General features: G+C 71.7%; 55 protein-coding genes and 5 pseudogenes (2 of these 60 cut by a window edge). 34 read left to right on the top strand and 26 right to left on the bottom strand.

Annotated features, from left to right (window positions below; translation table 11 throughout):
• The 6 genes in view from ACWD12_RS27900 to ACWD12_RS27925 are tightly spaced (at most 7 nt apart) and all read left to right on the top strand, a layout consistent with a single transcriptional unit that may run on beyond the window.
• Positions 1-1,311, top strand: the 3' portion of a protein-coding gene (locus tag ACWD12_RS27900; protein WP_450101871.1) for an ATP-binding protein. Its footprint begins 231 nt before the window's first position; 1,311 of the gene's 1,542 nt are visible here — the last part of the coding sequence; its start codon lies off the left edge, out of view; it ends in the stop codon at positions 1,309-1,311.
• A 7-nt stretch (positions 1,312-1,318) separates the two neighbouring features.
• On the top strand, positions 1,319-1,756 hold the full coding sequence (locus ACWD12_RS27905; RefSeq protein WP_358356194.1) for a roadblock/LC7 domain-containing protein: 438 nt from the start codon (positions 1,319-1,321) through the stop codon (positions 1,754-1,756).
• Positions 1,753-2,238 (top strand): DUF742 domain-containing protein, encoded by a 486-nt coding sequence (locus ACWD12_RS27910; RefSeq protein WP_450101872.1) that lies wholly within the window; start codon positions 1,753-1,755, stop codon positions 2,236-2,238. The genes ACWD12_RS27905 and ACWD12_RS27910 overlap by 4 nt, the downstream gene beginning before the upstream one ends.
• On the top strand, positions 2,219-2,809 hold the full coding sequence (locus ACWD12_RS27915) for a GTP-binding protein (RefSeq protein ID WP_450101873.1): 591 nt from the start codon (positions 2,219-2,221) through the stop codon (positions 2,807-2,809). Before ACWD12_RS27910 ends, ACWD12_RS27915 begins: the two co-directional genes overlap by 20 nt.
• Positions 2,806-4,134: a cytochrome P450 gene (locus ACWD12_RS27920; protein ID WP_450101874.1), complete on the top strand. Its 1,329-nt coding sequence runs from the start codon at positions 2,806-2,808 to the stop codon at positions 4,132-4,134. Before ACWD12_RS27915 ends, ACWD12_RS27920 begins: the two co-directional genes overlap by 4 nt.
• Complete coding sequence (locus tag ACWD12_RS27925) at positions 4,118-6,007, top strand: helix-turn-helix domain-containing protein (protein WP_450101875.1); 1,890 nt, start codon at positions 4,118-4,120, stop codon at positions 6,005-6,007. The genes ACWD12_RS27920 and ACWD12_RS27925 overlap by 17 nt, the downstream gene beginning before the upstream one ends.
• A gap of 119 nt (positions 6,008-6,126) precedes the next feature.
• Here the strand turns inward: ACWD12_RS27925 and ACWD12_RS27930 are convergent, their stop codons facing one another.
• Positions 6,127-7,380 (bottom strand): amidohydrolase family protein, encoded by a 1,254-nt coding sequence (locus ACWD12_RS27930; RefSeq protein ID WP_450101876.1) that lies wholly within the window; start codon positions 7,378-7,380, stop codon positions 6,127-6,129.
• Between the two features lie 184 nt (positions 7,381-7,564).
• On the opposite strand from ACWD12_RS27930, the gene ACWD12_RS27935 reads away from it, so the two are divergent.
• Entirely contained in the window at positions 7,565-8,356 is a 792-nt protein-coding gene (locus ACWD12_RS27935; RefSeq protein ID WP_450101877.1) for a FadR/GntR family transcriptional regulator, read from the top strand.
• Here ACWD12_RS27935 and ACWD12_RS27940 read toward each other — a convergent pair.
• The 3 genes from ACWD12_RS27940 to ACWD12_RS27950 all read right to left on the bottom strand — a co-directional run bounded on the left by ACWD12_RS27940 (position 8,350) and on the right by ACWD12_RS27950 (position 10,312).
• Positions 8,350-9,093: a hypothetical protein gene (locus tag ACWD12_RS27940; RefSeq protein ID WP_450101878.1), complete on the bottom strand. Its 744-nt coding sequence runs from the start codon at positions 9,091-9,093 to the stop codon at positions 8,350-8,352. The two genes, ACWD12_RS27935 and ACWD12_RS27940, sit on opposite strands and share 7 nt — an antisense overlap.
• Before the next feature lie 164 nt (positions 9,094-9,257).
• Complete coding sequence (locus ACWD12_RS27945) at positions 9,258-9,890, bottom strand: hypothetical protein (protein WP_450101879.1); 633 nt, start codon at positions 9,888-9,890, stop codon at positions 9,258-9,260.
• Positions 9,891-10,042: 152 nt separating this feature from the next.
• On the bottom strand, positions 10,043-10,312 hold the full coding sequence (locus tag ACWD12_RS27950) for a hypothetical protein (protein ID WP_450101880.1): 270 nt from the start codon (positions 10,310-10,312) through the stop codon (positions 10,043-10,045).
• 239 nt (positions 10,313-10,551) lie between these two features.
• Here ACWD12_RS27950 and ACWD12_RS27955 point away from each other — a divergent pair, with 239 nt between their 5' ends.
• From ACWD12_RS27955 to ACWD12_RS27970, 4 genes and pseudogenes are all read left to right on the top strand, one after another.
• Complete coding sequence (locus ACWD12_RS27955) at positions 10,552-10,803, top strand: hypothetical protein (RefSeq protein ID WP_450101881.1); 252 nt, start codon at positions 10,552-10,554, stop codon at positions 10,801-10,803.
• 24 nt (positions 10,804-10,827) lie between these two features.
• Positions 10,828-11,448 (top strand): annotated as a pseudogene (locus ACWD12_RS27960) (polyprenyl synthetase family protein); the annotation flags it as partial.
• A gap of 147 nt (positions 11,449-11,595) precedes the next feature.
• Positions 11,596-12,288, top strand: a complete 693-nt coding sequence (locus ACWD12_RS27965; protein WP_450101991.1) for an alpha/beta fold hydrolase — start codon at positions 11,596-11,598, stop codon at positions 12,286-12,288.
• Between the two features lie 271 nt (positions 12,289-12,559).
• Positions 12,560-13,615, top strand: coding sequence for a phosphotransferase (locus ACWD12_RS27970; RefSeq protein ID WP_450101882.1), 1,056 nt, complete (start codon positions 12,560-12,562; stop codon positions 13,613-13,615).
• A 38-nt stretch (positions 13,616-13,653) separates the two neighbouring features.
• Here the strand turns inward: ACWD12_RS27970 and ACWD12_RS27975 are convergent, their stop codons facing one another.
• From ACWD12_RS27975 to ACWD12_RS27985, 3 genes are all read right to left on the bottom strand, one after another.
• Positions 13,654-13,995 carry an ArsR/SmtB family transcription factor gene (locus ACWD12_RS27975; RefSeq protein WP_358356174.1) on the bottom strand — a complete coding sequence of 114 codons (342 nt, stop codon included), beginning with the start codon at positions 13,993-13,995 and terminating at the stop codon, positions 13,654-13,656.
• A 5-nt stretch (positions 13,996-14,000) separates the two neighbouring features.
• Positions 14,001-14,240: a hypothetical protein gene (locus tag ACWD12_RS27980; protein WP_450101883.1), complete on the bottom strand. Its 240-nt coding sequence runs from the start codon at positions 14,238-14,240 to the stop codon at positions 14,001-14,003.
• 630 nt (positions 14,241-14,870) lie between these two features.
• Entirely contained in the window at positions 14,871-16,010 is a 1,140-nt protein-coding gene (locus ACWD12_RS27985) for a DUF5937 family protein (protein ID WP_450101884.1), read from the bottom strand.
• Between the two features lie 204 nt (positions 16,011-16,214).
• On the opposite strand from ACWD12_RS27985, the gene ACWD12_RS27990 reads away from it, so the two are divergent.
• The 4 genes and pseudogenes from ACWD12_RS27990 to ACWD12_RS28005 form a co-directional block, all read left to right on the top strand.
• The gene (locus ACWD12_RS27990; RefSeq protein ID WP_450101885.1) at positions 16,215-17,381 is read left to right on the top strand and encodes a serine hydrolase domain-containing protein; all 1,167 of its coding nucleotides are present in this window, start codon (positions 16,215-16,217) and stop codon (positions 17,379-17,381) included.
• 76 nt (positions 17,382-17,457) lie between these two features.
• Positions 17,458-18,531, top strand: a complete 1,074-nt coding sequence (locus tag ACWD12_RS27995; RefSeq protein WP_450101886.1) for a DNA polymerase III subunit beta family protein — start codon at positions 17,458-17,460, stop codon at positions 18,529-18,531.
• 22 nt (positions 18,532-18,553) lie between these two features.
• Positions 18,554-18,864, top strand: a pseudogene (locus ACWD12_RS28000) (hypothetical protein); the annotation flags it as partial.
• Positions 18,857-19,462, top strand: a pseudogene (locus ACWD12_RS28005) (integrase core domain-containing protein); the annotation flags it as partial. The pseudogenes ACWD12_RS28000 and ACWD12_RS28005, both read left to right, overlap by 8 nt.
• Positions 19,463-19,592: 130 nt before the next feature.
• Here ACWD12_RS28005 and ACWD12_RS28010 read toward each other — a convergent pair.
• The 7 genes from ACWD12_RS28010 to ACWD12_RS28040 all read right to left on the bottom strand — a co-directional run bounded on the left by ACWD12_RS28010 (position 19,593) and on the right by ACWD12_RS28040 (position 26,602).
• Positions 19,593-20,435 (bottom strand): PIG-L deacetylase family protein, encoded by an 843-nt coding sequence (locus ACWD12_RS28010; RefSeq protein WP_450101887.1) that lies wholly within the window; start codon positions 20,433-20,435, stop codon positions 19,593-19,595.
• 522 nt (positions 20,436-20,957) lie between these two features.
• Positions 20,958-21,623, bottom strand: coding sequence for a hemerythrin domain-containing protein (locus ACWD12_RS28015; protein ID WP_450101888.1), 666 nt, complete (start codon positions 21,621-21,623; stop codon positions 20,958-20,960).
• An 82-nt stretch (positions 21,624-21,705) separates the two neighbouring features.
• Positions 21,706-23,529 (bottom strand): thiamine pyrophosphate-requiring protein, encoded by a 1,824-nt coding sequence (locus tag ACWD12_RS28020; protein WP_450101889.1) that lies wholly within the window; start codon positions 23,527-23,529, stop codon positions 21,706-21,708.
• A gap of 168 nt (positions 23,530-23,697) precedes the next feature.
• Positions 23,698-24,234 carry a cysteine hydrolase family protein gene (locus ACWD12_RS28025; protein ID WP_450101890.1) on the bottom strand — a complete coding sequence of 179 codons (537 nt, stop codon included), beginning with the start codon at positions 24,232-24,234 and terminating at the stop codon, positions 23,698-23,700.
• A 99-nt stretch (positions 24,235-24,333) separates the two neighbouring features.
• The gene (locus ACWD12_RS28030; RefSeq protein ID WP_450101891.1) at positions 24,334-25,311 is read right to left on the bottom strand and encodes a sigma-70 family RNA polymerase sigma factor; all 978 of its coding nucleotides are present in this window, start codon (positions 25,309-25,311) and stop codon (positions 24,334-24,336) included.
• Positions 25,312-25,571: 260 nt separating this feature from the next.
• The gene (locus ACWD12_RS28035) at positions 25,572-26,147 is read right to left on the bottom strand and encodes a Dps family protein (protein ID WP_450101892.1); all 576 of its coding nucleotides are present in this window, start codon (positions 26,145-26,147) and stop codon (positions 25,572-25,574) included.
• A 215-nt stretch (positions 26,148-26,362) separates the two neighbouring features.
• A complete protein-coding gene (locus tag ACWD12_RS28040; RefSeq protein ID WP_450101893.1) occupies positions 26,363-26,602 on the bottom strand; it encodes a hypothetical protein in 240 nt (79 codons plus the stop codon).
• A 31-nt stretch (positions 26,603-26,633) separates the two neighbouring features.
• Between ACWD12_RS28040 and ACWD12_RS28045 the strand changes: the two genes are divergently transcribed.
• The 8 genes from ACWD12_RS28045 (at position 26,634) to ACWD12_RS28080 (ending at position 32,249) form a co-directional block, all read left to right on the top strand.
• Positions 26,634-27,239, top strand: coding sequence for a flavodoxin family protein (locus ACWD12_RS28045; RefSeq protein WP_450101894.1), 606 nt, complete (start codon positions 26,634-26,636; stop codon positions 27,237-27,239).
• A 110-nt stretch (positions 27,240-27,349) separates the two neighbouring features.
• A complete protein-coding gene (locus ACWD12_RS28050) occupies positions 27,350-28,393 on the top strand; it encodes an SDR family NAD(P)-dependent oxidoreductase (protein ID WP_450101895.1) in 1,044 nt (347 codons plus the stop codon).
• A 79-nt stretch (positions 28,394-28,472) separates the two neighbouring features.
• Positions 28,473-29,654, top strand: coding sequence for a zinc-dependent alcohol dehydrogenase (locus tag ACWD12_RS28055; RefSeq protein WP_450101896.1), 1,182 nt, complete (start codon positions 28,473-28,475; stop codon positions 29,652-29,654).
• Positions 29,651-30,121, top strand: coding sequence for an ATP-binding protein (locus tag ACWD12_RS28060; protein WP_450101897.1), 471 nt, complete (start codon positions 29,651-29,653; stop codon positions 30,119-30,121). The genes ACWD12_RS28055 and ACWD12_RS28060 overlap by 4 nt, the downstream gene beginning before the upstream one ends.
• 181 nt (positions 30,122-30,302) lie before the next feature.
• Positions 30,303-30,722, top strand: a complete 420-nt coding sequence (locus ACWD12_RS28065; RefSeq protein WP_450101898.1) for an STAS domain-containing protein — start codon at positions 30,303-30,305, stop codon at positions 30,720-30,722.
• Positions 30,723-30,789: 67 nt separating this feature from the next.
• Positions 30,790-31,005, top strand: a complete 216-nt coding sequence (locus ACWD12_RS28070) for a DUF2795 domain-containing protein (protein WP_450101899.1) — start codon at positions 30,790-30,792, stop codon at positions 31,003-31,005.
• A 433-nt stretch (positions 31,006-31,438) separates the two neighbouring features.
• Positions 31,439-31,939 (top strand): hypothetical protein, encoded by a 501-nt coding sequence (locus ACWD12_RS28075; protein ID WP_450101900.1) that lies wholly within the window; start codon positions 31,439-31,441, stop codon positions 31,937-31,939.
• Between the two features lie 73 nt (positions 31,940-32,012).
• Positions 32,013-32,249, top strand: coding sequence for a hypothetical protein (locus tag ACWD12_RS28080; protein ID WP_450101901.1), 237 nt, complete (start codon positions 32,013-32,015; stop codon positions 32,247-32,249).
• Here ACWD12_RS28080 and ACWD12_RS28085 read toward each other — a convergent pair.
• Together ACWD12_RS28085 and ACWD12_RS28090 are read right to left on the bottom strand one after the other, a co-directional pair.
• Positions 32,183-32,773 (bottom strand): hypothetical protein, encoded by a 591-nt coding sequence (locus ACWD12_RS28085; protein WP_450101902.1) that lies wholly within the window; start codon positions 32,771-32,773, stop codon positions 32,183-32,185. The genes ACWD12_RS28080 and ACWD12_RS28085 overlap by 67 nt on opposite strands.
• Before the next feature lie 258 nt (positions 32,774-33,031).
• On the bottom strand, positions 33,032-34,270 hold the full coding sequence (locus ACWD12_RS28090) for an acyl-CoA dehydrogenase family protein (protein ID WP_450101903.1): 1,239 nt from the start codon (positions 34,268-34,270) through the stop codon (positions 33,032-33,034).
• 352 nt (positions 34,271-34,622) lie between these two features.
• Between ACWD12_RS28090 and ACWD12_RS28095 the strand changes: the two genes are divergently transcribed.
• Positions 34,623-35,282: a hypothetical protein gene (locus ACWD12_RS28095; RefSeq protein WP_450101904.1), complete on the top strand. Its 660-nt coding sequence runs from the start codon at positions 34,623-34,625 to the stop codon at positions 35,280-35,282.
• Here the strand turns inward: ACWD12_RS28095 and ACWD12_RS28100 are convergent.
• Positions 35,219-35,740 carry a cytochrome P450 gene (locus tag ACWD12_RS28100; RefSeq protein ID WP_450101992.1) on the bottom strand — a complete coding sequence of 174 codons (522 nt, stop codon included), beginning with the start codon at positions 35,738-35,740 and terminating at the stop codon, positions 35,219-35,221. The genes ACWD12_RS28095 and ACWD12_RS28100 overlap by 64 nt on opposite strands.
• Before the next feature lie 30 nt (positions 35,741-35,770).
• On the bottom strand, positions 35,771-36,034 hold the full coding sequence (locus tag ACWD12_RS28105) for a hypothetical protein (protein WP_450101905.1): 264 nt from the start codon (positions 36,032-36,034) through the stop codon (positions 35,771-35,773).
• A 439-nt stretch (positions 36,035-36,473) separates the two neighbouring features.
• On the opposite strand from ACWD12_RS28105, the gene ACWD12_RS28110 reads away from it, so the two are divergent.
• The 5 genes from ACWD12_RS28110 (at position 36,474) to ACWD12_RS28130 (ending at position 44,094) form a co-directional block, all read left to right on the top strand.
• Positions 36,474-37,370: a 4-hydroxybenzoate octaprenyltransferase gene (locus ACWD12_RS28110; RefSeq protein ID WP_450101906.1), complete on the top strand. Its 897-nt coding sequence runs from the start codon at positions 36,474-36,476 to the stop codon at positions 37,368-37,370.
• Positions 37,367-38,644, top strand: a complete 1,278-nt coding sequence (locus ACWD12_RS28115) for an FAD-dependent monooxygenase (RefSeq protein ID WP_450101907.1) — start codon at positions 37,367-37,369, stop codon at positions 38,642-38,644. The genes ACWD12_RS28110 and ACWD12_RS28115 overlap by 4 nt, the downstream gene beginning before the upstream one ends.
• A 115-nt stretch (positions 38,645-38,759) precedes the next feature.
• The gene (locus ACWD12_RS28120; RefSeq protein ID WP_450101908.1) at positions 38,760-39,797 is read left to right on the top strand and encodes a methyltransferase; all 1,038 of its coding nucleotides are present in this window, start codon (positions 38,760-38,762) and stop codon (positions 39,795-39,797) included.
• A complete protein-coding gene (gene pabB / locus ACWD12_RS28125) occupies positions 39,794-42,088 on the top strand; it encodes an aminodeoxychorismate synthase component I (RefSeq protein WP_450101909.1) in 2,295 nt (764 codons plus the stop codon). The genes ACWD12_RS28120 and pabB overlap by 4 nt, the downstream gene beginning before the upstream one ends.
• A gap of 398 nt (positions 42,089-42,486) precedes the next feature.
• Positions 42,487-44,094: an ABC transporter substrate-binding protein gene (locus ACWD12_RS28130; RefSeq protein WP_450101910.1), complete on the top strand. Its 1,608-nt coding sequence runs from the start codon at positions 42,487-42,489 to the stop codon at positions 44,092-44,094.
• Between the two features lie 135 nt (positions 44,095-44,229).
• On the opposite strand, the pseudogene ACWD12_RS28135 reads toward ACWD12_RS28130, so the two are convergent.
• Positions 44,230-44,403 (bottom strand): annotated as a pseudogene (locus ACWD12_RS28135) (alpha-L-rhamnosidase-related protein); the annotation flags it as partial.
• A gap of 67 nt (positions 44,404-44,470) precedes the next feature.
• Positions 44,471-45,217 (bottom strand): FadR/GntR family transcriptional regulator, encoded by a 747-nt coding sequence (locus ACWD12_RS28140; RefSeq protein WP_450101911.1) that lies wholly within the window; start codon positions 45,215-45,217, stop codon positions 44,471-44,473.
• A gap of 322 nt (positions 45,218-45,539) precedes the next feature.
• On the opposite strand from ACWD12_RS28140, the gene ACWD12_RS28145 reads away from it, so the two are divergent.
• Together ACWD12_RS28145 and ACWD12_RS28150 are read left to right on the top strand one after the other, a co-directional pair.
• Entirely contained in the window at positions 45,540-46,487 is a 948-nt protein-coding gene (locus tag ACWD12_RS28145; RefSeq protein WP_450101912.1) for an alpha/beta hydrolase fold domain-containing protein, read from the top strand.
• 246 nt (positions 46,488-46,733) lie between these two features.
• Positions 46,734-47,804 (top strand): LacI family DNA-binding transcriptional regulator, encoded by a 1,071-nt coding sequence (locus tag ACWD12_RS28150; RefSeq protein ID WP_450101913.1) that lies wholly within the window; start codon positions 46,734-46,736, stop codon positions 47,802-47,804.
• An 88-nt stretch (positions 47,805-47,892) separates the two neighbouring features.
• Here the strand turns inward: ACWD12_RS28150 and ACWD12_RS28155 are convergent, their stop codons facing one another.
• Positions 47,893-48,462, bottom strand: a complete 570-nt coding sequence (locus ACWD12_RS28155; protein ID WP_450101914.1) for a hypothetical protein — start codon at positions 48,460-48,462, stop codon at positions 47,893-47,895.
• Positions 48,463-48,899: 437 nt separating this feature from the next.
• Here ACWD12_RS28155 and ACWD12_RS28160 point away from each other — a divergent pair, with 437 nt between their 5' ends.
• A complete protein-coding gene (locus tag ACWD12_RS28160; protein ID WP_450101915.1) occupies positions 48,900-49,298 on the top strand; it encodes a Zn-ribbon domain-containing OB-fold protein in 399 nt (132 codons plus the stop codon).
• A gap of 44 nt (positions 49,299-49,342) precedes the next feature.
• Positions 49,343-50,542 (top strand): thiolase family protein, encoded by a 1,200-nt coding sequence (locus ACWD12_RS28165; RefSeq protein ID WP_450101916.1) that lies wholly within the window; start codon positions 49,343-49,345, stop codon positions 50,540-50,542.
• A gap of 32 nt (positions 50,543-50,574) precedes the next feature.
• Here the strand turns inward: ACWD12_RS28165 and ACWD12_RS28170 are convergent, their stop codons facing one another.
• The gene (locus ACWD12_RS28170; RefSeq protein ID WP_450101917.1) at positions 50,575-52,575 is read right to left on the bottom strand and encodes an alpha/beta fold hydrolase; all 2,001 of its coding nucleotides are present in this window, start codon (positions 52,573-52,575) and stop codon (positions 50,575-50,577) included.
• Between the two features lie 74 nt (positions 52,576-52,649).
• Here ACWD12_RS28170 and ACWD12_RS28175 point away from each other — a divergent pair, with 74 nt between their 5' ends.
• A complete protein-coding gene (locus tag ACWD12_RS28175; protein ID WP_450101918.1) occupies positions 52,650-53,255 on the top strand; it encodes a TetR/AcrR family transcriptional regulator in 606 nt (201 codons plus the stop codon).
• Between the two features lie 150 nt (positions 53,256-53,405).
• Here ACWD12_RS28175 and ACWD12_RS28180 read toward each other — a convergent pair whose 3' ends face one another.
• The 4 genes and pseudogenes from ACWD12_RS28180 to ACWD12_RS28195 all read right to left on the bottom strand — a co-directional run.
• A complete protein-coding gene (locus ACWD12_RS28180; RefSeq protein ID WP_450101919.1) occupies positions 53,406-54,296 on the bottom strand; it encodes an alpha/beta hydrolase in 891 nt (296 codons plus the stop codon).
• 183 nt (positions 54,297-54,479) lie between these two features.
• Positions 54,480-54,764 carry a hypothetical protein gene (locus tag ACWD12_RS28185; RefSeq protein WP_450101997.1) on the bottom strand — a complete coding sequence of 95 codons (285 nt, stop codon included), beginning with the start codon at positions 54,762-54,764 and terminating at the stop codon, positions 54,480-54,482.
• Positions 54,765-54,826: 62 nt separating this feature from the next.
• Positions 54,827-55,216, bottom strand: a pseudogene (locus ACWD12_RS28190) (MFS transporter); the annotation flags it as partial.
• A gap of 217 nt (positions 55,217-55,433) precedes the next feature.
• Positions 55,434-55,706, bottom strand: the 3' end of a protein-coding gene (locus ACWD12_RS28195; protein WP_450101920.1) for a hypothetical protein. The gene runs 429 nt beyond the window's last position; only the last 273 of its 702 coding nucleotides appear in the window; the start codon falls outside the window, past its right edge — the gene reads right to left on this strand; it ends in the stop codon at positions 55,434-55,436.

Raw genomic sequence — 55,706 nt, forward strand, 5'->3', positions numbered from 1 at the left:
ACGCACTGGTCGCAACTCCAGCTGGTGATGGCCGAGTTGCAGCACCTGGTCGACGTACGCCTGCCCGCCGTCGCGCAGGGGCTCCGGGAACCCCGGGCCGCGGTGCCCACCGGGCTGCGGCGTCCCGACCTGCTCACCGGTTCCGAGGTGGCGGGCCGGCTCGAACAGGTCGAGGCGGCCATGCGGGACGCGGTGTTCGCCGTGCGGGGCCGGGTCTCGGACTCGGCGCGCGCGGGCGTACGTGTCGCCGCGGAGGAGATCCAGGCGAGCCTGACACGTGCCCAGCGCGACATCGACAACGCCTTCGACGACCACGACGAACTGGGCCTGTCGGGACGCGGGTCGGCGTACGCCCGGACGCTGGCCGGCGTGGACCGCAGCGTCACCCTTGCCGCGCACACCGTGCAGCGCCTGCGGATCCTGACCGAGTCGTGGCCGGGCGTCCAGCGCGCGAACTGCACCGTCGCGGAGATCGTGGAGAGCGCGCGCGGGCGCATCCTGCACAGCAGTTCGGTCGACTACACGTACGTCGCGCAGACCGGCGAGGCGGTGGTCGAAGGCCTGGTCGTGGAACCGGTCATCGTGGCGCTGACCGAACTGCTGGACAACGCCACCACCTACTCCGGGGGCCGCGTCCAGACGCACGTGCTGCTCGTGCCGAACGGCGTGCGCCTGACCGTGGACGACCACGGGCTGGGCATGAGCCCGCTCCAACTCCAGGAGGCCGAGCGCGCGCTGTCCTCGGGGGAGACGGATGTGACCGCCCTGGCCGACCCGGGCAGGCTCGGCTTCGCGGTCATCGGACGGCTGAGCCGGACGTACGGCCTGCGGGTCGGGCTCTCGCCGTCCTCCTCCGGAGGTGTGCGGGCGGACCTGCTGATCCCGGTGCGGCACCTGGTGGCGGAGGGGCTGCTCCCCCAGGCGACAGGCCCCGGGACGCCACACCCCGAGGCGGCAGCCGCACAGGTGGCGGCCGCCGAGGTGCCGCGCGCACAGGTGCCGGCCACGCAGGTGCCAGCCATACAAGTTCCGTCTGCGCAGGAGCCTTCTGTGCCCGGGCATTCCACGCCGGGGCCGTCTGTGCAGGAGCCATCTGTGCACGGGCCGTCGTCCGACTCCGCGGCGTCGGACGAGTCGACGGAGCGCACCGCGCTGGGCCTGCCCAAGCGGCGTCCGCGCGAGGCGCTGCGCCGCGAGACGCGTCCGCGGCAGCAAGAGGTGCCCGACCCCGGGGTGTTCGCCGACGGGTTCGCCCGGCTGCAGGGCGTCCTGGCGGCCGGCTACGACGACGACAGCGACAGTGGAAGGTGAGCCGAGGATGTCCGAGTTCCCGCACGTCACCGCCGACACGGCCGACCTGCGCCCGCAGCTCAACGCGTTGCTCGGCGACGGCGTCGTCTCCGCCGTGCTGTTCTCCTCGGACGGGCTTCCGCTCGCGGGCACCGACGGCCTCGGCCGGGACGAGATGGAGCGGTCCTGCGCGGCCTTCGCGGGCATCGCGTCGCTGCAGGACGCGTTCGCCGACTGCTGCCGTACGACCCCGGAAAACCTGCTGATGCGCTATCAGATCATGGACTTCACGCGGTACACGGTGCTGCTGTTCGCGGCCGGCCGGAACAGCGGGCTGGGGGTCGCCGTGGAGGGTGACTCGATCAGCCCGAACGTGCAGTTGACACTGTCCAAGGCCTTGAAGCTGATCAAGGCCCTGGGGCCGTTCCTGGCGGCCCGGGACCGCCAGTTCCCGACCCGGGTATGACCTCCGGCGCGGGCGGAGGCGGCCACACGCGCCGCGGCGTCGTCCGTTCCCACACGGTCATCTCCCCCGACACGGACACGCCGGACCACGACGGGACGTTCGACGCGACGGACGGCCCCGCGGAGGTCGGCGCCGCGTACCACGGCGGGGAGGGCTGGGACGGCGGCACCGGATACGAGGGCACCCCGAAGCGGGGTCGGCCACGCGTCGACATGGCGACGCTCCTGTCCCTGGCTCCTGCCGCCCCGGTGGCCGGACTGCCGGTCCAGGCACGGCGCGTGCTGGCGCTGCTGGAGCCCGGCGTGCTGTCGGTCGCGGAGGTGAGCGCCCGCCTGGAGCTGCCCGGCGGCGTGGTGCGCGCGGTGGCGGCCGACTTGGTCGCCGGCGGCCACGTGCGTGCCGCCGATCCGTTCGTCCCGCGTGCGCAACCGCACGAACGGGATTTCCTGGAAAGGGTTCTGCATGGCCTCCAGCGCCTCTGAGCGCGGCTACCTGCCGGACGGCGCGCGCTCGGTGAAGATCGTCGTCCTGGGCGCGTTCGGGGTGGGCAAGACCACGTTCGTGGGCACGGTCTCCGAGATGCGCCCGCTGCGCACCGAGGAGCGGCTGACGCGCGCCGGCGAACTGGTCGACGACGTGGCGGTGGACACCAAGTCCACGACGACCGTCGCCATGGACTTCGGCCGGCGCACCCTTGCCGGCGGCATCGCGGTCTACCTGTTCGGTGCCCCCGGGCAGCCGCGGTTCGCGGCCATGATCCGGTCGCTGCTGACCGGCGCGCTGGGCGGCCTGGTGCTGGTCGACACCCGGCACATCGACCGGTCGTACGCGTCCATCGACCTGTTGGAGGAAGCCGGAGTCCCCTACGTGGTCGCCGTCAACACCTTCGCGGAATCCCCCGGATACTCCGAGGCGGTGCTGCGCGACGCCCTGACCCTTCCCGACGACCGCCCGCTCGTCTTCGTCGACGCGCGCACCATGCAATCGGCCAAGCACGCGCTGGTCGCACTGGTCACCGACATCCTCCGCCCCGCAGGGAGCCACACCCCATGAACCACTCCGCGCTGCCGCGGCTGCACGGCGCGGCGTTCAGCGAAAGCCCCGAGGACGCGTACGCGTCGCTGCGCGCGGCGGGCCCCGTCGCGTGGGCCGAGATCGCGCCCGGCGTACGCGCCTTGGTGGTCACCGACCACGCCGCGGCGCGCGAGCTGCTCACCGGCGCGGACTTCGCCCGGAGCCCGGAGCACTGGACCCCCTTGCCGGACGTCGTCGCCACGACCCACCTGGCCCTGCTGCGCCCGGGCGGCCTGCAGCACGTCGACGGCCCCGAGCACGAGCGGCTGCGCGGCGTGCTGGACGACTGCCTGGCCGGCGTCGACCTGCACGCCGTCCGACGCGGCGTGCAGCGGCACGGGCGGGCGCTCGTCGGCGGGTTCGCACCTCGGGGGCACGCGGACCTGATGGCCGAGTACGCCGACCAGGTGGCCGGCCACGCCGTCGCCGACGTCCTCGGCTGCCCGGACGACCACGACCGGATCCGCGCGTACGCGAGGTCGGTGGTCGACGCCGGGCCGGACTCGGTGGAGGCGGCCGGGAAGCTCATGCGGCGGCTGCGCGAGATCGTGCGGGCGAAGCAGGGCTCGCCCGGGGCCGATCTGACGTCGAGGCTGCTCGCGCACCCGGCACGGCTCGGCCCCGGCGAGGTCGAACTCCTTTTGTCCTCCATGGTTCTGCTCGGCATCGCGCCCACGGCCGCCTGGATCGGCACCGCGCTGCATGCGCTGCTGACCGAACCCGCGTACGCCGGGGAGTTCGTCGGCGGCGCGGTGACCATCCGCGGCGCGATGGACGCCGCCCTCGCCGCGCGGTGCCCGGTGGCGAACGCGTCGGTGCACTACGCCCGTCGTCCGGCGATCCTGCACGGCGTCGTCGTGGCGCCGGGGGTGCCTGTTCTGGTGGGGCACGCCGCCGTCGGCACCGACCCCGCGCGCCCCGGTCGCGGCCGGCCGCGGGACCGCAGCCACCTGGCGTGGTCGGCCGGCCCGCACCACTGCCCGGCGCAGGCGTTGGCCGCGACCGTCGCGGAGGCGGCGATCGAAACGGTCGTCGACGCGCTGTGGGACCTGTCGACACCGACGCGGGTCATCACCGGCAGGCCCGGCCCGTTCCAGCAGTGTCCCGTGCACCTGGGCGTGGTGTTCGCCCCGGACCGCCGCGACGGCGTGACCGGGGCCGCTGGCGGCGGCGCCGATGGTGTCGTGGACACTTCTGCCGTTACCCACGCGACCGGCGCAAACGCGGGCAGCGCGTACGCGGGCGGCGCCGACACACGAACGGACGAGAAAGGGGTGACGACGGGACATGCTGTCTCTGCGTGACGTGACCGCCATACCGGAGTACGGACTGGCGCCGCAGGGGCCGGATCCGGCGATCGCCGCCGACCGCGAGGTGCACCGGGCGCTGATCCTGTCCGGCAGCCAGTGGATGGGTTCGGACATCTCGCAAGCCCTGATCGTCTCCGACGCCGGGGAACTCCAGGCCGTCGACCGACTCCTGGGTGCCCTCGCGGTCGGCCGTGCGGCAGCGCTCGTCCTGGCCGACTTCCCCGGCGGCGACGCCGTCACCTGGATCCGGGACGCGGCGACGCGCCACCGCTTCCCTCTGCTGACCTCCACCCGCCCGCTGTCCGCGTGGCGGTCCGGGCTCGCGCGGCGCGTCGCCGACCTCGCGGCCGACCGGGCCAGGCGGCACGCCGCGACCCTCGGCGACCTCATCGCGCAGCTCGACACCGCGGACCCCGTCGGCGGTGTCACCCGTGCGCTGGCGCAGGCGTTGCGCGCGGAGGTCGTCCTGCGCGGTCCGGAAGGCATCGTCACGGCCACGCCGCCGACCGCCCCGCTCACCCTCGCGTCGGTCATGCAGCGCCCGGACCGTCCGCTCCAGACGACACCCACCGGCCTGTTCGCCGGCACCGTCCCGGTGGGCGCCGACCACGTGCTGATCGTCGCCACCGACGAACCCCTGGGACGCGCCGACCGCAACCTCACCGGGCACGCGGCCACCACGCTCGCCTTCGCACTGGCACCGCACCACCGGGAGGCCGACACCGCGAGCGTCACCACCGCGGTCCGCGGCATCCGGCTGTCGGCGTTCCAGCTCCTGATGACCGGCAACGCCACCCACGCGCAACGCGTCCTGGCCGGCATCGCGCCCGGTCTCCTCGACGTGGAGACCACGCGGGTCTTCATCGTCGACTGCGCCCGCGCGGACCGGGAGGCGGTCATGGCCGACGTGGAACGCCGACTCGACCGGAACGCCCTGGCGGTCCGCTGCCCCGCGTTCCACCAGCACATCATCATCGTCGCGCCGCAGCACCCCGAGCACGACTCGGAGGGCGAACTCAGATCGCTGCGCCAGACGTTCGGCTCCTCAGGGGTGACTGTGGGCGGCAGCCCGGTGCACCCGCTCGCCGGGATCGGCCAGGCATACGGCGAAGCCGCGGACGCGCTCGCACGTGCCGCCCACCACCCCGAGCGCACGGTCATCAGCGCGACACGTACGCCGACCCTCGTGGACGTGCTCCCCGCCGTCCCGGCACACACCTGGGCCGAGGCCTTCCTACGGCCCATCCTGGCCACCTCCAGATCGGGCAGCCAGATCCTGGAATCCACCGCGCTGGCAGTGGAGTTCCGCACATCCGCGGCGGCGCGCGTCATCGGTGTGCACCGCAACACCGTGGCCCGGCGCGTCAACCAGGTGTGCGCCGCGGTCGGCCTCGACCCCGAGCGCACGCTGGACCGCATCGTTCTGTCGCTGGCCATCCAGATCGTCAGCTCCCTCCCCCAGCCGCCCGCTCCCCCCGCGCCGCACTCCCCCGAGGCGGATGTGTCCCTGCACGACGTGCTGACGCACCAGCAGGTGCGCATCTGGGCGGACCAGATGCTGCGGCCGCTCGCCGACGACCGCCGCGACCTGGTCCGCACCCTGCGCACCTGGGTCCTCGCCGAGTTCAACGCCGACGCGGCCGCCGCGCACCTGGGGATCGCGACCAAGACCGTCCGCTCCCACATCCGCGCCGCGGAGCCGCTGCTGCGCCGGGACCTCATCACCGGCCTGCCGCAGGACCGCGACGAGGAGGACGACGACCAGCGCCTCAGCGGACTGCGGCCGCTCACCATCGCGCTGTACGCCACCACCGCGCCCGGCGCCCCTTATCCCGCCCTGACCCCCCGGCCGCGCGGCGGGTCGTAGCGAGCGGTTCACGGGCGGGGGGGCAAGAGCGGGGTACGGGCGGCGGGCCACCGGCGGGGAGGCGGTCGCGCGGGGCGCCCCGGACGCGGTGGTGGCGCGGAGGGCGCGTACGGTTCGAACTATCCGGCCAGCGCCGGGTGTTCCGCGCCGAAGTGGTCGATGAAGACCGAGCCCAGCGCGTCCGCGGGTACCTCGTCCCGGCCGAACGGCCGTGCGACGTCGGCGACGCGCGGCCCGCACGCGGCGGCCGGGACCGCGAGAGCGTCCAGGTCGAAGCCGTAGAAGCGGGCGGCGTTGCCGGCCAGCATCGCGCGTACCTCGTCCTCGGGCACGTCGGCGAAGGTCAGCCGCAAGCCTTCCAGGGTGTACGGGAACGTCCCCTCGGCGTGCGGGTAGTCGGCACCCCACATGATCCGGTCGACCCCGATCTGGTGCCGGATCGCGCACTCGGCGGGGCGCAGTGGGCTGGACCCGAGGAAGCAGTTCCGCGCGAAGTACTCGCTCGGCAGCAGGCTGAGCCCGCGGATCATCTCGCCGCCGAAGAAATGCTGGGCGGTGCCGTCGAGCGGCATCACGCGCACGAACTGGTCCAGCTTGGCGAGTTCGCGCGGCACCCAGGCCGAGCCCTGCTCGGTGAACGCCACCTTCAGCCCCGGGAAGCGCTCGAAGACCCCGCCGAAGACGAGGTGGGTGAGCACGCGGTTGGAGAACCAGGTGATCTCGGAGAGCAGCACGGCGAGTCCGCGCGGGTCGTGCGGGTATTCCGGGACGCCGCCGCCGCTGTGCAGATTGACGGGGACGTCGAGTTCCTCGCAGGCCGCCCAGATCGGGTCGTACACCGGGTCGAACAGCGGGGGCAGCGCGGAGCCGGGCGGTATGCCGGGCACCAGGATGCCGCCGAACAGGCCGACCTCCTTGACCCGGCGCACCTCGGCGACGGCGTCCGCGATGTCGTTGAGCATGATCTGCGCGACGCCGGCCCGGCGGCCTGGTGCCTGGGCGCAGAAGTCGGCGAGCCAGCGGTTGTGCGCCTGGAGGCCGGCCCAGCGCTGCTCGTACTCGCGCCGGTCGGAGGGCGGGGGCGGGACGAAGAACTGGGTCTGGGGGAAGAACGGCGGCACGGTGTTCGGGAAGAGCACCTCGCCGACGATGCCCTGCGTCGCCAGGTCCGCGTCCCGCACGGTGTTGTCCCAGTTGCAGTCCTGCGCCTTGCTGAGCAGGTGCTCGGACTCGAACGGGTTGACGAGCTGGGCCGCCCAGCGGTCGAACTCCTCGTGGTGCTCGCGATCCAGGTACGGCCGGTAGTCGAGCAGGTCGGCGCCCGCATGGCCGTCGGACGAGATGACCGTGTAGCGGCTGTCTTCGGTGGTCACGGAATCCTCCATTCACTGATTTGGCTAAGTTAGCTATGTTAGCTAATTAAGGCAATACAGGGGGCCGCTCCGTACGATGGGCGCGCGGACGAGGACGCCGAAGCCGAGGACCGCGGAGCCGGCCGAGGACCGCGAAGCAGCCGAGGAAACGCCAAGCCGAGGACCACGAGAAGGAGAGCCGCCCGTGAGCACCGCGACACCAGGGAGCGCCAGGTCGACCGGGGGTCGGGTGCGGGGCCTGAGCGTGGCCGAGGAACTGGCCAACGTGCTGCGCGACCGCATCCTGGACGGCGGCATGCGCGACGGTGACCTGCTGCCGAAGCAGAGCGAGCTGCTGGTCGAGTACCAGGTCGGCCAGACCACGTTGCGGCAGGCGATTCGCATCCTGGAGACCGAGGGCCTGGTGTCGGTACGCCGGGGCAACACCGGCGGCCTGGCGGTCCAACTGCCGAGCGAGGTCGACGCCGCCCGCACCTTCGGGCTCGTGCTGCGCAGCCGCCGCGTACCGCTCGAGGACCTCGCGGCGGCCGTTCGCAACCTCGAACCGACGTGCGCCGGCATGTGCGCGGCGCGCGAGGACCGCGCGGTCGAAGTGGTGCCGCGCCTGAGGGAACTGCACGCCCGCAGCGTGGAACTGACGGACGACCTACCCGCGTTCGTACGCGCCTGCCGCGACTTCCACGAGGGCCTGGTGGAGCTGTGCGGCAACACGACAATGCAACTGCTGCTCGGGACGGCCGAGACGCTCTGGTCGGCGCACGAGCATCACTGGGTGGACGAGGTCCCCGAGGGCTCGGACTTCACCGAGCGCATCCGCGCGGGCCTCGACGTGCACCGCGAACTCGTCGACCTGATCGCCGCGGGCGACGTCGACGGTACGCACGGACTCGCCCGCAGGCACGTGGAGTTCGCCCAGTCGCACCCGCTGGAGGCGCGGCCGGGGCATGCCGTGGGATCACTGACGGCTCATCATTGACCGGTGCCGGCGGTGCGGGCGGCCTCGCGCCGCCGCATGGCCGGAGCCAGGGACCGTGCCGCCGCCCAACCACCCGCGAACGCGAGCGCCGCGAACACCGCGACGACGACCGAGCGCGTCGCCAGGCCCGCGCCGAACCCGAGCCCCGGCGCGGCCAAGGACCCGACGAGCGATGCCAGGGCGGCGGCCGACAGCCCGGCGTCCACCGGCGCCCAGGCGTACACCAGGGCGTTGACCTCGTCCGCCACGACGGCGCGGCGGTGGCGCACCAGCCACAGCGCGAGCCGTGCCGACACGGGAACCAGGGGAACGGTCAGACCGATCACCACCACGGCGCCGACCGCGTCCTCGTAGGGCGTGTCCCTGGTGGCCTCGGTACGGCCCACCGCGCGCACCTCCACGACGCGGTCGCGCCACAGGGTCACCGACACCGTGTCACCCCTGGCGACCTGTCCGAGCAGGGGGCCGGAGGCATTGACCGGCACGCTACGGTACGAGAACTCCGCACTGGTCAGCTGTAGTTCGTGACGCGAGTTCCGTCCGCCGACGTCGATCACCGCACGCACCACGGCCGGTACGCTCCGCAGGCACGCGCGGTCGCGGCCCTCACCGTCAGCCGGTGCGCAAGGCCGCGCGTCGCGGTACGCGCGGTCCTCCTCGACATGGTCGGCCAGCGCGAGACTTGTTCCCACGCTCAACACCGCCAACACCACTGCCGCCGCCGCCAGGACGAGCACCGACAGCCACACCTTCCGTCGCAGGGCGGAACGGCACCGGTCACACCGGCGGCCGTCCCTACCGGAATGCCGGCAGTACCGCCGCCGCTGCGCTTGCCTACGCGCGGAGCCCTCGAAGTGCTCCAAGGGCTCCGCGCGCTCCGGATGCTCCGCGTGCTCGGCCATCAGGGGGTGAACTGCCCGGCCACGTCGCCCAGTCCGGGCGGTCGGGCGTCCAGACCGGTGACCGTCCCGACGACGCCCGCGAAGCCCACCACCAGCGTCCGGAACGGCTCGGCGACGTTCGGCCCCAAGTCCGCCTCCCACCACGTGCGGTGGTTGCGGGCGAGTCCGGCCATCACCGCGCCCGGACGTACCTCGGTGCGCTGGGTGAGACGTCCGACCGCCGTTCCGTCCGGCGCGTGCAGCAACGCCCAGTAGTGCGGTTCAAGGCGCGTCGGCTTCTGGTCGCGGACCTCGCCGACCACCCGTCCCCAGGCGTCCTTGGCCTGGTACGTCTTGCGAACAAGGCCCTTGCTCTTCTCGATCCACCCCACGGGATCGCCGCTCGGGCCGTTCACGTCCACACGCGCGCGGGTCGACCGGTGCTTGACGACGCAGAGCAGGGGGTGCCCCGCCGCGGCGTAGACCACGACGTCCAGCCGCGCGTTCTCCGGGTTCCGCGCGAACGCCCGCCGCAGCGCCGCCACTCCGCCCGGCGCCTGCGCCACCACCCGCCCGGCCGCCGTCCCGTCCGGGTAGGTGACACGCCCGTCGGCAATGCGCAGCACACACGCGACCCCAGGTCCGGCCCACATATGGCATCCTCCTTCGCCCCACCGTTCAACGACTCGACCGCATCGTCCCCTCCCACCCGGCCGCAACGCACTGCCGGAACCCGGCAGTCTTCAGCCCCCGTCAGTGCGGCGACGGCCGGTGCGTGGTGACCGTGTTCGGGGACAGGCTCGTCTCATTCGCCGGGTGAGGCGGAGCGCAGGGTCGAGAGGTAGGCGTGGATAGGGGCCCAGTACCGGATGTTGTCGGTGGTCGGCCGGGGCGGCGAGTAGCTGTCATCGGGAACCGTGAACGGCCCGGTCCTGGTGGCCGGCGTGACCATGACGACGCTGCCGCCGATGAGCATTCTGACGATGAGGGCCATGCCCACGGGGCCCGGGTGGTTGTGGACGTAGCGGCTGGATCCCCACTTGCTGCGTTTGAAGACCGGCTCATAATCACTCATCCCGTCGAGCCTGGAACGCGCGTTTTGCCCCGCGGCCGGGGGTGGACGGTTCGTACGGCCGAACTGCGCCGGCCGACAGGCGCGCCCGCGGTGCGCGGTGGCGTGCCGCCGGGCGCCGGGCGTGCGCTTGAGTGGGGGCGGTTCCGACCGGTGATCCTGCAGAGGGCGGCGTGCTCGACCGGTGCCCGGGAGCGCCGGCCTGTACGGTGCCGCGCCGAGGTCAGCAGTAAGGCTATGAGATGACCGTCGTGGGAGCCTTCGGGCACGGTGGCGGGGCACCGCCGTCCGCGGGTGCGCACGCCGGATGGCGGGAGTCGACGCGCTCCGCCGTACACGAGTTCCTGACCGCTTTCCCGGACGGCAAGCGTGCGGATGCCGCCGATGCGGTCGCGGCGGAGCCGGTCGAGGTGGTCGCGGGCATGGTGAGCGCAGGGGGCAAACGGCTGCGGCCGCTGCTGTGTGCGTTGGGCTGGTCCGCGGCGACTCCCTAACCGCTGACTCCGGCAGCGGTGTCGGTGGCGGCGTCGCTGGAGCTGTTCCACGCCTTCGCGCTGATCCACGACGACGTCATGGACCGTTCCGGGACCCGCCGGGGGCAGCCCACGGTGCACCGGGTGTTCGCCGTACGCCACCAAGACCGGGCGGATGCGGGCGCGTTCGGCGACGCGGCGGCGATCCTGACCGGCGACCTCGCACTTGCCTGGTCGGACGAGCTGCTCCACACGGCCGTCACGACGCCGCCGCAGTGGCGCGTGCTCGGCCCGGTGGTCGCCGCGATGCGCGAAGAGCTGATGCACGGGCAGTACCGGGACCTGCTGGCCACCGGCGAGCCGACGCCCGAGGTGGCCCCCGCGCTGGCGATCGTGCGGTTGAAGTCCGGCCGTTACAGCTTCGAACGACCTTTGCAGATCGGCGCGTTGCTGGCCGACGCGGGTCCCGGGACGGTCGCGGCGCTGACGGCGTACGCCCGGCCCCTGGGCGAGGCTTTCCAGTTCCGCTACGACCTGCTCGGCGTCTACGGCGACCCGGCCACCCTGGGCAAGCCGGTCGGCGAGGACCTGCGCGCGGGCAAGCACACCGTACTGATGGCACTCGCGCTGCAACGCCTTGGCGACGGCGACACGCGGCGGCTGCGCGGCCTGATCGACCGCCCCGAACTCACCGCGCTGCGTCGTCGAACTACGTCACCGAACTACGTCATTTTGCGGAAGCGGTGTGTTCGGCCGGTTCCTACAGTGCGGACATGGGCCGTGGTTTCCGGCCCGGACACCACTAGAGGAATGATGAGCGACAACGTGTCGCGCGGGAGTGTCGTCCCGGTCCACGGCGGGTTCGTGGACGGTTCGGGCTGGCTGGGGGTCTACCGGGCGCTGACGGCCGAGGGCTACAAGGTGGCCGTCGTACAGAACCCCACCATCTCCCTGGAAGGCGACGTGGCCGCCACCCGGCAGGTCATCGACCAACTGCCCGGCCCGGTCACCCTGGTGGGCCACTCGTACGGCGGCGTGGTGATCACCGAAGCCGGCAACCTCGAGAAGGTCGCCTCCCTCGTCTACATCGCCGCGTTCGCCCCGGACAAGGGCGAGTCGGTCAACGCCCTGATCGCCGACCCGCCCCCCGGCGCTCCGGTCCCCCCGATCCTGCCCCCCGACCAGGGCTTCCTGTTCCCGGACCGGGACAAGTTCGCGGCGTCCTTCGCCGGTGACCTCCCCCTCGCGGACGCCGCCTTCCTCGCCGACTCCCAGGTCCCTTGGGGCGTGGACGCTCTCACCGGCGCCGTGTCCGAGCCCGCCTGGCGCACCAAGCCGGCGTGGTACCTGGTCGCGTCCGACGACCGCATGATCCCGCCGCCCGCCCAGCGCGCCATGGCCGAGCGCGTCGGTGCCCAGACCGTCGAGGTCGCCGGCAGCCACGCCGTCTACGTCTCGCAGCCGGGCGCCGTCGCCGATCTGGTCAAGCGGGCCGCCGGCGCCTGACCCGCACCGCGCCCCGCACCAGCTCGCACCACCTGCAGCACCGCCGACCGATCCTCGAACCTTACCGGCGGGTGCTGTTCGGCCTGCCGGCGCGGACCCACTCGTACGACCCGCGCGGCCGTCCGTGGAAGGACGTGGATGTCCCTGGAGACCAGGGCTTGTCGAGGACTTCGTGCGCAGTGACCGCGTGGGCGGCTCCGGGCTCTACCGCGCGCACATGTCGATGGATAGAATCCCAGCGACATGATCAAATACTAGCGATCGGTGTGCCATGTCCATGACTCGGCCCGCTCCTCCCGTTCCGCGGACGCTGTCGGACCTCATGTCGCCGTCCTGGCTCGGCAGCGCGCTGTCCGCGCGCTTTCCGGGCATCGTGGTCACCGACGTGACGCCGGGCCCCGTGATCAGTCGCGTGGCGACGAACGCGTCGTTCAGTATCGAGTGCCAAGGGGGCGTCCCCGAGGGCCTGTCCCCGATTCTGTGGGCCAAGGGGTATTTCTCCGAGGCCGGTTGGCCGGCCCGCCACGCCGGATTCTTCGAGGTCTCCTTCTACCGCCACTTCGCGGCCCGCAGCGGCGTGCGCACCCTGAGCAGCGTGTACGCCGACGTCGACCGCGAGTCGGAGCACAACGTGGTCATCACCGAGGACGTCGTCCACCGGGGCGCCGTGTTCCTCGACGCCGCCGCCGACTACACCCCTGACCTGGCGGCGGAGAGCCTGTCCCAACTCGCGCTGCTGCACGCCTCCGGCTGGGGGGACGAGCAGGCGGCCACCGCCAACTGGCTGGCGCCGCGGCTCGCTTCGTACGCCACCCGACGCGGGTTGCCGGAGATCCGCAGCAACTTCGAGTCGGAGATCGGCGCCGGGGTGCCGGCGGAAGTACGCGACGCCGATGCGCTGTTCGCGGCGTACCGGAACATGGCCGCACGTGCCGAGGATGCCTCGCCCTGGACCGTGGTCCACGGCGACACCCACGTCGGGAACCTCTACCTCGACAGCGACGGGCACCCCGCCTTCGTCGACTGGCAGCTCGTGCAGCGCGGCCCCTGGTACCTCGACGTCGGCTACCACATCGCGTCGGTGCTGACCGTCGAGGACCGCCGGCGTACCGAGAAGGACCTCCTGCGCCACTACCTCGACGCCCTGGCCGCCGCCGGAGTGGACGCACCCAAGTGGGACGAGGCGTGGCTCGGCATACGGCAGGGCATCGTCCACGGCTTCTTCCTCTGGGGCATCACCCTCAAGGTCGACCCGGCGATCACGAGCGTGCTCCTGCACCGCCTCGGAACCGCCGCCGCCGACCACGAGGTCTTCGCACTCGAATGATCCGGCCGCGCTCGGCCGGGGCGGCTGCGGAGCGTGCCTTACGAGGCGGCGGCCTCCGCCTCGCGCAATTCGTCCAGCAGTTCCCGCTGCCCGGCCAGCATTTCGGTGAGGATGCGGCGCGCCGCCCGCATCAGGTCCGCGACGTCGCCGCCCGCGAGTTGATAGACGACCGTGGAGCCGTCCCGCTCGGAGGTGACGATCCCGGAGCGGCGCAGCACGGCCAACTGCTGGGAGAGGTTGGACGGTTCCACCTCTATGGCGGCCAGCAGGTCGCGGACCGGCAGCGGCCCCTCCTGGAGCAGTTCCAGCACCCGGATGCGTACCGGATGGCCGAGCATCCGGAAGAACTCCGCCTTCGCCTGGTACAGCGGAACCGGCACCGCGCTCAACCCCTTCCGCGCCCGTCCGACCCGCCGTCGGCCCGCGGCGCCCCCGGGCGCCCGGGCTCCTGGTCCTCGCCGGCCGCCGGAATGGCCACGCCGTTGTCCCGGGCGGACTGCAGGGCGCCCTCCAACTCGTCCAGCGCGGCGGAAACGGCACGGGGGTCCTGGCCCTCGGCAGCGTCCGCAAGTGCCTCCCGGGCACGGCGCACCCGCGCACGCACCGACTCTGCGGATACGTCCACGCGGCGACCTCCCGGATCCCCGGACGCGCACAACGCGCATCCGGCCTGGCGTCGACCGCCTCCCCGACGAACGCGACCGACCGCACACGACCAGAGCCGACCGACCTCCACAACCCGTCGGGCGGCCCGTCTGGTCCTGTACCCGGAAATTCATGTGCGCAATTGAAGACTCCTTCAAACCGTCAACCGGCCGAGTCCCCCGCGTGCAGTATGCAACTTGGATCGCTTCACGGCGTGGGATCTTGCACGGTAAGTGGGTGTGGTCCCGCGCGGCGGTGCTGGCTCGTTGTGCTGAAGCGCGATCGTGGTGGCGTACGTCGAAGCGCGAACAGGCGGTTGGTCCCCATGCCGTAACTCTGCTGGTGATGTTGTCCGAACCCTCGACAAGGGATCCCTCGCCCTACCGCGAGCACGGCCGCACCCGCCTCGGTGCCTTCGATTGCCAGGCGCCGGGGTACGAGGCGCGGTCATCTCCAGGCGCACAAGCACGCATCGAAGATCGCCAACAGAGTCACGCCGTTGGCTGGACAGGCCCTCCGGCGCTGCTGCCGGTCTCGCATCGGGGCCGGAAGCGGTTGGACGACCGAACCATGCTCAAACAAACAAAGCCGGCTGCGGGACGCCCCGGTTTCAGCCGAGCAGTTCCTCCAGGGCGTCTGTGAGCCGGTCGTGTGTGCCCGGGGCCAGCCGGTAGTACACGTAGTAGCTGTGCCGCTCGGGATTCGCCCAGCCCGCCTCGGCCAGGAGTTTCAGGTGTTTGGAGATGGCGGCCTCGGTGAGGCCGATCAGGCCGGCGAGTTCGCGGGTGGATCGCGGGTACGCGGCCAGGAGTTGGAGCATCTGCAGCCGGGTGGGGTGAGCGGCGGCGCGGAGCAGTTGGAGCAGGTCGTCCGGGGGGACCGGCGGGTGGGCCTTGCGCTGCATTGCGTCCAGTGCGTAAGTGACGTGCACGCTCCGCCGTTCGCGGCCCGCCTCGCGGTCATGGTGGCCGGTGACGGCGACCAGGGGCCAGGCGAAGTGGGAGGGCGTGAGCAAGAACCGGTCCTGCCGGCCGAGCGTGAACTCCATCGGCGCGGCGGCGCGGCTGCGTGCCGACGCGATCAGCAGCTCGTCCCCCTCCTGGATGACGCGCAAATGAGGGGCGAGCCCGTCCAGCATCGGCGCCAGGCCATGCCGGTGCCCGACGCCGTTGCGCCGGGCGATGTCGGCCAGCAGATACCTCTCCAGGGACGGCCACTCCGGGGCGAGACAGGCGTCCCAGTACGCGGACAGGAATCCGGCGAACCGTCCGCGGGAGCGCTCGGGATCGTCGATGAGCTCCCGCAGAACGGGCAGCGAGGCCGGGTGCCGCGCCTGGACGGCGTTCATCGCCCCCTCGCGTAAGGCGGGATCGGCCAGGAACTCGTCCAACCGGACCCGAGAGGCACGTCCGTTCCTTTCCAGGGCCCCGGCGAGCAACTCTTCCGCGTAATGCTCGACCGGCGCGTCGCGCAGCGCCGCCAACTCGTCCGGCCATGTCGATACTTCCCCCGGGCGCCAGATTCGCGGAAAACCCAGCGGACGGCCGTGGCACCAGAAAGCGAATTTGTCCGCCTCGTCCCGGAGATCGGCGTTCATGCGTTCGCGTGCTTTCAGCGTCCAGGAAATGTGCAGCGGATGCCGCTTCACCGAGCCGAGCACATGCAGGCTGCGAAGCGCCTCGTGGCCCGGTGAGCAACCGAAGGCCACCAGGCCGGGATCCGCCGAGGTCAGGCGTATGCGGATGTTCATCGGGACACTCCAGCGGGCTGCGATCAACTCGTTCGTGAATCAGTTGGGGCGGCCCGCAGGGGCGCCATACCGTTCCCCTGTCCAAAGCACGGCCATCCCCGCACTATCGCGACAGCGACGTAGGGAACGCATACAGGTCGTCGATCGGCTCGGGTGGGTGGCTGCGGCCATTTCCGAAATCCAGACAGAAACGGGTGATCTCGCATGACGACTCGCCGGGCGGCTCTCGGGCTCCTGGGGGCCACTTCGGTCGCCGCTACCACCGGAGTACTGACGGCCCGGGCCACCGGGTCGGCCGCCGCCGACGCGGATTCGCATCGGGTACCGAAGGGCCTGCGGCCCGGCGGCGAGTTGGACCGGTTCGTCGCGGAACAGGCGGCCAAGGACGTGTTCTCCGGCTCCCTCCTGATCACGTACCGGGGTCGGACCGTCCTGTCCCGGTCGTACGGCATGGCCGACAAGGCGCGGGCGGTGCCCAACGGGCCCGACACGCTGTTCGGCCTGGCCTCGGTCGCCAAACTGTTCACCGCCGTGGCGGTGGCGCAACTCGCACAGCGCGGCAAGCTGCAGTACTACGACGCACTCGGCACACACCTGGACGGGTTTCCGGCCGAGATCGCCGACCGGGTGACGATCCACCACCTGCTGACCCACACTTCGGGCCTGGGCGACTACATGGGCGCGCCCGGGTACTGGGCGACCGCCCGCACCTGGACCAGCGTGCGGCAGCAGATGGACGACACCGGCCGGTTCGTCAGAGGGGAGACGCCGGCCTTCCCGCCAGGTGCGGGCAGCAGGTACAGCAACTCGGCGTACCACCTGCTCGGGGAGATCGTCGCGCGGGTGTCCGGGCAGGAGTACCACGACTACGTCCGCGAGCACGTCTTCCGCGCCGCCGGGATGGACAGCGCCGACTACTACACCCTGCCGCAGATGCGCCAGGACCGCCGGATCGCCCATGGCTACTACCGCCCGCCGGGGTCGGCGGACCGGATCGACAACCTCGACGAACAGATCTTCCTGCCCGGCGCGTTCGCGACCTGCACCCAGATGGCACGGTTCGCCCACACCCTCTGGGAGAAGAGGCTGCTGAACCCGGCGTACACCCTGCTGACGCTCAGCCCGAAGCTGCCTACGCCGCCACCGCCCGGCCCGGAACGACTGACCGTGTTCGGCGGCTATGGCCCAGGCGCCACGCTCACCGGCGATCAGTGGTCGTACGGACACAACGGCGGTGCCAGCAACGGAGCCGCGGCCGAGCTGGTGTTCTACCCGGACAGCGGGTACGTGACAGCGATCCTGTCCAACTACGAGATGGAAAGCATCCGGGGCATCCCGTCCCTGGCCCGGCGGCTGATCATCGGGGGCTAGGTGTACTGCGCACTGAGGTTGGTGACGCCCACGTCGGTGTTGACCTTCGAGTTGGTTGAAGCTCGATGATGGCGAGGTGCCAAGTTCCGAACTGATGCCGATCGGCGTCTTCGCCCAGCGCAGTGGCCTGACCTCCAGCGCGTTGCGTTTCTATGCCGACTCCGGGGTACTGCCTCCTGCCGAAGTAGACCCGGTCACGGGCTACCGCCACTACGACGCCGACCAGCTGGTGCGGGCGACCACACTGCGTCGGCTCCGCGAGATCGCCATGCCGCTGGCGACGGTCGAGGCGGTCCTCGGCGCCGGGGCTGAGGAGGCGGCGCGGCTGCTCGACGAGCATGTTGCCAAGATCGTCGGGGATGCGGCGGCGGCACGGCAGAAGGCTGCGGTCATCAAGTCCGTACTCGGCGGCAACGTGCCCGGTCTGCTGATCGCGACGCTGAAGGGTCCCGTGCTGGCGGATGCGGTCGAGCAGGTTCTGACCGCGACCGCGCACGAGCCGGGGATGGCGGTGCTCGCCGGTCTGCACATCGAGGCGAGTGACGAGGCCATCGCCCTGACAGCGACGGACCGGTACCGGCTCTCCACTCGGACCCTGGTGCCGGCGCGGCCGGCGGAGCAGACCTGGGCCGGCACGGTCGACAGCGACGACCTCCGGGCCGCGATCGCCGATGTCCGGCGCAGTGCGCTGATCCGCATCGAAGCGGTGCCGCACGGGATCTGGCTGCGCATGCCCGAGCGGGAGGACCGGCACTGCCGGGCGCTGCCTGAGGAGTTCCCCGACCACCGTCTGATGCTCGAGTCCCTGGACGAGGTCACTACCCGCGTGACGATCTCGAAGGACCTGCTGCTGCGGGCCCTGGAAGAACACCCCGGCGAACACGTCGCACTGCACATCACCGATCACAGCGTGAGCGTCCGGCCCCCGAACGACGAACACCCCGGAATCCCGCTCTCCGCCACCGTGACGGGCGCGGACCTCCAGATCCGGTTCGACATGACCACGCTCTATCCCGCCGTGAGCACGGCGATCGGCCCCGACGTGCTGCTCGATCTCAGGGGATACCACCAGCCCGTCACGATCCGCTCCGCCGACCGCGGCGATCTCACCACCCTGGCCATGCCCATCAAGTTCGACCCCTCAGCCTGAGAACGACGACGAGGAACACTTCATGCCTGCCGCACCCGCCAGCCCCGATCCGACCATGGAAGCCATCGGCCAAGCCGTCACCGAAGGCCGAACGGGCGACATCCTTTCCGTCCCCTGTGGTCGGAGATCGGCGTCACCGGGGACCCGCTGCACCGTTGCTCACTCGCCCACTACCTGGCGGACCTCTACGAAGATCCCGCCCAGGCCCTCGCCTGGGACGTCCGGGCCCTGGACGCTGCCGACGCCGTGACCGACCAGCGCGTCCAGGAGCACCATGCCAGCCTCCACATCGCCGGGTTCTACCCCTCACTCCACCTCAACCTGGCGGAAAATCCAAGCCCGACGGCCAGGCCACATGATCCACGTCGATGTGAAGAAGGTAGGCCGAATCCCCGACGGCGGCGGCTGGCGCGCACACGGACGCGGCAGCGAACAGGCCAAAGCCGTCAACCGGAGAACGAGGACCGAGCGCGGAGGCTATGTCTATCTGCACTCGGCCGTAGATGGATACAGCCGTCTCGCCTACACCGAAGCACTGCCTGACGAGAAGGCCGCCACCGCCATCGCCTTTCTCCACCGTGCGCGCACCTGGCTGGCCGCACACGGGATCACACGCATCGAACGGATCGTGACAGACAACGGTGCCTGCTACCGCGCCAAGAGCTTCACCCGGGCCCTGCTCGGCGCCAGGCACCAGCGCATCGCGCCCTACACCCCACGCCACAACGGCAAAGTCGAGCGATACAACCGCATCCTGGCCGAAGAGTTCCTCTACGCCCGGACGTGGACGTCAGAAGCCCAACGCGCCTACCTCCTGGGCCGCTGGATCGTCCACTACAACGACCACCGCCCGCACACCTCGCTCGGAAACCAACCACCCGCAGCACGCCTACCGGACGGCGTCACCAACGTCATGGCCTCCTACAGCTAGGCCGTCGCGATCGCGTACTTGCCTAGGACGTACGCCCGTTCGGCTGGGCGCCAGGGGTTGGGCGCGGCGCCGCCAGTACATCGCCTCGAAGTGCCGGGATCCGGCGCGTCCTCGGTGCGCCGTTCCATCGTCAGCACCGGAAGAGGACTTCGAACGGTCTTGTGAAGTGCGCGAGTTCCTCGGGCGGCAGGATCACGCGGTCGTCCTCGCCGGGGGCGAGCGCGGCGATTTGTGTGGCGAAGCGGCCGATGGCCTGCTCCTTGCGGACGAGCGTGTGGGGCGCGAGGTCGACGCGGACCGCCCGCGACCACGGGACCCGGGAGTCTCCCGGCCTGCCCCAGTGCCACATCCACACCGGGTACTGGGCGTGCCGGGTACCCGCCTGGTGGCAGGCCCGCGCGGCCAGACGGCCCGCGGCCTCATGGTCGGCGTGAAGGTCGTGCGACCAGGGCGCGAGGCACAGCTCGAACCCGGCCAGGAGCGGGACCAGCGCCGTGCACGCGGCCGCCTCGTGGGCGGCGACGGCGGTGTCGGGGAGCCCCAGCCGGACGACGTCGACAACCGGGGAGGCGATTGCCGGGCCCTCGATGGACTCGATGGAGGGGCCCTCGGTGGCCGGGTGGTCGGCGGACATCTCCGCGGGTTCCGGGCCCAGGGCGGCCGGACCTGGCGTTGCCGTACCTGCCGTTGCCGCGCCGGAGGCGGTCCGGTCCGGACCGACCGGGTCCCAGGTGGCCGGGCGGTCGTTGGCGAGGTCGGCGAGGGCCTCTTCGGTTTCCCGCGCGCGCAGGACCGCGAGCCGGTCGGGAGACACGGGTCCGTCGGGGTGGGACGCGCCTCCGTCGGTGAGCAGCACCACTCGGACCCGGCGCCCGTTGGCGAGCGCGCCCGCGATGGTCCCTCCGACGCCCAGGACCTCGTCGTCGGGGTGGGCGGCCACCACGACAATGCCCTCGGCGCGGTCCGCCGCCACGCGCGGGAGCCGGTCGAACCGCTCCCAGGTCCGCCACGCCTCCTCCGGCGTCCCCGGGCCCTGGATCTCCTCCGCGGCCGACGGATGATCCCGGGTCCCGGCGTCCGGGTGGTCGGGTGCAGCTCGACCGGGCCGCTCGGGACGCCTATGCCGTTCAGGCCGCAGTTCTGACCGCTCAGGCTGTTGAGGCTGTTCAGGCCCATGGGGCCGATTGGCGGTCACGAGTCCCCCTCGGCAGCCGGTGCCCCGATCCGGGCCGGATCGCGTCCGGCGTGGTCCCCGCCCGCTTGGGCCGACGCGACGCGCGACGGTACGCCGCCCCGGGTGGCGCCGCGACGTACCCGATCCGGGGTATCCGTGATCTTGGGGAGGTTCATCCGCCGCGGATACCCCCGACCCGACCAACCCATGCCCGCCCGGCCATCGCCGCTCACCAACTCGTCGCAAGGCCGCAAACATGGGACGCGTGACGGGCCCGCCCGAGCCGTACCTTCTCGGCCCGGGCCGCCGGCCTGGGAAGGGTCATGCCCGGCCGCGTCCCCGCGCGACGTCTCGGAGCCGGTCGACGAGGCCCGTGACCGGGTCCAGGAGCTTGCGGGCGACGGCGTTGCGCGGCGCACCCGGATGGGGGCGCGTGGGGCCGATCTTCTTCGCCGCGCGGACCTTGGCGCCGAGGTCGTCGAGCAGGCCGGCGGGACACGCGGCGGCAAGCGCCGGGAACACGACGCGTTCCTGTTCGCGCACATGGGCACGCAGGCCGGCCGCCAACTCGGATGCGGCCGCCTTTCGCGCCGCCGGGTCCCTGCCGTCTTCGAGGTCCTTCAGGAGTTCCTCGGTCCGACGGTTGCCGGCCACGGTGGCGTCGGCGAACTGGTGGCCGTCGGCCAGGTGTTCGCGTACGGCGGGAAGCAGGTACTCCTCCTCGGCCGCGACATGCGCGGCAACGGCGGCGACGAGCCGCTCGGCCGCCTGCTGCGCCTCCGGGTCTGCCCCGTCGGCCCCGTCCGTGGCGTGCTCCCAGACCGCGAGCAGGTCTTCCACCATCCGGTGATCCGCCGTCAGTTCGGCGACGATGCCGCCGCCGTGTCCACCGCTCTGGTCCGCGTTATCACCGCCGCTGTCTCCGCCGACTTCACCGCCGCGTTCACTGCCGTGGCCGCCGCCATGGTCGCCGTCGCTGTCCCGCAAGCCGTTCGCCTCCGCTCATCCGGGTTCCCACCGTCCGTGGCACGCCGACATATCTGCGTCCCCGCGCACCGGTCTGCCGACGTCATTGCCCTTCGCGCGCTCCGGGCCGGTCGTCGCGGTCTCGGCCGCCCGGCAGCATGTCCTGGAGCTTCGCCTTGAACCCCTGCCGGATCATCCCGCCGCGGTCGCTGTCGCCGCGCAGGATGCTGGACGCCGCCGCCTCGATCTGGTCGAGCGTCGCGTGCGGCGGAATCGGCGGCACCGCGGGGTCGGTGCGGAAGTCGATCACGAACGGCCGGTCGGCGGCGAGCGCCTCGCGCCAGGCCGGGTCCACGTCCTCGGGCTTCTCCACCCGTACGCCGCCCAGCCCGATGGAGCGCGCGAAGTCGGCGTAGCGCACGTCCGGCAGGTGCTGCGACGGCTCGAACTGCGGCGCTCCCTGCATCGCCCGCATCTCCCAGGTGACCTGGTTCAGGTCCTGGTTGTTGAGCACGGCCACCACCAGCCGGCGGTCCTGCCATTCGGCGTGGTACTTCGCCGCGGTGATCAGCTCCGCCAGCCCGTTCATCTGCATCGCGCCGTCGCCGACGAGGGCGATCGCCGGGCGGTCGGGGTGGGCGAACTTGGCGCCGATCGCGTACGGGACGCCTGGGCCCATCGTCGCCAGCGTCCCCGACAGCGAGCCGCGCATGCCGGGGCGCAGGCGCAGGTGGCGCGCGTACCAGTTCGCCGCCGAGCCGGAGTCGGCGGTCAGGATCACGTCGTCGGGCAGCAGCGCGTCGAGGGCGTGCACGACGTACTCGGGGTTGACGGGGTCCGCGTTTACGGCCGCACGCCGCTGCATGACCTGCCACCAGCGGGCGACGTTCTCCTCGATCTCCGCGCGCCACTTGCCGTGTTGCCTGCGCCGCACCAGCGGCAGCAGGCGCGAGAGGGTCTCGCGCGCGTCGCCGACGAGGTTGATCTCGTACGGGTAGCGCAGACCGATCATCGAAGGGTCGATGTCGATCTGCACGGCACGGGCCTGGCCGTACTCGGGGAGGAACTGCGAGTACGGGAAGTTGGATCCGATCGTCAGGAGCGTGTCGCACCCGGTCATCAGCTCGTACGACGGCCGCGTACCCAGCAGACCGATCGACCCTGTCACGTAAGGCAGTTCGTCGCCGAGCACGTCCTTGCCCAGCAGCGCCTTCGCCACCCCCGCACCCATCAGGTCCGCCAGCGCCTCGACCTCGGCCCGCGCGGCGCGAGCCCCCTGGCCGACCAGGATCGCGACCTTCTCCCCCGCGTTGAGCAGTTCGGCCGTGCGGCGCAGGTCCTCGTCCGAGGGGATCGGTGGGGAGAACGACATGCCGAGGCTGGACGGGACCATCTTGAACGCGTGGCCCGGTTCCACGTAGTCGAGGTCCTGCACGTCTGCCGGGATGATCACCGCGGTGACGGTGCGCCGCGCGTACGCGATCCGGATCGCCCGGTCGAGCACGTTCGGCAGTTGCTCGGGCACGGTCACCGTCTCGCAGAATTCGGAGGCGACGTCCTTGAACAGGCTCGCGAGGTCGACCTCCTGCTGGTACGACCCGCCCATCGCGCTCCGTGCCGTCTGGCCCACGATCGCGACCACCGGCACGTGGTCCAGCTTGGCGTCGTACAGTCCGTTCAGCAGGTGGATCGCGCCAGGGCCGGAGGTCGCCGCGCACACCCCCACCCGGCCCGAGAACTTCGCGTAGCCCACCGCCTCGAACGCCGACATCTCCTCGTGCCGGGACTGCACAAAGCGCGGCCGGTCCCCGGCCCGCCCCCACGCGGCGAGCAGGCCGTTGATCCCGTCTCCCGGGTACGCGAAGACATGCTCGACGCCCCACTCCCGCAGCCTGGCCAGAACGTGATCGGCGACCTTCTCCGACATGCGACTCCTCCATACGCGGCGCACCGGCATCGCTTGCCAGTGCTCGAAACGCCGCTTTGCAAGCAGCTATCCGCCGATCAGGGAAGGAAACAGGCAACGTGCCGCCCACTGAGCCGGGACATGGGGCGCTTCGGCCGGCCGCCGTGACGACCTCGGCCGTCCTGGACGTCACGAGAGGTCGACGTCCCGTGCCGTGGACAGGCGCGCGCCCAGGTTGCGTTCCATCATCCGCAAGGCCGCCTGGGCCAGATCGGCGTGGATGTGGGCCACCGCGTCCTGGACGACGGTGACCTCGAGGTGGCGCACATGTGCGTCGATCGCCGAGTAGAGCACGCACTGCTCGGTGACCTGTCCGCACAGGACCACGTGCCGCACCTTGTGCTGCTCCAGCAGGTACTGCAGCGGTGTCTGGAAGAAGACGGAGTGCCGGGTCTTCATCACGAACATCGCGCCCTCGTCCGGCTGTACGGGCCGCACCAGGTCGCCGTACGGCCCCTCCAGCGCCGCCTGCAGCACCTCGGTGTGGTCCGAGCGCCAGCGGCCGAAGTTGTCGTTGACGTAGATGACGTCCACGCCGCCCTTCCGTGCGCTGTCCAGCACGGTACGCACGCCGGGCACGGCCTGCCGCACCGACGGGACGAGGAGTTCGGCGTCCTCGTGGTCGTAGGTGTTGATCATGTCGATGACCAGCACTGCGGTGTTCACCGGCAAGCCTGCCTCCGATTTCGGTGGGGCCCGCTCAGGGGGCCGAAGGCGTCACGGCTCCGAGAGCCGACGGGGTCACGGCTCCCAGAGCCGACGGCGTCACGCGGCGGACAGGTTGCCGCGCAGCTCGCCGAGGATGCGGTTGAGCAGGCGGGAGATGTGCATCTGGGACAGGCCCAGGCGCTGTCCGATCTCGCTCTGCGACAGGCAGTCCCAGAACCGCAGTTTCAGGATCTCCTGGTCACGGTGGTCGAGCCGGGCGATCAGGGGGCGGACGGATGCACGGAACTCGACGAGGTCCAGCTCGGGTTCCTCGGCGCCGAGCCGTTCCACCAGGGCTGCCGCCCGCCCGTGCCGGGCGTCGGTGACGGGGGTGTCCAGGGAGTCGACGGAGTAGGCGTGGTCGGCGTCGCGTCCGTACGCGACCTCGCCCTCGTCGATGCCGAGATGGGCGGCGACCTCGCCGTTGGACGCCTCGCGCCCCAGCCGCTGGTGAAGCGTGTCGGCCGCCCTGGTGACCGCGAGGAACAGCTCCTGCTGTCCGCGCGGCACGTGGACCGGCCAGCAGGTGTCGCGGAACAGCCGCTTGACCTCGCCGCGGATCGTCGGGAGCGCATAGGACGCGAACGCGATGCCGCGCTCCGGGTCGAACGCGTCGAGCGCCTTGATCAGCCCGACCATCCCGGTCTGCATCACGTCCTCGCGGGACGCCCCGCGGTTGCTCATCCCTCGCACCGCGAACCGCACCAGCGACAGATTGACCTCGACCAATCGCGCCCGCACCCGGCTGTAGGCGACCGACCCCTGGTCCAGGGCTCGCAGCCTGCGCAGCAGCGCGTCCGTCGCGGTCCGCGCCTGCGAGGCGTCCAGAGCCCGGATCTCCTCGGTGGTCCAGCCCAGCGCCTCGTCCACCACGCGCGCGGCCGACCCGGGCCCGGTGCCATCCGACCCCGTGTGCTCGTACGTCCGGTTCTCCCACGACGGCGGCTCGGTCTCCCATATGGGTGCCTCGGCTATGCGTGCCTCGGCGTCGCGGACGGGCGCAGTAGCACCCGCATTCGTGCGAATGTTCGACATGGCTATCCGCTCCTTCAACGGGGTTGCGGACGTTCGCCGCCGGCATCCGGCGGAGGGCCCGCCGTGCGCCGGACTGCTTCAGGCGCTGCGGACCGGCATCGTGTGCCGTATCCGGGCGGACCTCACCTACCGCCCGGCGACGCTGCCCGACATGGGCGCGTACGTTGCCCTCGTACCCGCTGATTGCCAACAAAACGCATCAAATCCGGGCGCCGACCAGATCCCGGGCCTGAGGCCCCGCCCCCGAGCCGGAACCGGACTCAGGAGCGTGCGGAGTTCTGAGCCTGCTTGGCGGCGTCGGCGAGGGAGTCCGCGCCGGCGGTCGAGAGGCTGCCCCCGGACTGTTCGAGATGGGCGCGGACGAACCACTGGAACTGTTCGAGCTGCCGGAGTTGGCCGATGAGCATGTCCTGCGACGCCGGATCGGCCTCGGTGACCCCGTTGACGGCGGCACGGTGATCCGCGCACACGCCGTCGTAGACGATGTCCAGCGCGCCGAGGTGCGCCATGGTGTCGGCACGGCCGAGCTCGTAGTCGTTCCACGAACGTTCGGCCACCAGGCGGCCCGGCGTGCCGACCGGCGAGCAGCCCAGCGTCGCGATGCGCTCGGCGATCTCGTCGACCATGGCGCGCACGGCCGCGACCTGCGGGTCGAGCATTTCGTGGACGGCGATGAAGTGCGGACCGACCACGTTCCAGTGCACGTGCTTGAGCGTCAGGTGCAGGTCGTTGAGCGCATGCAGGCGCTGCTGGAGCGCCTTGGCCACCTGCGCCGCGTCGTCGGTCTTCAGACCGGGGACGGTGTACGCCGGGGTGTTGTCGGACGAGTTGCCCATGTCGGCCTCCGTATGGCTCCGGGGTCGTGTTCTGTGCCGACGTCGGCGTCGATATCGGCGCCGATGTCGACGGTCAACGCGGGGGGCACCGCAGTCGGCGCCCCGCCCGCCCCGCGCGACTGCCCGGCCTACCCCCGGCCCAAACGCGGCTGATCAAACGCACGCGGAGCACGGCAGCCGAGTCGCTCGTACGCCCCGCCACACGTCAAGGACGCTCAGCCCGCCAGAGCGCACACGACCCTCAGATCGTCGACGAGCCCGGCGAACACCGCGTCGCGGTCCGGTGCCCGAAGCACCGCGGACGGGTGCGTCGTGGCCACCACGACCCGGCCCCCGCCCGGGAGCGTCGAATCCTCGCCTTGGTGCCGGTGCAGGCGCTTGCCCCAGGGGCCTTCCGCCGGAAGCAAAACCGCGTCGCGGCAATTGTGCCGACCTGGCCGGAGTCGTGCCCGCATGTCGGAGGTCCGGGCGGGTAGTCGCCGGACCATGCGCGCTTTGATCATCAACTGCACCCTCAAGCCGTCCCCCCAGGACTCGAACACGCACGCCCTCGCGTCCGTCGTCGCCGACGCGCTTCGCGAACGGGGTGTCGAAGTGGACGACGTCCGCGCGGTCGACCTCGACATCAAGCCCGGCGTCGAAAGCCACATGGGCCCGGGTGACGCGTGGCCCGAAGTCCGCGAAAAGGTTCTGGCGTCGCGCATTCTCGTGATCGCCTCGCCGACGTGGCTGGGGCGTCCGTCATCGGTGGCGCAGCGGGTGCTGGAGCGGTTGGACGCCATGATCGCGGAGACCGACGACGACGACGTCCCGCTCGCGTACAACCGCGTCGCCGGAGTCGTGGTGACCGGCAACGAGGACGGCGCCCATCACGTCGTCAGCGAGATCGCCGGCGCCCTGGGCGACATCGGCTACACCGTCCCCGGCCAGGCCTGGACCTATTGGCACCTGGGCCCGGGGCCGGGGCCGGACTACCTCGAGGAGCGGCGCGGCCACGATTGGTCGCACAAGACCGGACGCGCGATGGCGGCCAATCTCGTCGGTGTCGCCCGCGCGCTTGAGGCCACGCCGCTGGGTGCCCCGCCGGAGTAGGCGTCCTCGGCCGCTCGCCCGGCTCGGAGCCGAATGACGGGTTTGTCTCGCGACAGCGGGGACAGCCGCGCAACACGGACACGGCGAAAAATCGTCGATCGGAGGTTGCCATGGGCGGGACCATGCTGACGTTCACCCGTCGCAGGCGGGCGTGGTTCCGCGACCGCACCGCCCTGGTGACCGGCGGCTCCCGCGGACTCGGGCTCCTGATCGCGCGCGAGTTGGCGGCGCACGGGGCGCGGGTGGCGATCTGCGCACGGGACGGGGCGGAACTCGCCCGGGCCGTGGAGGACATCCGGGACGCGACGGGCAGCCGGGTCACGCCGTTCGTCTGCGATCTGGCGGATACCCGCCAGGTGGACGGGCTCGTCGACGCGGTCCGCAAGGATTTCGGCAGTATCGACGTCCTGGTCAACAACGCCGGGATCATCTCGGTGGCCCCGGTGGAGTCCGTCGCACCCGAGCAGTTCGAGGCGGCCATGGACGTCATGTTCCTGGGGCCGATGCGGCTCACCCTCGCCCTGGTGCCCGACATGCGGGCACGGGGTGACGGGCGGGTGGTCAACGTGACGTCCATCGGCGGTCGCATCGCGGCTCCGCACCTTCTGCCGTACGACTGCGCGAAGTTCGCGGCCGTCGGCTTCTCCGAGGGGCTGCGCGCGGAACTCGCCGGATCGGGGGTCTCGGTGACCACCGTGGTCCCCGGCCTGATGCGCACCGGCTCGCACCGGGCCGCCCGTTTCGGCGGCCAACCCGAGAAGGAGTACGCGTGGTTCGCGGCCGCCGCGTCGCTGCCGCTGCTGTCGATGGACGCCGAGCGCGCCGCCCGCGCGATCGTGCGCGCCGCCGCCCGGCGCCGGGCGGAGCTCGTGCTCACCCCTGCCGCCAAGGCCGCCGTGTTGGCGCACGGGATCGCCCCCGCGACGACCGTACGCGCCCTCGCGCTCGCCACGCGGGTGCTGCCCGACGCGCCGGCCGACCCGCAGACCGGCTCACCGGCCGGCTCATCGGCCGACGGCGGTGACGGCGTATCTGCGGATGTGCCCGGCACCGTCGCCCGCGAGCGCGGAACCCCCGCATGGTCCCGCAAGGCGGCGGTACTGGGAGAGCGCGCGGCACGGCGCTTCAACGAGCCGGGCCCCCAGGGGACCTGATGACAACGCCCGAGGCCGTGACCGGACTTGGGCCCACGAACCCCATGAAGCCCACCCCCTCGCACCCTGAGGAGACGCAATGAAAGCCGTGACGTGGCAAGGACGTCGGGACGTCCGCGTGGACACCGTCCCCGACCCGACGATCAAGGACCCTTCCGACGTGATCGTCCGCGTCACGTCGACCGGCATCTGCGGTTCCGACCTCCACCTGTACGAAGTGCTCGGCGCGTTCCTCACGCCGGGCGACATCCTCGGCCACGAGGCGATGGGCGTCGTCGAGGAGGCGGGGCCCGACGTGCGGACCCTCAAGGTCGGCGACCGCGTCGTCGTCCCGTTCAACGTCTCCTGCGGCACGTGCTTCATGTGCGGGCAAGGCCTGCACTCGCAGTGCGAGACCACCCAGAACCGCGACCAGGGCACCGGCGGCTCGCTGTTCGGATACACCCGCCTGTACGGGCAGGTCCCCGGCGGGCAGGCCGAGTTCGTCCGGGTGCCGTTCGCCGACCACCTGCCGATCAAGGTCCCCGACGGCCCGCCGGACGACCGCTTCGTGTTTCTGTCCGACGTGCTGCCCACCGCGTGGCAGGCCGTCGCGTACGCCGACGTGCCGACCGGCGGAACGCTGGCCGTGCTCGGCCTCGGACCGATCGGCGAGATGGCCGCCCGCATCGCGCTCCACCGCGGCGACGTACGCGTGTTCGGTGTCGACCTCGTCCCCGAACGCCTGCGCCGCGCCGAGGAACGCGGGGTCGAGGTGCTGGACCTGCGCGACCACGACAACGTCGCCGACGCGGTGCGCGACCTGACGGAGGGCCGCGGGCCCGACGCGGTCATCGACGCGGTCGGCATGGAGGCGCACGGCGCGCCGATCGCCAAGGCCGCGCAGCAACTGACCGGCCTGCTCCCGGACAAGGTGGCCGAGAAGGTCATGCGCAAGGCCGGCGTCGACCGGCTCAGCGCGCTTCACACCGCGATCGACATGGTCCGGCGCGGCGGCACGATCTCGGTCGTCGGCGTGTACGGCGGCATGACCGACCCGATGCCCATGCTCACGCTGTTCGACAAGCAGATCCAACTACGGATGGGGCAGGCCAACGTACGCCGCTGGACCGACGACATCCTTCCGCTGCTCGCCGACGACGACCCGCTCGGCACCGAGCAGTTCGCCACCCACCACCTGCCGCTGGGCCAGGCCGCGGACGCGTACGAGATGTTCCGCGGCAAGAGCGACGGCGCTGTCAAGGTGCTGTTGCGGCCATGATCGGCCCGTACCCCGCCGCGACGGGAGACGCGGCTCTTCGGATGCCCGACGAGACATTGGAGGACGAACCGCCGATGGAGCCCGGGCCGCCTGTGCTGACGCTCGATCTCGACGAGACCGCCGGGGCCGTGCGGCGGGCGCGCGACCTGACCGCGCAAGTCCTCACGGACCCCGATCCCGCGGTCGCCGAGGAGACCGTACGCGACGTGGTCATGGTGGTTGCCGAATTGGTGTCCAATGCCCACCGCCACGCCCCGGGCCCGTACCGCCTCACGGTCTCGGTCGCGACGGACGCCGTCAAAGTGTCGATGCGGGACGGCGGACGCACGTGGCTTGCCGCGGTACCGGACGAACGGCCGCCCGGCGGATTCGGCCTCCTCGTGGTGCGCCGCCTCAGCCGTACGCTCGACCTGCGGACCGTCCCGGACGGCAAGGTGATCACCGCCGTCGTCACCCGGCGGCCCTGACCAGCGCGGCGGTCCGGCTCACCGACCCTCGACGCAGGTGGGCCGGCGGGTACGGGCCGCCGGACGGATGCCCGCAAGCGATGAACACATGAAAATCAATTCATGCATTCCTTGACGTGCATCCCGGCGGGGAGCATGGTGGTCGGAAGGGTTCCACTCGACTCGCCAGGAGACTCCTGCCATGTCGCGTCCACATTCCCCGCCGCCCCGCGTCGGCATCGACGTCACCGGCCTCCCGCCGCTGGAGATGCGCACCGAGCACGACCCCGAGCGTGCCGTCGTGCACCTCGCAGGGGAGATCGACCAGGACAACGCGGCCCACCTGCGCAGCGCACTGGACAGAGCGTTGAACCGGCGGCCGTCCGGGCTGCACCTGGACGCCGCCGGGGTGTCGTTCTGCGACTCCGCCGGGCTGCACGCCCTGCTCCGGGTACGCGACCACGCCCAGCACGCCGGGGTCGCGCTGACGCTGACGCCCAGCCGCCAGCTGAAACGCCTGCTGCAGATCACCGGCACCGCGGTCCTCTTCCGTACCGACGGCGCCCCCGCCGACACTCTTCCCCCGGCCGGCGCCGCCGCCCGCCCGCGGCGAACCGGCTGACCCTGCCACGTACGCCCCTTCCCGCCCCCGGAGCATCACGGTGACCGCCCCGCCGCCTAGACCGGCCTTGGACCGCACCCAACTGGGCGCCCTGCGCCACGCCCTGCACGGCGCCATGTACCCGGCCAGGCCGAGCCAACTTGCCGCACATGCCCGCGCCCGACATGCCTCCGAAGCCGTCGTACGCGCTCTGGCGGCCTTGCCGGACCGCCCCATCGTGGGTCCCGACCAGGTCTGCATGACCCTCATCGGCCGCTTCGCCCAGAACGAGTGCGGCCCCTGAGCGGCCGCCGCATCACCTTCCACGCCGTCGCCGCAAAGCATCCTCGGTGTTGCCGCCCGCAGGTGGACCGCGCGCGTCGCAACACGCTTGATGTTGATCGTTTTTGACTGCGCGTGGCGCACCTTCCGGACGGACGCCTCTGCCTACCGTGAGGTCATCCGGGGAGGCGTACGGCGATACACAAGCCGCACGGTCCTCCACCCGCGTGCCTCACTCCCCCGACCGGGCGCGCGGCCTCCCCGCTCGGCGGCCCGGACGCTTCCCCGGCATCCGGGCCGCCGCACCCGCGGCCGTGGCTGCGCGGCCAACTGGCGGGTGCGAGCCGCAACCAAGGCGTGACCGACGCCGAGGGGACCTGCGGCGCCTCGGCTCGTTGGACCTGGGTGTGGAGACAATGGAGACAAAGCGTCACGCGACGAATCAGGCGAGCCGGATGGCGCTCGCACACGCCGGCTACGCGGCCGCGGTCGGCGAGGCACTCGCCCCGCTGGTCGAGCACGTATCCGTGGTCGCCCACCACTCCCCCGGCTGCGCGGTGACCGCCGAAGGCGGCACCGACGCCGAGGTACCGGTGCTGGGCATCGTGATCGAGGTCCACGACGGCCCCGAACCGGCCCCGGGATGCGACCACCCGCCCGCCTGGCTGCGGCTCTGCTGGGACGAACTCGCCGGGTGGCGGTACGTGTTCCCGCACGAGGTCGGCCAGTTCGCGCCGGAGGACGGGCACCCGCTGATGGACGCGAAGGTGCCCGAACCACGCGATCTCGCCGGGTGGCTCGCCGTCGTGATCCGCCCGCACTCCGCGGAGTGGTACGACGCCGAGACCGAACCGGCCGAGGACATGCCCCTGACCGCCGAACTCGCCGAACTGGTCGACGAGGGCGCCCTCACCGCGTACTTGGCAGCGCAACTGGCGGTGTACGCGGCAAACTGACTCCCCGACGGCGCGGCGCCGGGCCGGACGTCCAGCTCCACGCGGCCGAAAGCCGCCGCGGGGCGGAATCCTTGTGCTCGCCGCGGCCGTCGCCGACAACGACCTGCGGCTGCGGCTGCGGCTGCGGCTGCGGCTGCGGCTGCGGCTGGTCAACGACGAACTCGGCTACCTGACGACCCGCGCTGCCCACGCGCACCAACTCCGCGTGTGGGCGGGCCTCGCCGGGCCGCGGTCACTCCCAGGTCACTCCCAGACGGTGGCTTCAAATGTGACCGACTTGCGCGTGGGAGCGTTGGTGATGCGCAGGTAGGCAGTGTGACCCTCGTCGGTTTGGATGCACAGCCGCATGCCCTGGGCCAGTTCGCCGCTCGTGGAGGTGCCGCGCTTGGCGATGGCCTGATTGCAGTCGTCCCGGGTCGGGTCCCGGCCTTCGGACGGGGCGACCGCCATGACGTCGCCGGAGCGGGGCGGACCGAGCGTCAGGTCCGGGAGGTTGAATCCGACGAACGCGTCGACGCCCTTGCCCGAGGGCTGGGCGGTCGGCGAGGGGCTGTCCAGGTCGATGTAGTCGGCGTCCTCGCTCAGCGTGATGCGCGTCGGCCCGGCGAGCACTTTCGCGGGCCCGCTCCCCGCGGGCGGGACCGCGGAGTTGGACGCCGGGGGCGGGTTTCCGCCACCCGAGGCGGCGGGCGCCGGTAGCGCGGTGTTCGTCGACTGCGCCTTGTCGTCGTCGTCCGAACCGGAGTTTGTGGCCAACTGGATCGAGACCACGATCCCCGCCACGGGGATCACGATCCCCACGACCCACCAGGCCCATTTCGGCTGATCGCTCACAACACTCCCCGCATGCACACGTCGTCCAGGCTCGGCGAGACTAGCAATGCCTCCAGCCTGCCGAGCCGACCCCGGACCGTGCCGCGTCCCGTGTCGGGGCCGCTCCAGGGGTGTTCCGCGCCTGCTCCGGGCCCGTTCGACATCACGCCTAGTGGCATCAAGCGAGCCCCGAGCCCGGCGGCGCGCGACGGCCGGAAGCGGTGTGTCGGAGTGTGGGCGTGTCGGCGCGACAACCCGTACAACCCGACGACGCGACTGTCAGGCGAGCCCCGAGGCCGTGAGCGGATTCCAGCCGTCCGCGGCGAGCACACCTTGGAGTTGGCGGCGGCGGACGCCGACGTTGCCGCCTTCGAAGATGGGATAGGCGGTCGCGTTCAGGAGGTGATGGATGAGGGGGAACTCGCGGTTGTACGCCTGGACCCCGACGACCTGGATCAGCCCGTGGATCACCTCGACCGCGGTCTCGGATCCGAAGACCTTGGCGTGCAAGGCAAGTTCGAGGCCCGCCGGGTCGCCGGAGGCGACCGCGTCGAGGGCCCGCCAGGACAGCAGCCGGGTCGCCTCGATCCTGCCCTTGGCGTCGCTCAGCAGGTCCGCCACCGGGCGGTGGTCGATGATCGGCACGCCGCCGCCGCGGGTCTGCTCCTTGGCGAAGCGGAACGCGATGTCGAAGGCCGCCCGCATGGACGCGGTGGCCATGACGCCGACCGCGGCCGAGGTCGTGGCGAACGCCAGGTGGGCCAGGTCGGGGCCCATGCCTTCCGCGCCGATGAGGTTGCCGCGGGGGACGCGGACGCCGTCGAGGCGTACCCGCTGCGTGAGGTGGCCACGCAGCCCGGGAAGGTCCATGGTTTCCAGGAGTTTGAGATTGTCGGCGGTGAAGTGCTCGTGTTCGACGCCGATCAGCGACACGCCACCGGGTGTACGACAGGCCACCACCATCAGTTCCGGGCCGCTGCCGTCCCAACCGGCCAGGTTCGCCGACCACTGCTTCTCCCCGCTGATGACCCAGGAGTCGCCGTCGAGGTCCGCGGTCGTCCGGATCCCCTCGGCCGGCGGCGGGGCGGCGAAGTTGGCGGTGCCGGACGGCTCGCTGAGCGCCATCACCGCCTGCGGCGCGCCCTCGTCGGCCAGGAACGGCGCCAGGAACCGCTGCGTCTGCTCCGGGTCGCCGCCGAAGTACACCGGCGTGAGCGCCAGCAGGACGCCGCCCATGCCCGCCACGAAGTCCGGCATGACCGTGGCGAGTTCCTCGACCACGATGGCGACGTCGACGCCGTTGCGCAGCGACCCGCCGAAGCCCTCGGGGATCATCGCCTTGACCAGCCCCGCCCGGACGGCCGCCTCGTGGGCGGGCCGGACCAGCAGCGCGGCCTCGTGCGGATCCGCGGTGCCGCGCACCCGATCGACCAGCGGGGCGAGATTCTCTCGCGCGAATTCCCTTGCCTGGAGCTTGAGTTCGACCTGCTCAGGGGAGAGCGAGAATCCGACGGCCATGGGTTGTTCCTCCTGCACGGTGGCTGGGGTCAACGGGGTCGGTGCCGGGCGTGCTCCGCCACGCCGGAATCGCCGCCACGGCGGTCGGTCCACAACACGGGCGGCTCCCTGCGGAATCGGTGCGCGCATTGCCTGGTCGCTGTGCGGCCTCTACCGGTTCTATCAGCACTCGAACCACCGGACCGCCCCCCAACACGCTTGATTTCCAAGCTGGTTGCCGCCACATGCACCCCGGAGCGTGGTCCGGACCCACAAAGCGCGCAAAGAACTTACCCACTGGTACGCGCCCACGCCGGGCTCGAACTGCGCAAAGGTGGCAAATGACGGGTCAGAGATCAGGAACAGGGTGCGTATGTCGGTGCGAACAGCCGTCGTTGTGGTCACCGCGTGGCTGCTGCTCGGGGTGACGGGTTGCACGGCATCGAACGGGACCTCGTCGTCCGCGGCTTCGGCGGCGGGGCCGGAAGCCTCGACGCCTCCCCCGCGGTCCGGGTCGGCAGGCACGGGGACCCCGTCGACCGGCACGCTCCCCTACCTGGACTGCGGGGACGCGCTCGAATTCACCTCCCCCGACCCGGCGGCGGCACCGTACGCCGGACCGCCACCCCACCTGACCGTCGGCGAGGCCACTTCTTCGCTGCCGCGGGAGTGGGTGGCGTACGACAAGGCGAGGACACGCTGGGACTGGGAAGTGCCGCGGGCGCAACTGCTGGTGTGTGAGACCGGTGTGCGCAAGCGCGGTGACACCCTGCTCAGGGAGTGCACGGACACCATCCCCAACGTGGACCTGTACGCGGCGACGTACACCTTCACCGTCTACGAATTGAAGACCGGCCGGCAGGTTGCCGCGGTCGAGATCGACAGCGACTCCGTCGATCCCAAAGGCGCCGCGGTGGGCTGCCCGGCGGCCTTCACGTACCAGGTCGGGCAGGGCGCTCCGTCCTTCTATCAGGCCGTCTCCGAGGAGACCTTGACCGAACGACTGCGCCCCCTGGTCATGGCAGCCCTCTGACGCCCCGCCCGCCGGGCCGTGCGCGCCGCGGGGCGGACCGTCATGGGAAGACGGTGCAGATGGGGATGGGCGGCCGGCACCTCACGCGGTGCGTGGCCCGGCTCCGGAACCAGACGGTGGCGGCGCAGCACAGTGGCGACGACGACGGTCATGGAGAGCCAGGCGAAGTGGTCACCGATGCACTTTCGGGCCCCTGAGCCGAAGGGGGCGTACGCGCCCTTCGGCAGCGCGGCGGACTGTGGGGCGAGCCACCGGTCCGGGCGGAAGGCCAGCGGATCGTCGTAGAGGCGGGCGTCGCGGTGGATGGCGTAATGGCTGACGACGAACTCGGCCCCGGGCGGGACCGGGATGCCGGCGACGACCGCGGGGGCGTTGCTGCGGCGCGTGATCAGCGCCAGCGGGTACAGGGCCGAGGATTTCGGGAGGTGCGGGAGTTTCGGGGCGGCCCGACGCTTCAGGAGGGACGCGCGCGCCGGACCGGATGCGCCTCATGTGTCCCGTCCCGCGCGCGGCAAGCCGCCGTCCAACTGCCACCACCACGAGATCGAGGCGAGCTGCGCGGGTAGGTCGCCGGTCGCGGTGGGCTCGTCCCGGTAGAGCGCCGCGGCGCCTGGTTCGGTCCGGTATCGGTGGCTGCCCAGGGCCCAGTCGAGGTTCGCGCGCATCCACTGCCCGAGACCGAGCAGATAGTTGCGCAGTTCGGGGCCGGCGTCCCGGTACACGGCGTCGCGGAGTTCGAGGAATCGGCACATGACGGTGTCACGCAGGTTCCCCGCACTCCACGAGCCTGTGGGCCATTCGGGGTATTCCGCTAGCCGTCCGTGTCGCGTGAACGGCCCCTGACAAAGGCCCCGTTGCCACATGTCCAAGGCCCCGAGTTCCGGTGGGACTTTCGCTTTGCAAGGAACAATACGCTACGTTTCACCGGAAACATTGGAGCACGGACGGCCGGGGTTTTTGCGCGATGGAAGCGATGGGCGCGGGCACTCTCTTGGCCCCCCAATTATTCGTAGGTTCCGATATCCGACCGCTCGGATCCGGAGAATTCCGGTCCGGTGTCCCGGGATTCGACGGGGCGCTTGACAACGGAAACCGCGACGACGGGGACCGCGAGGGCGCGCCGTGACTCCACCTACGTCGACGACTCCGGCAACAGAGCGAACTGCGGGCGAGCGAACCGCCGCGGTCCCCGTGCCGAACCGGCCCCGGGCCGCGGCACGCTGGGTCGGCCGCGCCCCGGCGCGGATCCGCCCGTACCTCGAACTCATGCGGCTGGACCGGCCGATCGGCACGTGGCTCGTCGTGCTCCCGGGCTGGATCGCCCTTGCGCTGACCGCCGAACTCCCGGCTCAGGCGTGGTTGTTGGTGCTCGTGCTCGGCCATGGGGCGCTCATGCGTGCGGCCGGGTGCACCGTCAACGACATCGTCGACCGCCGCTTCGACGCACAGGTGCCGCGTACCGCCGACCGGCCCCTGGCCGCCGGGCGGATCACCGTGCGCGGGGCGTGGCTGCTGTTCGCCGCACAAATGGTCGTGGCCTTGGCGGTCCCGCTCGTGGCGGGGGCGGCCGTCTTCTGGTTGACGGCCGCCAGTTGGGTGCCGATGATCGCCTATCCGTTCATGAAACGGATCACCAACTGGCCGCACGTATGGCTGGGTTTCACGCTCACGATTTACGTACCGGTCGCGTGCGTCGCGGCGACCGGTGAATTTGGCGCCCCCGGAATCGCGCTGTACCTGGGCCTGGTGTGTTGGTCGATCGGCTGTGACATCGTGTACGCCCATCAGGACCGCGAGGCCGACAAGATCGCCGGAGTACGCTCCGCCGCGGTCCGTCTCGGCGACCGCACCGTGCCCTTGGTCGCCGCCCTCTATGCGGCCACGGTCGCCGGCATCGCCGTGGCGGGCGCGCTGGCCGGCCTCGGGGTGTTGTTCTGGCCGCTGCTCGCGGTCGCCGGACTTCACCTGGCCCGTCAGCTCCGCGGCCTGGACACCGCCGACCCGGCGGTGTGCCATCGGGCGTTCCTCTCGAACGCCCCGTTCGCCGCACTGGTGCTGGCCGCCGTGCTCGCCGGGCGCGCGCTGTGACGCGGATCGCGGTCGTCGGCGGCGGCATCGCGGGCCTGACCCTCGCCGTCGCCGCCCACCGGGCCGGCCTGGCCGTCACCGTCCACGAACAGGCGGCCGAGCCCTCGGAAGGCGAGGCCGGTCTGCAACTGAGCCCCAACGCGGTACGCCTTCTCGACCGCCTCGGAGCGGGCCCCGCGCTGCGCGACACCGCGTGCCGACCCGCGTCGATGGAGTTCCTGCGCTGGCGGGACGGCGACGTACTGCTGCGGGTCCCTGTGCGCCCCGGGTACGCCGAGCGGTTCGGTGCGGACCACCACACGTTGCGGCGGGCGGACCTGCGCCGCATGCTGGCCGCCCTGCTGCCCGCCGGGGTGCTGCGGACCGGCAGCCGGTGCACGGGCGTCGAGGAGTCCGAGGACCGGGTCCGCGCGTCGTTCGCCGACGGATCGTCGGTCGACGCGGATGTGCTCGTCGGCGCCGACGGCCTGCGCTCGGTGCTGCGCGAACACACGAACCCCGGGTGTACGCCGAGGCATTCGGGAATGGACGCGTACCGGGGCGTGGCGGTCCGCGGGCCGGCGGACCGGGGCTCGGAGACGGCCGTCAGGCTGTGGATCGGACGTGACCGGCATTTCCTGTGCTACCCGATGGACGCGGGACGGCTCCTCAACGTCGTCGCGGTGCTGCCCGGGACCGCTATGCCGTCGGCCGTCGCCGGGGACCACTCGGTCGACAGCAGCGGCGGGGTTGACGCGGATGACCGGGTTGACGGCGTCGGCGGGGCCGGCAGGCCTGGTCGGCCGGGCGCGCCCGGCGGACCAGGGCGCGTCCCGTCCGCGGACCTGGCGGACGCCTTCGCGGGCTGGGACCCGGAGGTGGCCGCAACCGTCCTCGCCTGCCCCGGGTTCCACCGGTGGCCGCTGTACGACCTGGACCCGCTCGCCACATGGAGCACGGGCCGTACGACCCTGATCGGCGACGCGGCCCATCCGATGCTGCCGCACCAGGCCCAGGGTGCCTGCCAGGCCATCGAGGACGCGGTCGCGCTCGCCACGCTGCTCGGTCATGCGGGCCGCATCGGCGTCCCGGAAGCACTGCGGCGCTTCCACTCCCTGCGGGGGCCGCGCACCGCCCGCGTCCAGGCGCAGTCCAGGGACTACGCGTCGCTCATGCACTCCCCGCAAGGCGCCGAACTGGCGGCCAGTCTCGCCCCCGAGGACCTGATCGCGCGTCTCGCGGAGACGTACGGCCACGACGCCGAGGCCCAGGCGCAGGCGGCCGCTCTCGCGTGAGGCCCGCTTCCGGTCCGCCGCGTCAGCCGCTCCGCCACGCGATCCGATCCGATCCGATTCGCTCCGCCACCGCCACCGCCACCGCCACCGCCACCGACGCAAGGACTCCTTCGCCATGCCCACCGGCCCGTCGGACGCCGCCCCGGCGATGTCCCCCGACTACCTCGTGCAACTCGGACTCGGCTTCACCGCCTCCAAGACCTTCCTCAGCGCGGTCGAACTGGGCGTGTTCGACGAACTCGCCCGCGAGGGCGGCCTCGACGCACACGCCCTGGCCGAGACGCTGGGCATCCACCGGCGTTCCGCACGCGACTTCTTCGACGCCCTCGTCGCGCTCGGGCTCCTGGAACGCGACGGCGGCCGCTACGCGAACACCGCACTCACGGACCATTTCCTGGACCGCGGCAAGCCCACGTACATCGGTGACGGCCTCGCGATGGCCAACGCCAGGCTCTACGGATTCTGGGGAGGACTGACCACCGCCCTCCGGACCGGCCGACCGCAGAACGAGGGGCGCGACAGCGGCGACACGTATTCGGCGATCTACCAGGACCCGGAACGCGCCCGCCTCTTCCAGCGGGCGATGACCCAGCTCTCCATGCCGTCGATCGACGCGTTGGCCGGGCGGACGACGTTCTGGAAGCAGTACCGGACCGTCGCCGACATCGGGGCGGGTGACGGCGGCCTGTTGCGCCGACTCCTCCTCGACCAGCCGCACTTGACCGGCGTCGGATTCGATCTACCTGCATCCGCACAGGTGTTCGCGGAGGATGTCGCGGAAGCGGGTCTCGCCGAGCACGTCTCCTTCCGTGCCGGCGACCTGCGTACCGATCAACTCCCGCACGCCAACGTGCTCGTGCTGGGGCACATGCTGCACGACTGGGACGCGGCGGCCAAGCGCGACCTGGTCGCCAAGGCGTACGCGGCACTGCCCGACGGCGGGGCGCTGGTCGCCTTCGAGTCGTTCCTCGACGACGACCGGCGGAGGAACGCCACGGCACTGTTGCTGAGCCTGAACGTCCTCATCGAGACGCCGGGCGGCGCGGCCTGCACCGCCGCCGAGTGCCGTGCGCTCCTGGAGGAGGTGGGCTTCCGGGAGACCCGGAGCGAGCACCTGGCCGGTCCCGAGTCCATGGTGGTCGGCATCAAATGACCGACGCCGCCCGGGTCCTGCTGATCGACAACCACGATTCCTACACCTACAACGTCTTCCAATTGCTCGCATCCGTGTTCGGGGGCGAACCCGACGTGGTCACCAACGACGACAGCCGTTGGAGCGGGCTCGATCTCGACGCGTACGACGCCGCGGTGGTGTCGCCCGGGCCCGGACAACCGGGCCGCGCGGCGGACTTCGGGCACTCGGCGACCGTCTTCGAGCACGGCGGCATTCCGGTGCTCGGGGTGTGCCTGGGGCACCAAGGGCTCGGCGCGGCCGCCGGGGCACGGGTCGTACCGGCGCCGCACCCCCGGCACGGACACCTCAGCACGGTCACCCACAGCGGCGACGGCCTCTTCGCCGGAATCCCGCAAGGGTTCACCGCGGTCCGCTACCACTCGCTTTGCCTGGCCGAGCCGCTTCCGCCGGAACTCGACGTGCTCGCGAGCGCGGAGGACGGCGTCGTGATGGCCGTGCGCCATCGCGTTCTGCCGTGGTGGGGCGTGCAGTTCCACCCCGAATCGGTGGCATCCGAGCACGGCGCGCAGCTCGTGGCGAACTTCCGTGTTCTGGCGGGCGTTTCAAACCAAGGCCGAGCCAGAGCGACTCGTGCGGCAGCCGTACCTCCACGCGTTCGCCCCGTGTCCGCCGCCACGCTCCCGACCACGCCGAGGCTCACGCCCGCGCCCATCTCCTCCCCCACGCCCACGGGTCAGATCCCGAGGCCGGCCGCGGCGCCGGACCCGACGGTTGTGACGTCACCAGCTGTCGTACCGCCGCTCAGGATCCGCAGCACCAGCCTGCCCCGGGAGGTGGACACCCAGGCCGTATTCGACCGGCTGTACGGGGACCGCGATCCGCACCCGGTGTTCTGGCTGGACAGCGCGCGCACCGACAGCCGGGCCGGGCGGTTCTCGTTCCTCGGCGACACCTCCGGCCCGCGCGGCGAACTCCTCGACTACACCGTCGGGCACGACCAAGTCACCGTACACCGACCCGGGTTCAGCGCCGCCGTGCGGCCCGGCGGCATCTTCGACGTACTGCCCGAGCGCCTGCGCGAACGCACCGTCGAACCGTCCGATGACCTGCCGTTCGACTTCCAGGGCGGCTACGTCGGCTACCTCGGCTACGAGCTCAAGTCCGACTGCGGCGCGTCGGCGAACCGGCACGTCGCCGCCGGACCCGATGCCCAATGGATGTTCTGCGACCGCTTTGTGGCCGTCGACCACCAGGAGCGCCGCACGTACGCGGTCGCCCTGTGCGACGCGGGCGACGAAGCCGACCAGGCCGCCGCGCAGGCCTGGCTGGACGCAACAGCCCGGTCACTGACCGGCCTTCCCGATGCCGCCGTCCCCACTGAACCCACGGATCCGGACGCCCCGGGCGATCCGACCGCCTACGCCACCGCTCCCCCCGACCCGTCCGCATCCGGCATGTCCGGTGCCACGACCCGCAGATCCGAACGCCAGTACCTCGCGGACATCGCGACGTGCCGGCAACGCCTCGCCGAGGGCGAGAGTTACGAGATCTGCCTGACCGACACCCTCACCGCGCCCGCGCCCGCCGACCCCGCCGCGTACTACCGGCGTCTGCGGGCGCTCAGCCCGGCACCGTACGCGGCCCTGCTGAAGTTCGCGGACACCCAGGTCATGAGCGCCTCGCCGGAGCGCTTCCTGCGCGTCGACCGGCACCGCGTCGCGGAGAGCCGCCCGATCAAGGGGACCGCGCCGCGTGGCCCCGACCCGGCGACCGACGAGGCGCTGCGCAGCGCGCTGCAGACCGACCCCAAGACACGCGCCGAGAACCTGATGATCGTCGACCTGGTGCGCAACGACCTGGGCCGCGTCTGCACGGTCGGCTCGGTCGAGGTGGACGGCTTCCTGGCGACGGAGACCTATGCGACCGTCCACCAACTGGTCTCCACCATCCGGGGCACGCTGCGCCCCGACGTCGACGCGGTGGCCTGCGCGCGGGCCTGCTTCCCCGGCGGTTCGATGACGGGTGCGCCGAAGCTGCGCACGATGGAGATCATCGACTCGCTCGAAACCGGTCCACGGGGTGTCTACTCCGGGGCGCTGGGCTACTTCTCCGCGTCCGGGACGGCCGACCTCGCGATCGTGATCCGCACCGCCGTCCTCCGGGGCGACGTGCTCAGCATCGGCGCCGGCGGCGCCATCGTGCTCGCCTCCGAACCCGCCGACGAGTACGCCGAGATGCGCCTCAAAGCCGCCACCACCCTGCGTCCCCTGACAGACCACCACACCCTGTCGGCCGGCAACCCAGGCTGAGCCGATGCCCGGGGGTACGTCGCCTGGCGGCACCACGCGGCGCCTGGGCCGCTGATGCCTGTGCTGCACCTCGTCGCGCGGTCTCTCGGCGGGGTCCTGGCCGGGGAGTCGAGCGAGCCGACGGCGGGTGCGGGCGGCTGCGGTGGGGCGCTTGGTGTAGTACCTACACAAAATAGGTAACAGATTCGTTTCGGGGGTGTGTTCTCTGGACGCTACGTCTAGTGTGTGCACACTTCATCTCGCAAGACGGTGCGTGTCGGCGGGGGATCGGGCACGCGTGCAATCGTCTGCGTCCTGCTCAGGTTCAAGGTCCCGGCGCCGGCCGGGATCCGCACTTCAGTACGACCGGAACGGCCGCGGCCAGGCCGCGATGCACGTGCAACGAGGAGGCAGGAACCGTGTCCAAGGCGATATCGAGAAGCCGGAGCCGACGGGCCGCGCGGCGCCCCGCCCGGGTGCTCTTCGGCCTGGCGGCCCTCGGGCTACTGGTGAGCGGGTGTGGGGGAGGCGGGGACGACGACGCGGGGCCGTCGGAGGCCGGCTCGCAGGGGCCGGCGAAGGCCGGCGGCAAGCTCACGATGCTGGCGGTGCAGGATTCCGCCGGTCTCGACCCGTTCGGGGTGTCGAACGTGGCGCTGGCGGACGAGCCGCGGATGGCGGCGCTGTACGACCCGTTGTTCTTCATCGATGCCAAGTCGCACCAGGTCACCGGGCACTTGGGCGAGTCCTTGACGACCGCCGACGGTGGCTCGACGTGGACGATGAAGCTGCGCCCCGGGGTGGTCTTCAGCGACGGGACGCCGTTCGACGCGGCCGCGGTCAAGGCGAACTACGACAAGCACGCGGACATGGCGACGCGCTCGGTGCACATCGCCGTGGCAAGCGGCTTGAAGGCCGAAGTCGTCGACCCGCTGACCGTCAAGCTCACCGCGGTCGGCGCGCCCAACCCCAATCTGGACCGCGCCGTGGCGACCGAACTCACGTACATCATGGCGCCGTCGGCGATCGCCAAGGGGCCGGAGAGTTACAAGTCCGACCCGGTCGGAGCGGGCCCGTTCGTGCTCAAGAACTGGGTGCGCGGCGCCGAGCAGGTCTTCGAGCGCAACCCGAACTACTGGCAGAAGGACAAGGGGTTGCCCAAGCTCGACCAGCTCACGATCAAGAGCGTCCCGGACATCCGGCAGCAGTTCAACTCCGTGAAGTCCGGGCAGGCGGACCTGTTCCTCAGTTCGGACGGCAAGGTCCTCGAGGACGCGAAGAAGGACCTGAACCTCGTCGAATTCGCCACCGACGGCGGCCAGATGGTGCAGTTCAACCTCAAGAAGGCGCCGTTCGACGACGTGCGCGCGCGCAAGGCGGTCACGCTCGCCCTGGACGCCGCCGACATCCCGAAAACGTTGAACAACGGGTACGTGCCGGCGAAGAGCTTCTTCAACGCCACCAGCCCGTTCGTCGACCCGGCCGTCACCCAGGCGGCGCAGAACAAAGCCGAGGCGCAACGCCTGTTCGACGAACTGGCCGCCGAGGGCAAGAAGGTGGACTTCGGCTACCTCATCCCGCAGAACCCCTCGTCGGCGGCCGTCGCGGAGTACATGCAAAGCCGGCTCAAGGAGTTCTCCAACGTCTCCATGCGGATCGAACCGCTGGAGATCGGCGCGTACATCGCCAAGTACGCGATCCAGCGCGACTACCAGGCCACGCTGACCCAGATCTGGTCGGTCGACCCGGAGCCGATGCTGTACAGCTACTGGTACTCGCAGAGCCCGTTCAACCTCAGCGGATGGTCCAACCCGCAGGCGGACGCGGCGCTTGCCGCGGGGCGCGCGAGCACCGACCAGGCGGTCCGCAAGCAGGCCTACTCGGAACTGCAGAAGGCGCTGGTCGCCGATGTGCCGCTGTGGGCCTACGCCGAGTCGCTGACCGGTGCGATCTACAACGACAAGGTGACCGGCGTTGAGCACTACAACGCCGGAAACATCTTCATGGACCGCCTCGGGCTGAAGTAGGAGCCGAGACCTACTGTCGGCCGCGATGCGGGAAGGCCGCCGCCCCCTACTCGGGGGCGGCGGCCTTCTGGCGTGCATCAGTGCCGCCACCCCGTGGAACCACCCGCTGCTCCGACGACCGCGCCCCTTGCCGTAGTGGTTGAGCGAGGCGTGCGCCTTGCCGTCCGCGTCGACGCCATGCCAATCCTCCCAGATCGTCGTCGCGCCGCGGTCGACCATCGCGAGCCACGACGGCTCGGTGTCCTGGAACAGCAACTCGTAGACGGCGTCGAGGTATCCGTGGTCCGCGAGCACCGGGAGCAGGTGCGGACCACCAACGGCGCGGGCAAGTCGACGACCCGTGCCCTGCCTCGCTACCGCACCGCCTCGGAGGGCCTCAGTACGTCCAGCGGACCGGGCGGGTCATCAGCTCCGGGTAGCGGTGCCGCCAGTAGCGTTCGGCTTCCACGAGGTGGTCGCGCATCGCGGCCTCGGCGCGCTCGGGGTCGCGAGCACGTACCGCGTCGACGATCGCCTCGTGCGCGTCGGCGACGGCCGCCTGCTTGCGCGCCGAGTACTCGACGCCCACCCGCACCCCGTCGGCGATCGTCTTGAGCGTGCTGACGAACACGTCCAGGACGACGCTCTGCGCGGCCTCGGCGATCAGCGTGTGGAAGCGCTGGTTCTCCGTCGCGAAGACCTCCCGGTCGCCCTTACTCGCGCGCAACTTGGCGACGGAGTCGGTCAGTTCCTCGATCTGACGGTCGGTGATGCGTTCGGCGGCGCGGCGCGCGAGCATCGGCTCCAGCGCCATGCGCGCATCGGTCACGTCCGAGAACGAGGCGCCCTCGACCTGGAGCAGCAGGGTCAGTGCCTCGCTGAGACTCGCCTTGGCGGGACGGCGTACGATCGGGCCGCCCCCGGGGCCGGTCTTCAGCATGATCAGGCCGCGTGCTTCGAGGAGGCGCAGGGCCTCGCGTACCGTCGGCCGGCCGGCGCCGTAGAGCGCCATCATGTCCTGCTCGTTCGGCAGCCGGTCGCCCGGCCGCACCGCCCCGGACAGGATCGGCTGCGCGAGCGCGTGGGCGAGGCGCTGCGAGGTCTTGGGGCCGCGCCAGGATCGCGGCTCGGCGGTCTCGGTCAACGCGTCCGTCCCTGCGGTGGCTAGTCGGCGGATATTTCCTGTACAGGAATACTCTACCGGCGCGGCAAACGCCCTGGCCGGAGCGGTCGCGCCCGAAGGCGGCGGGAAGCTGCGCCTGGCTGGTCACGCCCTTCGGGTACGGATGCCGGGCCGTACGACCGCCGACGGCCGCCGGTGTGTCGCTGGTACCGCACGAACGTACCGAAGACCCCGCCCGCCGTCGGTCACCGGGACCAGGATCTGTAACGTTTCAAGCAGCCGGTGTCCGCATCGGCGGCGCAACGCTCAGCAGACCCGCAGCACCGAACCGAGGAGCCCGGCCATGCCCAGCAAAGCCTTCGCCTTGATGGAGAGCATCATCCGGAGCGGCCGTGCGAACCCGCCTGCCGACCGCGCCGCCGACCGCCGCGCAGCGGCGGAACAGGCTGCCATGTACCGGCCGTTCCCGGGTGTCCGCGACGAGTCCGCGCGCGACCTGCGGGACGGCTCGTACCTCATGACCCCCGACGACGCCCGCGACGACCTCGTGATCCTCTACCTGCATGGCGGTGCCTTCTTCTCGGGGACGGCCGGTATGTGCCGGGCCATCGGCGCACATCTCGCGCTCGGCACGCGGGCGCGCGTGGTCCTGCCCGAGTACCGGCTCGCCCCCGAAGACCCGTACCCGGCAGGCCTCGACGACTGCGAGGCCGCCTTCGAGTACGCCGCCACGCTGGCCTCGGGCGTCGTGGTCGCCGGCGAGTCCGCGGGCGCCAACCTGGCCATGGGCGTCCTGCTGCGCCGCACCGCACGGGGCGACACTCGCGCCTTGGCCGGGATGCTGTACGCCGGGGTGTTCGACCAGCGCAAGGAGCGTTACGAATCCGGCAGTTGGGTGGACCGTGCGGAGGCGGACCTCGCCCTCGGCGGCGCCGACGACTCGATGACCACCCACTACCTGGGCGGCCACCCGGCCGAAGACCCGCTGGTCTCGCCCGTCCTCGCCGATCTGACCGGTCTGCCACCGCTGTTCATCCAGGTATCGAGTGCCGAACGTCTGCTCGACGACTCGCTGGCGCTCGCGGCAGGCGCCGCCCGCGCGGGCGTGCACGTGGAGATGGAGGTGTGGCCGCACATGACCCACGCCTGGCAGATCGCCGCCGGATTCCTCCCGGAGGCCACCGAAGCGGCCGAACGCAGCGCCGCGTTCGTCAACCGCGTCGCGGCGGGCCGCATCGTCGACGGCGCCGCGCTGCTGGGTGGACCGGCGACGCTCGAAGAACTCCTCTGAATCCCTGCGCGAACGGCTTTGGGGACGCGGCAAGTCATCGCGTCCCCAAAGCCGTTCGCGCGCCCGGGTCCGGCGTGCGGACGAAGCGTACGCATGACACGTTCCAGTCAACGCCCGCGGGCTACTAGCGAGAACCCACCGGTGCCGGCGCGTCGGCGCGGCCTGGAGGGTTTCTCCGAGCGCGACGCGGGTCACCCCGCCGACCGCCCCCGGTCACCGCGGGTCACGGCCCTCTACGATGACCGTATGCCGGCACCGACACGTAGGACGACGACCCCCGCACCCGCGACGGGCAGGGTGGGGATCAAGGACGTGGCGCGGCACGCGGGCGTGTCCGTCGGCACCGTCTCCAACGTGATCAACAACCCCGAGATGGTCTCCGAGGAAACCCGCCTGCGTGTGCGCACGGTCATAGAACAGCTCGGCTACGTCCGCAGCGAGTTCGCCCGCCAGCTCCGCGCCGGCCGCAGCCGCCTGGTCGGCATGCTGGTGCTGGACCTGGCCAACCCCTTCTTCGCCGAGGTCGCCAAGGGCGCCGAGCGTACGCTGCGCGACGCCGACCTCGGCGTGATGGTCTGCAACAGCGCCGGCAGCACCACCGAGGAGACGGAGTACCTCTCCCTCTTCGCCGAGCAGCGCATCCGCGGCGTGCTGGTGACACCGGCGGACTCCAGCGGCAGAACCGTCGAGGCGCTGCGCGCCAAGGGCATCCCCTTCGTCCTGGTGGACCGCTCGCTGCCCGCCGAGGAAGGCTGCTCGGTCTCCGTCGACGACGTCCGCGGCGGCACCATGGCCACCGCGCACCTGCTGAACGCCGGACACCGGCACCTGGCGTTCGTCGGCGGCCCCACCCGGCTCCCCCAGGTCCGCGACCGCCTCGAGGGCGCCCGGACCGCGGTCGCGGACGCCGGCCTCCAGCCGGACGCCCTCGTCCACATCACCTCCGACCACCTCGACGTCGCCTCCGGCCGCGACGCCGGGGCCCGCCTGCTGGGGCTGGCCTCCCGCCCGACCGCGGTCTTCTGCGCGAACGACCTCATGGCCCTCGGCGTGCTCCAAGCGCTGTACGGCGCGGGGGTACGCGTCCCCGACGACATCGCCCTGGTCGGCTACGACGACATCGAGTTCGCCGCCGCGGCCGCCGTACCCCTGACCTCGGTACGCCAGCCGGCCGCCGTCATCGGACGCACCGCCGCCGAGCTCCTGCTCGAAGAGACCTCGGACGACGCGGACGGGCATCGCCACCGGCGCATCGTCCTGCAACCCGAGCTCGTCGTCCGGGAGTCCAGCAACACCCGCGTGCCGAGGACCGGCTGAGCCCAGGGGACGCGGGAACAGGCGGCGCCGACGGGCGACGAGAGCCGCCGGAGCGCGCCGGCCGGCGACCGTCGTCGGGTTCACCGCCCTATTGCGGTACGTGCCACTGGAGTTCGATGTGCTGCCCGAGTGTCAGCAGTCCGCAGGCCAGGACGTCGGTGCGGACGAAGACCTGCATCATCGTGTCGGTGGCCGCGTCCGGGTCCTCGGGGCGGTAGACGCCCGACACGGCGATGCGCCCGGCCAGTTCGGGGTCGTTCGCACCCGCGTCCTCGATGTCGAGTACCGCCTGTTCCAAGGCCGCGCGGGTGCCCAGGCGGATGCCGAAGTGGTACGAGTACTGCGGCCGATTCCGCAGGGAGTCCGTCCAGGTGGCAGCCGTCGCGGCGAGTTCGCCGCCGGCGTCGATCCGCGAAGCCAACTCGGTCTCGAAGGCCCACTGCTCGGGCGTCACCTCGGAGGCGTACAGGACGTTGTCGGTGTAGCCGGCACTCCCCGGCTCCACCCGGGCGGTGAACCAATGGCCGCCCCGATCCACGACCTCGCAGCCGAGCAGCGTGAAGACCCGGGCCGCGAGCGCGCGCTCGCCGGGCCGGTGCAGGAGTTCGGCGTGGGTGATCCGCCGGTCGACCGGCCGGATCTCGGTGGCCTCGGACATGTCGGATCCCTTCCGCGGGGCACGGTCCGGTCGGGGCCGACCGGACTCTCATTAACGTACGCGATACACTTATAAACCACCGCAGCGGGATGATCCAGAGGGACTGTTCGCCGGCCCCGCCTCGGTGGCCTGGCGGCTGGACGGCGACGAGTCGGCAGTCGAGGCCACGGTCCCGCCCGGCACGGCCGAAGCTACGTCGTGTCTTCCCAGGGTGCCGGCGGCACCGCCGGACGCCTCTTGAAGTCATGCATCAAGGCATGTATGACTGGCCGGGTGGCCGCGGGAGTGCCCTACTCCCGCAGCCTGGCCCTACCGTCCTGAACCGAGTTGTGTTGCGCTGAGCCGAGCTGAGCCAACCTGACCCGATCTGAAGCGACCGACCTGACCGACCTGACGCGTTCCGCCCAGACCCGTACCGACTCGTCCGAAGGAGTCGCATGGCCAGCCGTGTCCCCCTCGTCGACCACCTGGTGCTGGAGCCCGAGCCGCGCTTGAGGTCGGCCGTGTGCGGCACGTGCGAGGCCGATTTCCTCACCCGCCGCAACGCGTGCGCCTCCTGCGGCGGAACCGACTTCGGCGAGCGGACCTGGGACACGGACGGCACCGTCGTCGCGTTCACCATCGTCCACCGGGCGGCCCCCGGCGTACCGGTCCCCTTCGTCTCGGCGATCGTGCGGCTGCAGGACGGGCCGATCGTGCAGAGCAACCTGGTGGACGTCGAGCCGGACCCGGCGCACATCGTGCTCGGGATGCCGGTACGCCTGCGGACCTTCGTGGCAGGCACCGACGACAACGGTGTCGAGGCCGTGGCGTACGGGTTCGCCCCGCTCGACTGAAGCCCCAGGCGCCGCGCATCCGACGCCGAGAGAAGGGATCCGGAATGGCCTCCGACCACGTGTGGATCGTCGGCGCGTACATGACGCGGTTCGCCCGGCACGACGGCATGGACGTGCTCGACCTGGCCGCCGAGGCGGCGTTGGCCGCGCTCGCCGACTCCGGCACGACCATCGCCGACATGGACGTCCTTGCCGCGGGCTCGCTGTTCCACGCCGGCGCCGGGCTGGGCCAGCAGTTGCAGAAGCAGATCGGCCAGACGGGCATCCCCGTCTACAACGTCGCCAACGCGTGCGCGACCGGCGCCACCGCGCTGCGGACCGTGCACCTGTCGATCCTCGCCGGCGAATCCGAACTGGGCATCGCCGTGGGTGTGGAGAAGACTTCGGGCATGGGGCTGCTCGGTGCCGCCGCCCGCCCCGCCGAAGCCAGGACCGAATACACGCCCAGCGGGCGCGACGGGCGCGTCATGCCCGTCGAGGGGATCCTCGGGTCGCAGACCATGCCGAGTGTGTTCGCCCAGGCGGGCACCGCGTACCTGCACGACAACCCGCAGGCGTCCGTGGAGCACTTCTACAAGATCAGCGAGAAGAACCACGCGCACTCTGAGCTGAACCCGCTCGCGCAGTACCGCAAGCGGTTCTCGCTCGACGAGATCAAGGCCGCGCCGATGATCTCCTACCCGAACACCTCGCTCATGTGCTCGGCCAACACCGACGGCGCCGCCGCGGTCGTGCTGTGCTCCTCGGCGCGTCTTGCCACGCTGCCCCTGGAGGTACGCAGGCGCGCGGTCAAGATCGCCGCCTCGGTCCTCACCTCGGACCCGTACGTGCCGGGCGGGCAGGTCCTGCCGGACGTGTCCACCTGCACCCGCAACGCGGCCGCCGCGGCGTACGAGAAGGCCGGCATCGGCCCCGAGGACCTCGGCCTGGTCGAACTGCACGACTGCTTCGCCACCGCCGAACTCCTGCACTACGACAACCTGATGCTGTGCGAGCCCGGTGGCGCCGCCGACTTCCTCGACTCCGGCGCCCCGTGGCGCGACGGACGCCTGCCGGTCAACGTCTCCGGCGGCCTGCAGTCCAAGGGCCACCCCATCGGGGCCACCGGCATCGCCAACGTCTACGAGGTCACCGCACACCTGCGCGGCGAGGCGGGCGACCGGCAGATCGACGGCGCCCGCGTCGGCCTGACCCACGTGATCGGCCTCGGCTCCAGCGCGGCCGTGCACATCCTGGAGAAGTAGCCGACACCGTCCGACGGATCGTCCGCCCGGTGTCACCCGAACGGATCACTCATCCGGGCCGGCCCCAGGTGCGGTAGCTCCAGCTCGAACAGGTGGCCGCGTCCGGACACGGTCCCGTGGTAGCCCAGTTCATCCGGGTCTTCCACACCCGCGGTACGGATGGCCTCCAGCAGCATCGCCGCCGCGGTGCCGGCGTCGCCGCTCTTGGCGTCGCCGAAGCGCCGCTGCCACAGGCCGCCGGCATCCGACCAACCGCGCCGGACGAGCGCGTCCGGGTCGACGGGCGTGTCGTTGACGAAGGACTCGATGCGCAGGTCGAACCCCTCGTTCCAGGCGCTGACGAAGCGCAGCGGGTAGCGGGTGGACCGCACGTGCAGGACGAACGCGCCCGGCAGGCACGGTGTGTCGGCGCACAGCGCCCGCAGGGCCTCGGCGAGTCCGGTCTCGACGCGCTTCCAGGTCGTCGCGGCGCGCGGCTCGGGTTCGGGCAGCGCGGGCAGGTCGGCCGGCTCTCCGGCGCGCCACACTCCCGGTGACTCGTGCCGGGCGCCCGCGGCGTCGCCGTCCGATGCGGTGTGCAGCATGGCCATGACCGGCACCGAGTGCACGTCCAGTCCCACGGCGAGGGTGGTTTCGCCAGGACGTCGCCACAACATCCGGGGGCCGCGGCTGTCCCACTTCCGGCCTGCGCCGGCCCACAACGTCGGGGGTGCGTCGAGGACTTCCTCCATGACGTCCCAGGCGGTCCGCAGGAAGTGCACCTCGTCGCGGTGGTCGTCGTCGTACGCGATGCCGTAGCCGAGGTTGACCTCCACCCTGACGGCCCGCGGAGGCGCGCCGTCCGCCGCGGCCACGACTCCGACCCCCTGCCGGGGGCCGCGCGGGTGGCGGCCCAGTTCCCAGCCCACTCCGTCCAGCGGGCCTCGGGCCGGGTCGACGACCTGGTTCGGCGGCACCGGAAGCAGGGCCCACCCCAGCGTGCCAAGAGCGGCCTCGACGTCCTCCAGCAGCCATCCGCCCATGTCCAGCGGCGCCAATTCCCGCACCAGGCTCCGGAACCGCGCCTCCGAGGACCAGTACTTGTACTCGTGGGTCGTCATGCGACGCACTGTACGGAGCGGCGCCGACTCCGACTCCGACTCCGAGGCTGCCGGCCCCGGGCACAGGAACGTACACAATGCGGTGGTCAGCGCTGCCGGGTTGTCCTCCTGGACGTTGTGGCCGGCGTCCGGCACCACGACGAGTTCCGCGCCGGGGACGCTCGCGATCAGGCGTTCCGCGGCGGCCTGCGGAAGTACCTTGCTGCGCCCCCCGCGTGCCAACAGGAGTGGGACCCCCGCCGATTGGACGGCCAGGCGCTCGATGGCGGCGAGGATCGCGGGGAAGTCGGGCGGACGCGGATCCCCCTTCGGTACCCACTCGCCGTCCGGGCCGCGGCGGAACAGGGTGCTCATGCGGTAGGCCACGCCTGCCCGGTGCGCGCGCGGACTGACGCGCATGGCTTCCTCGACGACCGCGTCAAGTTCGCGCACGGGGGCGAGTGCGGCCATGAACTCCCGTACCCGCCGCGTACCTTCGAAGTCCACGCCGGGTGCGACGTCGACGAGTGCCAGCCGCGCCACACGATCGGGCCGGGTTTCGGCGACATGCGCCGCGACCACGCCGCCCAGCGACATGCCTACCAGCCCCACCCGTTCGAGGCCCAGGTGGTCGGCGGCGGCGACCACGTCGTCGGCCATGGTGGCGATGCGGTAGTCGTCCGACCAGTCGCTGTCGCCGTGGCCGCGCAGGTCCAGTGCGACCGGGCGGGCCGCGTCGCGCAGGCCGAGGCAGACGAAGTCCCATGTGTGCGCGGTAAGTCCGCCGCCGTGCAGCAGAATCGCCGGAAGTCCCGTGCCGCCCCAGTCGAGTCCGTGCAGGCCGCACCCCGCGTTCGAGAACCGGAACGCGCGCGGCGGCGCCGGATCGCGGACGGTGACGCCCAATTGGACCGCCAGTTCGAGCATCGTCGGAATCCCGGGTCGTCCCCGCACGCCGCCTCCTCGTCCTTACCTTGACTCATCAAGGTAAGGACGACAACCTTGAGGCGTCAAGGTAGGGTCGGGGGATGGCCCGCGTACGACGCAACCCCGATGACGCCCGGCGGATGATCCTCCAAGCGGCCGGCAAGCTGCTGGCCGCGGGCGGTCCGGCCGCCGTGCAGGTGCGCGCCGTCGCCGCCGAGGTCGGGGTGACCGACGCCGCGGTCAACCACCACTTCGGCACACGTGACCAACTGCTGGATTCCCTGCTGCGCTTCGGCGGGACCAAGCTGAAGGCCGAACTGCACGCCGTGCTGGGCGCGTGGGCCGACGGTCCGCCCGAGCCGGCCGAGTTGGTGCGCGCACTCGCCGCGCTGTACGCCGACGGCTACGCGGAACTCGCCCTCGCCCTCCACCGGTCCGGCCGACGCGACACCGGCAGCGGACTGCTCGACGAGGTGGTGGACAGGCTGCACGCGCAGGCGCGGCACCGGTGCGCGGCCGCCGGACGCACCCCTCCTTTGCGCGAGTCGATCCAGCTGACGGTGGCCGCACTGCATCAGGCGGTCGCCACGGAACCGCTGTTCGGGGACGAGTTCCGCCGCAGCGTCGGCCTCGACGAGACCGCGCGCGAGCACATGCTCGACTGGTGGACCGAGATCCTCCGTGCGATCCTCGCCGGCCGGGACTGAGCCCTGGCGGGGTTGCCATGGCAAGCACGCCTGGGCACACAGTCCGCGGCACACCTGCCCGCGGCACACAGTCCGCGGCACGACAGTCCCGGCAGCCGAGCCACGGCAGGCGTCCCGTTGCGGCAGCCGACCCGCAACCGGGCCGGCGACTCAGGCCCGCGTCGGTGCGGACGCCCCGGGCTGCGGGTCCTCTCCCGCGGCCCGCCCCGTGAGGAACCCGTCGACCGCCGCCACCAGGAGCGGGACCTTCGGGTTGTGGCTGAGTTTCGCGATCTCGACGTGCCGGGCGTCAGGCAGCGCCGCGGTCGCCGCCCGGGCGGCGGTACGCAGCAATGCCTCGCTGCGGCCACCGGACACGACCAATACCGGGACCTCGACACCCGCCCAGTCGGCCGGGTCCAGCGGCTCACCGCGCATGTGGTCCGCCATCACCGCCCAGTCGTGCGCGGTGGACGGGGCGACAGCGGTGAGCTTCGACCACATCGGGGTGATCCGCATGAGGCCGACGAAAGGCGACGGGATGCCCATGGCCTTGGTCATGAAGTAGCGCACGGTCTCACCGCGCCGGTCCTCGGCGACCAGCCGGTGCAGCGTTGCGGCCAGGTCCGTCGGCGGCACGTGCCGGGTGCGGTCGACGACGAACGGCGGCTCGAACGCGACCACCCGCTCGATTCCGGGGATCCGCCCGGACGCCGCGGCCCGCAGCGCCAGGACCGCGCCCGACGACCAGCCGAACAGCGCGGCCGACCCGCCCTCGGCGGCGACCACCGCGGCCAGGTCGTCGATCTCCTGCGCACAGTCGTGGCGTCCCGGCGAGTCGCCGCTGTCGCCACGGCCGCGGCGGTCGTGGAGCACGACCGTCAGCCCCTGCTCGTCGGCCAGCATTTCGGCGAGCTGGACCATCTTCGGGAACTTCCGGTAGCTGAACGCGCCGCCGACCAGCACCACGATCCCGCCCGCCGGGTTCGGGTTCCGCGGCGTGTAGCGGTCGTAAGCGATCGCGGTGCCGTCCGCGGAGGCGACGGTGTGCGTGCTGGTCATGGCTGCTCCCGTGTCGGTGCTCGGCCCGGTCCGTTCCGGGTCCGGTGGCCGCCACGGCACAATCGGCCGGGCGGCTCTGGGAGGTAGGACCGGAGAACCGCGCCGAACTCATCGCACCTTCGGGATCTTCTTCGGAACTTCGCCGGATCCCTGCGGATCCGTCCCGCGGACCACCTGGGTGCGTCAGCCGCCCCGGGCACCCCGGTCGACCGGCAGGCCGAAGAGCGGGAACAGGTCCGCCCGGTGGAAGGCCAGCACCGCGGCGATCCCCGCCTTCGTCACGGTCAGCACCTGCACCGAGTGCGCGTGGAAGACCTCGTCCGGCCCGCGGTTGTAGACGGCGAACGCGGGTCGGCCGTTCGCGGACGTCGCCACGGCGATCCGCTGTCCCCCCTCCGGCCGGAGTTTCGCGGCGAGCAGGCGCAGGACGTCCTCGCGGCCGTCGAACCAGGTCGGGATCGGCGGCATTCGTTGATCCAGAAGATCCACTGCCAGGCCAAGCCCTCGGTGACCGCGCCGCCGATCACCGGGCCGCTCAGCACGGCCAGCCCGGTCAGACCGCTGAAGGCGCCGATCGCCCAGTTGCGGCGCTCCGGCGGGAAGGCGGCGCCCAACAGGCCCATCGCCAGCGGCATCACGACCGCGGCCCCGATCCCCTGGACCGCGCGGGCGGCGATCAGCCACCCCGCGGAGGTCGCCAGCGCACAGCCGACCGACGCGACCGAGAAGAGCGTGAGGCCGCTCGCGAAGGTACGCCGCCGCCCCCAGCGGTCGCCGATCGCCGCCGCGGTCATCATCAGCATCGCGAAGCTGAGGCTGTACGCGTTCACCGTCCATTCCAGCTCCTGGACCGAGGCGCCGAGGTCGTGCCTGACGGTGGTCAGCGCGGCCGCGACCACCAGGGCGTCGAGCGCCACCATCACCGAGCCGATCGCGGTCAGGCCCAGCACCCAGCGCTGCTCGGCAGTCGTGCGATTCGTGCCGTCCACCACGTCCACCACATCCACCACGGCCCTCCACGAGTTTCGGCGTCACTGGTTCTGACAACCGGGAAGGGCCGAAGTCGTCGCGGCGGCGGGTTTTGGGTCCGCGGGCGGTCGGCACCGGTGACACCGTCGGCCTCCCGCGGACCCGGCGTCACATGCGCGACCGCTGCTCGGCGGCGGGTCGGTCGGCCTCGCTCGCGGCGTCGGAGAGCTGGCGAGGCCGGGCGGGTGTCGGCTTGCGGACCTGGTCGGCGAAGTACCAATGGGACAGACGTACGCGCAGGCGCTGTCCGGCCGTGACCCTCCGGGCCACGCCGTTCTCGTCCGCCAACGGGTCGGCCACGAGCGGCTCGTACTGCTCGTGGGCGGTCAGGATGTGGCGTCGTACGGGGTCGAGCGGCTCGTGGACCTCGACGAATTCGCC

It is taken from the genome of Streptodolium elevatio (assembly GCF_053592165.1).

Bases quoted from the DNA above. Each gene is read 5' to 3' on its own strand.
- ACWD12_RS27905 (WP_358356194.1), top strand. From the start codon at position 1,319: ATGTCCGAGTTCCCGCACGTCACCGCCGACACGGCCGACCTGCGCCCG.
- ACWD12_RS27910 (WP_450101872.1), top strand. From the start codon at position 1,753: ATGACCTCCGGCGCGGGCGGAGGCGGCCACACGCGCCGCGGCGTCGTC.
- ACWD12_RS27915 (WP_450101873.1), top strand. From the start codon at position 2,219: ATGGCCTCCAGCGCCTCTGAGCGCGGCTACCTGCCGGACGGCGCGCGC.
- ACWD12_RS27920 (WP_450101874.1), top strand. From the start codon at position 2,806: ATGAACCACTCCGCGCTGCCGCGGCTGCACGGCGCGGCGTTCAGCGAA.
- ACWD12_RS27925 (WP_450101875.1), top strand. From the start codon at position 4,118: ATGCTGTCTCTGCGTGACGTGACCGCCATACCGGAGTACGGACTGGCG.
- ACWD12_RS27945 (WP_450101879.1), bottom strand. From the start codon at position 9,890: ATGTGGGCCGGACCTGGGGTCGCGTGTGTGCTGCGCATTGCCGACGGG.
- ACWD12_RS27950 (WP_450101880.1), bottom strand. From the start codon at position 10,312: ATGAGTGATTATGAGCCGGTCTTCAAACGCAGCAAGTGGGGATCCAGC.
- ACWD12_RS27955 (WP_450101881.1), top strand. From the start codon at position 10,552: ATGACCGTCGTGGGAGCCTTCGGGCACGGTGGCGGGGCACCGCCGTCC.
- ACWD12_RS27965 (WP_450101991.1), top strand. From the start codon at position 11,596: ATGAGCGACAACGTGTCGCGCGGGAGTGTCGTCCCGGTCCACGGCGGG.
- ACWD12_RS27970 (WP_450101882.1), top strand. From the start codon at position 12,560: ATGTCCATGACTCGGCCCGCTCCTCCCGTTCCGCGGACGCTGTCGGAC.
- ACWD12_RS27985 (WP_450101884.1), bottom strand. From the start codon at position 16,010: ATGAACATCCGCATACGCCTGACCTCGGCGGATCCCGGCCTGGTGGCC.
- ACWD12_RS27990 (WP_450101885.1), top strand. From the start codon at position 16,215: ATGACGACTCGCCGGGCGGCTCTCGGGCTCCTGGGGGCCACTTCGGTC.
- ACWD12_RS28020 (WP_450101889.1), bottom strand. From the start codon at position 23,529: ATGTCGGAGAAGGTCGCCGATCACGTTCTGGCCAGGCTGCGGGAGTGG.
- ACWD12_RS28030 (WP_450101891.1), bottom strand. From the start codon at position 25,311: ATGTCGAACATTCGCACGAATGCGGGTGCTACTGCGCCCGTCCGCGAC.
- ACWD12_RS28035 (WP_450101892.1), bottom strand. From the start codon at position 26,147: ATGGGCAACTCGTCCGACAACACCCCGGCGTACACCGTCCCCGGTCTG.
- ACWD12_RS28040 (WP_450101893.1), bottom strand. From the start codon at position 26,602: ATGCGGGCACGACTCCGGCCAGGTCGGCACAATTGCCGCGACGCGGTT.
- ACWD12_RS28045 (WP_450101894.1), top strand. From the start codon at position 26,634: ATGCGCGCTTTGATCATCAACTGCACCCTCAAGCCGTCCCCCCAGGAC.
- ACWD12_RS28050 (WP_450101895.1), top strand. From the start codon at position 27,350: ATGGGCGGGACCATGCTGACGTTCACCCGTCGCAGGCGGGCGTGGTTC.
- ACWD12_RS28055 (WP_450101896.1), top strand. From the start codon at position 28,473: ATGAAAGCCGTGACGTGGCAAGGACGTCGGGACGTCCGCGTGGACACC.
- ACWD12_RS28060 (WP_450101897.1), top strand. From the start codon at position 29,651: ATGATCGGCCCGTACCCCGCCGCGACGGGAGACGCGGCTCTTCGGATG.
- ACWD12_RS28065 (WP_450101898.1), top strand. From the start codon at position 30,303: ATGTCGCGTCCACATTCCCCGCCGCCCCGCGTCGGCATCGACGTCACC.
- ACWD12_RS28075 (WP_450101900.1), top strand. From the start codon at position 31,439: ATGGCGCTCGCACACGCCGGCTACGCGGCCGCGGTCGGCGAGGCACTC.
- ACWD12_RS28090 (WP_450101903.1), bottom strand. From the start codon at position 34,270: ATGGCCGTCGGATTCTCGCTCTCCCCTGAGCAGGTCGAACTCAAGCTC.
- ACWD12_RS28095 (WP_450101904.1), top strand. From the start codon at position 34,623: ATGTCGGTGCGAACAGCCGTCGTTGTGGTCACCGCGTGGCTGCTGCTC.
- ACWD12_RS28105 (WP_450101905.1), bottom strand. From the start codon at position 36,034: ATGTGCCGATTCCTCGAACTCCGCGACGCCGTGTACCGGGACGCCGGC.
- ACWD12_RS28120 (WP_450101908.1), top strand. From the start codon at position 38,760: ATGCCCACCGGCCCGTCGGACGCCGCCCCGGCGATGTCCCCCGACTAC.
- pabB (WP_450101909.1), top strand. From the start codon at position 39,794: ATGACCGACGCCGCCCGGGTCCTGCTGATCGACAACCACGATTCCTAC.
- ACWD12_RS28145 (WP_450101912.1), top strand. From the start codon at position 45,540: ATGCCCAGCAAAGCCTTCGCCTTGATGGAGAGCATCATCCGGAGCGGC.
- ACWD12_RS28150 (WP_450101913.1), top strand. From the start codon at position 46,734: ATGCCGGCACCGACACGTAGGACGACGACCCCCGCACCCGCGACGGGC.
- ACWD12_RS28155 (WP_450101914.1), bottom strand. From the start codon at position 48,462: ATGTCCGAGGCCACCGAGATCCGGCCGGTCGACCGGCGGATCACCCAC.
- ACWD12_RS28160 (WP_450101915.1), top strand. From the start codon at position 48,900: ATGGCCAGCCGTGTCCCCCTCGTCGACCACCTGGTGCTGGAGCCCGAG.
- ACWD12_RS28165 (WP_450101916.1), top strand. From the start codon at position 49,343: ATGGCCTCCGACCACGTGTGGATCGTCGGCGCGTACATGACGCGGTTC.
- ACWD12_RS28175 (WP_450101918.1), top strand. From the start codon at position 52,650: ATGGCCCGCGTACGACGCAACCCCGATGACGCCCGGCGGATGATCCTC.
- ACWD12_RS28180 (WP_450101919.1), bottom strand. From the start codon at position 54,296: ATGACCAGCACGCACACCGTCGCCTCCGCGGACGGCACCGCGATCGCT.
- ACWD12_RS28185 (WP_450101997.1), bottom strand. From the start codon at position 54,764: ATGCCGCCGATCCCGACCTGGTTCGACGGCCGCGAGGACGTCCTGCGC.